Origin of the sequence: Paenibacillus sp. p3-SID1389, from assembly GCF_025151705.1 — a bacterium.
GTDB classification, from domain to species: domain Bacteria; phylum Bacillota; class Bacilli; order Paenibacillales; family Paenibacillaceae; genus Fontibacillus; species Fontibacillus phoenicis.
Map to the genome: position 1 here is coordinate 1 of NZ_JALXVO010000039.1, position 42,575 is coordinate 42,575.

General features: G+C 49.8%; 58 protein-coding genes and 1 other annotated feature. Of the genes, 56 read left to right on the forward strand and 2 right to left on the reverse strand.

Annotated features, from left to right (window positions below; all coding sequences use genetic code 11):
- Positions 1-142: 142 nt before the first annotated feature.
- The 53 genes from rpmG to M3G15_RS15555 all read left to right on the forward strand — a co-directional run bounded on the left by rpmG (position 143) and on the right by M3G15_RS15555 (position 38,771).
- Positions 143-292 carry a 50S ribosomal protein L33 gene (gene rpmG / locus M3G15_RS15290; RefSeq protein ID WP_009226622.1) on the forward strand — a complete coding sequence of 50 codons (150 nt, stop codon included), beginning with the start codon at positions 143-145 and terminating at the stop codon, positions 290-292.
- A 21-nt stretch (positions 293-313) separates the two neighbouring features.
- A complete protein-coding gene (gene secE / locus M3G15_RS15295; protein WP_009226623.1) occupies positions 314-505 on the forward strand; it encodes a preprotein translocase subunit SecE in 192 nt (63 codons plus the stop codon).
- A 23-nt stretch (positions 506-528) separates the two neighbouring features.
- Complete coding sequence (gene nusG, locus M3G15_RS15300; protein ID WP_009226624.1) at positions 529-1,062, forward strand: transcription termination/antitermination protein NusG; 534 nt, start codon at positions 529-531, stop codon at positions 1,060-1,062.
- A 91-nt stretch (positions 1,063-1,153) separates the two neighbouring features.
- Positions 1,154-1,579 (forward strand): 50S ribosomal protein L11, encoded by a 426-nt coding sequence (rplK, locus tag M3G15_RS15305; protein WP_036646403.1) that lies wholly within the window; start codon positions 1,154-1,156, stop codon positions 1,577-1,579.
- A gap of 149 nt (positions 1,580-1,728) precedes the next feature.
- The gene (rplA, locus tag M3G15_RS15310) at positions 1,729-2,421 is read left to right on the forward strand and encodes a 50S ribosomal protein L1 (protein ID WP_009226626.1); all 693 of its coding nucleotides are present in this window, start codon (positions 1,729-1,731) and stop codon (positions 2,419-2,421) included.
- Between the two features lie 81 nt (positions 2,422-2,502).
- Positions 2,503-2,656 (forward strand) — a sequence feature (ribosomal protein L10 leader region).
- Positions 2,657-2,700: 44 nt separating this feature from the next.
- A complete protein-coding gene (rplJ, locus tag M3G15_RS15315) occupies positions 2,701-3,204 on the forward strand; it encodes a 50S ribosomal protein L10 (protein ID WP_016310706.1) in 504 nt (167 codons plus the stop codon).
- A 67-nt stretch (positions 3,205-3,271) separates the two neighbouring features.
- Positions 3,272-3,640, forward strand: coding sequence for a 50S ribosomal protein L7/L12 (gene rplL / locus M3G15_RS15320; RefSeq protein ID WP_009226628.1), 369 nt, complete (start codon positions 3,272-3,274; stop codon positions 3,638-3,640).
- A gap of 145 nt (positions 3,641-3,785) precedes the next feature.
- Entirely contained in the window at positions 3,786-4,391 is a 606-nt protein-coding gene (locus M3G15_RS15325) for a class I SAM-dependent methyltransferase (RefSeq protein WP_260071421.1), read from the forward strand.
- 325 nt (positions 4,392-4,716) lie between these two features.
- Positions 4,717-8,262 carry a DNA-directed RNA polymerase subunit beta gene (gene rpoB / locus M3G15_RS15330; protein ID WP_260071422.1) on the forward strand — a complete coding sequence of 1,182 codons (3,546 nt, stop codon included), beginning with the start codon at positions 4,717-4,719 and terminating at the stop codon, positions 8,260-8,262.
- A 45-nt stretch (positions 8,263-8,307) separates the two neighbouring features.
- Positions 8,308-11,922, forward strand: coding sequence for a DNA-directed RNA polymerase subunit beta' (rpoC, locus tag M3G15_RS15335; protein WP_036646409.1), 3,615 nt, complete (start codon positions 8,308-8,310; stop codon positions 11,920-11,922).
- Between the two features lie 176 nt (positions 11,923-12,098).
- Positions 12,099-12,350 (forward strand): ribosomal L7Ae/L30e/S12e/Gadd45 family protein, encoded by a 252-nt coding sequence (locus M3G15_RS15340; protein WP_028539488.1) that lies wholly within the window; start codon positions 12,099-12,101, stop codon positions 12,348-12,350.
- Positions 12,351-12,492: 142 nt separating this feature from the next.
- Positions 12,493-12,912 carry a 30S ribosomal protein S12 gene (gene rpsL, locus M3G15_RS15345; protein ID WP_009226633.1) on the forward strand — a complete coding sequence of 140 codons (420 nt, stop codon included), beginning with the start codon at positions 12,493-12,495 and terminating at the stop codon, positions 12,910-12,912.
- 246 nt (positions 12,913-13,158) lie between these two features.
- Positions 13,159-13,629 (forward strand): 30S ribosomal protein S7, encoded by a 471-nt coding sequence (rpsG, locus tag M3G15_RS15350; protein WP_009226634.1) that lies wholly within the window; start codon positions 13,159-13,161, stop codon positions 13,627-13,629.
- A 47-nt stretch (positions 13,630-13,676) separates the two neighbouring features.
- Positions 13,677-15,755, forward strand: coding sequence for an elongation factor G (gene fusA / locus M3G15_RS15355; RefSeq protein ID WP_260071423.1), 2,079 nt, complete (start codon positions 13,677-13,679; stop codon positions 15,753-15,755).
- Between the two features lie 83 nt (positions 15,756-15,838).
- Positions 15,839-17,029: an elongation factor Tu gene (tuf, locus tag M3G15_RS15360; RefSeq protein ID WP_260071424.1), complete on the forward strand. Its 1,191-nt coding sequence runs from the start codon at positions 15,839-15,841 to the stop codon at positions 17,027-17,029.
- 259 nt (positions 17,030-17,288) lie between these two features.
- Positions 17,289-17,597, forward strand: a complete 309-nt coding sequence (gene rpsJ, locus M3G15_RS15365; protein WP_009226637.1) for a 30S ribosomal protein S10 — start codon at positions 17,289-17,291, stop codon at positions 17,595-17,597.
- 45 nt (positions 17,598-17,642) lie between these two features.
- Positions 17,643-18,266 carry a 50S ribosomal protein L3 gene (rplC, locus tag M3G15_RS15370; protein WP_009226638.1) on the forward strand — a complete coding sequence of 208 codons (624 nt, stop codon included), beginning with the start codon at positions 17,643-17,645 and terminating at the stop codon, positions 18,264-18,266.
- Positions 18,267-18,294: 28 nt separating this feature from the next.
- Positions 18,295-18,918, forward strand: coding sequence for a 50S ribosomal protein L4 (gene rplD / locus M3G15_RS15375; RefSeq protein ID WP_260071425.1), 624 nt, complete (start codon positions 18,295-18,297; stop codon positions 18,916-18,918).
- Entirely contained in the window at positions 18,918-19,208 is a 291-nt protein-coding gene (gene rplW / locus M3G15_RS15380) for a 50S ribosomal protein L23 (RefSeq protein ID WP_016310716.1), read from the forward strand. The genes rplD and rplW overlap by 1 nt, the downstream gene beginning before the upstream one ends.
- Positions 19,209-19,236: 28 nt before the next feature.
- Positions 19,237-20,067, forward strand: a complete 831-nt coding sequence (rplB, locus tag M3G15_RS15385) for a 50S ribosomal protein L2 (protein ID WP_016310717.1) — start codon at positions 19,237-19,239, stop codon at positions 20,065-20,067.
- A gap of 74 nt (positions 20,068-20,141) precedes the next feature.
- Positions 20,142-20,420, forward strand: a complete 279-nt coding sequence (gene rpsS / locus M3G15_RS15390) for a 30S ribosomal protein S19 (protein ID WP_009226642.1) — start codon at positions 20,142-20,144, stop codon at positions 20,418-20,420.
- 38 nt (positions 20,421-20,458) lie between these two features.
- Positions 20,459-20,791, forward strand: a complete 333-nt coding sequence (gene rplV, locus M3G15_RS15395) for a 50S ribosomal protein L22 (protein ID WP_009226643.1) — start codon at positions 20,459-20,461, stop codon at positions 20,789-20,791.
- Between the two features lie 13 nt (positions 20,792-20,804).
- Positions 20,805-21,473, forward strand: a complete 669-nt coding sequence (gene rpsC, locus M3G15_RS15400) for a 30S ribosomal protein S3 (RefSeq protein WP_009226644.1) — start codon at positions 20,805-20,807, stop codon at positions 21,471-21,473.
- A 2-nt stretch (positions 21,474-21,475) separates the two neighbouring features.
- Positions 21,476-21,910, forward strand: coding sequence for a 50S ribosomal protein L16 (gene rplP, locus M3G15_RS15405; protein WP_260071426.1), 435 nt, complete (start codon positions 21,476-21,478; stop codon positions 21,908-21,910).
- Complete coding sequence (rpmC, locus tag M3G15_RS15410) at positions 21,900-22,100, forward strand: 50S ribosomal protein L29 (RefSeq protein WP_009226646.1); 201 nt, start codon at positions 21,900-21,902, stop codon at positions 22,098-22,100. Before rplP ends, rpmC begins: the two co-directional genes overlap by 11 nt.
- A gap of 52 nt (positions 22,101-22,152) precedes the next feature.
- Positions 22,153-22,416 carry a 30S ribosomal protein S17 gene (rpsQ, locus tag M3G15_RS15415; protein WP_009226647.1) on the forward strand — a complete coding sequence of 88 codons (264 nt, stop codon included), beginning with the start codon at positions 22,153-22,155 and terminating at the stop codon, positions 22,414-22,416.
- A gap of 36 nt (positions 22,417-22,452) precedes the next feature.
- Positions 22,453-22,821 (forward strand): 50S ribosomal protein L14, encoded by a 369-nt coding sequence (gene rplN / locus M3G15_RS15420; protein WP_009226648.1) that lies wholly within the window; start codon positions 22,453-22,455, stop codon positions 22,819-22,821.
- Between the two features lie 52 nt (positions 22,822-22,873).
- The gene (gene rplX / locus M3G15_RS15425; protein ID WP_009226649.1) at positions 22,874-23,227 is read left to right on the forward strand and encodes a 50S ribosomal protein L24; all 354 of its coding nucleotides are present in this window, start codon (positions 22,874-22,876) and stop codon (positions 23,225-23,227) included.
- Positions 23,228-23,260: 33 nt separating this feature from the next.
- Positions 23,261-23,803 carry a 50S ribosomal protein L5 gene (gene rplE / locus M3G15_RS15430; RefSeq protein ID WP_009226650.1) on the forward strand — a complete coding sequence of 181 codons (543 nt, stop codon included), beginning with the start codon at positions 23,261-23,263 and terminating at the stop codon, positions 23,801-23,803.
- Between the two features lie 43 nt (positions 23,804-23,846).
- Positions 23,847-24,032 carry a type Z 30S ribosomal protein S14 gene (locus tag M3G15_RS15435; RefSeq protein WP_009226651.1) on the forward strand — a complete coding sequence of 62 codons (186 nt, stop codon included), beginning with the start codon at positions 23,847-23,849 and terminating at the stop codon, positions 24,030-24,032.
- Positions 24,033-24,063: 31 nt separating this feature from the next.
- Positions 24,064-24,462: a 30S ribosomal protein S8 gene (gene rpsH, locus M3G15_RS15440; RefSeq protein ID WP_009226652.1), complete on the forward strand. Its 399-nt coding sequence runs from the start codon at positions 24,064-24,066 to the stop codon at positions 24,460-24,462.
- A 30-nt stretch (positions 24,463-24,492) separates the two neighbouring features.
- Entirely contained in the window at positions 24,493-25,035 is a 543-nt protein-coding gene (rplF, locus tag M3G15_RS15445; RefSeq protein ID WP_009226653.1) for a 50S ribosomal protein L6, read from the forward strand.
- A gap of 84 nt (positions 25,036-25,119) precedes the next feature.
- Positions 25,120-25,488: a 50S ribosomal protein L18 gene (gene rplR, locus M3G15_RS15450; protein WP_028539490.1), complete on the forward strand. Its 369-nt coding sequence runs from the start codon at positions 25,120-25,122 to the stop codon at positions 25,486-25,488.
- 28 nt (positions 25,489-25,516) lie between these two features.
- The gene (gene rpsE, locus M3G15_RS15455) at positions 25,517-26,014 is read left to right on the forward strand and encodes a 30S ribosomal protein S5 (protein ID WP_009226655.1); all 498 of its coding nucleotides are present in this window, start codon (positions 25,517-25,519) and stop codon (positions 26,012-26,014) included.
- A gap of 12 nt (positions 26,015-26,026) precedes the next feature.
- Positions 26,027-26,212, forward strand: a complete 186-nt coding sequence (gene rpmD / locus M3G15_RS15460; RefSeq protein WP_009226656.1) for a 50S ribosomal protein L30 — start codon at positions 26,027-26,029, stop codon at positions 26,210-26,212.
- Positions 26,213-26,265: 53 nt separating this feature from the next.
- Complete coding sequence (gene rplO / locus M3G15_RS15465) at positions 26,266-26,706, forward strand: 50S ribosomal protein L15 (protein ID WP_009226657.1); 441 nt, start codon at positions 26,266-26,268, stop codon at positions 26,704-26,706.
- The gene (gene secY, locus M3G15_RS15470; protein WP_260071428.1) at positions 26,706-28,007 is read left to right on the forward strand and encodes a preprotein translocase subunit SecY; all 1,302 of its coding nucleotides are present in this window, start codon (positions 26,706-26,708) and stop codon (positions 28,005-28,007) included. The genes rplO and secY overlap by 1 nt, the downstream gene beginning before the upstream one ends.
- Before the next feature lie 98 nt (positions 28,008-28,105).
- Positions 28,106-28,750 carry an adenylate kinase gene (locus M3G15_RS15475; protein WP_016310721.1) on the forward strand — a complete coding sequence of 215 codons (645 nt, stop codon included), beginning with the start codon at positions 28,106-28,108 and terminating at the stop codon, positions 28,748-28,750.
- A 5-nt stretch (positions 28,751-28,755) separates the two neighbouring features.
- Complete coding sequence (map, locus tag M3G15_RS15480) at positions 28,756-29,508, forward strand: type I methionyl aminopeptidase (RefSeq protein WP_009226660.1); 753 nt, start codon at positions 28,756-28,758, stop codon at positions 29,506-29,508.
- A gap of 3 nt (positions 29,509-29,511) precedes the next feature.
- Entirely contained in the window at positions 29,512-29,826 is a 315-nt protein-coding gene (locus M3G15_RS15485; protein WP_260071429.1) for a KOW domain-containing RNA-binding protein, read from the forward strand.
- A 2-nt stretch (positions 29,827-29,828) separates the two neighbouring features.
- Positions 29,829-30,044 carry a translation initiation factor IF-1 gene (gene infA / locus M3G15_RS15490; protein WP_007132547.1) on the forward strand — a complete coding sequence of 72 codons (216 nt, stop codon included), beginning with the start codon at positions 29,829-29,831 and terminating at the stop codon, positions 30,042-30,044.
- A 165-nt stretch (positions 30,045-30,209) separates the two neighbouring features.
- The gene (gene rpmJ / locus M3G15_RS15495; RefSeq protein ID WP_003333770.1) at positions 30,210-30,323 is read left to right on the forward strand and encodes a 50S ribosomal protein L36; all 114 of its coding nucleotides are present in this window, start codon (positions 30,210-30,212) and stop codon (positions 30,321-30,323) included.
- Between the two features lie 21 nt (positions 30,324-30,344).
- Positions 30,345-30,713 (forward strand): 30S ribosomal protein S13, encoded by a 369-nt coding sequence (rpsM, locus tag M3G15_RS15500; protein ID WP_009226662.1) that lies wholly within the window; start codon positions 30,345-30,347, stop codon positions 30,711-30,713.
- A 19-nt stretch (positions 30,714-30,732) separates the two neighbouring features.
- On the forward strand, positions 30,733-31,128 hold the full coding sequence (gene rpsK, locus M3G15_RS15505; protein WP_009226663.1) for a 30S ribosomal protein S11: 396 nt from the start codon (positions 30,733-30,735) through the stop codon (positions 31,126-31,128).
- 132 nt (positions 31,129-31,260) lie between these two features.
- On the forward strand, positions 31,261-32,205 hold the full coding sequence (locus M3G15_RS15510; protein WP_009226664.1) for a DNA-directed RNA polymerase subunit alpha: 945 nt from the start codon (positions 31,261-31,263) through the stop codon (positions 32,203-32,205).
- A 37-nt stretch (positions 32,206-32,242) separates the two neighbouring features.
- Entirely contained in the window at positions 32,243-32,608 is a 366-nt protein-coding gene (gene rplQ, locus M3G15_RS15515) for a 50S ribosomal protein L17 (protein WP_009226665.1), read from the forward strand.
- Positions 32,609-32,722: 114 nt separating this feature from the next.
- A complete protein-coding gene (gene truA, locus M3G15_RS15520) occupies positions 32,723-33,508 on the forward strand; it encodes a tRNA pseudouridine(38-40) synthase TruA (RefSeq protein ID WP_009226666.1) in 786 nt (261 codons plus the stop codon).
- A gap of 273 nt (positions 33,509-33,781) precedes the next feature.
- Complete coding sequence (rplM, locus tag M3G15_RS15525) at positions 33,782-34,219, forward strand: 50S ribosomal protein L13 (protein ID WP_009226667.1); 438 nt, start codon at positions 33,782-33,784, stop codon at positions 34,217-34,219.
- Between the two features lie 20 nt (positions 34,220-34,239).
- Entirely contained in the window at positions 34,240-34,632 is a 393-nt protein-coding gene (rpsI, locus tag M3G15_RS15530) for a 30S ribosomal protein S9 (protein WP_009226668.1), read from the forward strand.
- Between the two features lie 209 nt (positions 34,633-34,841).
- Positions 34,842-35,534 (forward strand): phosphoadenylyl-sulfate reductase, encoded by a 693-nt coding sequence (locus tag M3G15_RS15535; protein WP_009226669.1) that lies wholly within the window; start codon positions 34,842-34,844, stop codon positions 35,532-35,534.
- A gap of 39 nt (positions 35,535-35,573) precedes the next feature.
- Positions 35,574-36,746, forward strand: a complete 1,173-nt coding sequence (gene sat, locus M3G15_RS15540; RefSeq protein WP_260071430.1) for a sulfate adenylyltransferase — start codon at positions 35,574-35,576, stop codon at positions 36,744-36,746.
- Positions 36,747-36,840: 94 nt separating this feature from the next.
- Positions 36,841-37,611 (forward strand): N-acetylmuramoyl-L-alanine amidase CwlD, encoded by a 771-nt coding sequence (gene cwlD, locus M3G15_RS15545; RefSeq protein WP_260071431.1) that lies wholly within the window; start codon positions 36,841-36,843, stop codon positions 37,609-37,611.
- A gap of 44 nt (positions 37,612-37,655) precedes the next feature.
- Positions 37,656-38,771, forward strand: a complete 1,116-nt coding sequence (locus M3G15_RS15555) for an Mrp/NBP35 family ATP-binding protein (protein WP_009226672.1) — start codon at positions 37,656-37,658, stop codon at positions 38,769-38,771.
- A 51-nt stretch (positions 38,772-38,822) separates the two neighbouring features.
- On the opposite strand, the gene gerD is transcribed toward M3G15_RS15555, so the two are convergent.
- Complete coding sequence (gene gerD / locus M3G15_RS15560) at positions 38,823-39,617, reverse strand: spore germination lipoprotein GerD (protein ID WP_009226673.1); 795 nt, start codon at positions 39,615-39,617, stop codon at positions 38,823-38,825.
- A 138-nt stretch (positions 39,618-39,755) separates the two neighbouring features.
- Here gerD and M3G15_RS15565 point away from each other — a divergent pair, with 138 nt between their 5' ends.
- Positions 39,756-40,364 carry a KinB-signaling pathway activation protein gene (locus M3G15_RS15565; protein ID WP_009226674.1) on the forward strand — a complete coding sequence of 203 codons (609 nt, stop codon included), beginning with the start codon at positions 39,756-39,758 and terminating at the stop codon, positions 40,362-40,364.
- Between the two features lie 22 nt (positions 40,365-40,386).
- On the opposite strand, the gene pdaB is transcribed toward M3G15_RS15565, so the two are convergent.
- Positions 40,387-41,196: a polysaccharide deacetylase family sporulation protein PdaB gene (gene pdaB / locus M3G15_RS15570; RefSeq protein WP_009226675.1), complete on the reverse strand. Its 810-nt coding sequence runs from the start codon at positions 41,194-41,196 to the stop codon at positions 40,387-40,389.
- A 124-nt stretch (positions 41,197-41,320) separates the two neighbouring features.
- On the opposite strand from pdaB, the gene M3G15_RS15575 reads away from it, so the two are divergent.
- Positions 41,321-41,947, forward strand: coding sequence for a stage II sporulation protein M (locus M3G15_RS15575; protein ID WP_009226676.1), 627 nt, complete (start codon positions 41,321-41,323; stop codon positions 41,945-41,947).
- Between the two features lie 129 nt (positions 41,948-42,076).
- Positions 42,077-42,307 (forward strand): hypothetical protein, encoded by a 231-nt coding sequence (locus M3G15_RS15580; RefSeq protein WP_009226677.1) that lies wholly within the window; start codon positions 42,077-42,079, stop codon positions 42,305-42,307.
- Positions 42,308-42,575: the final 268 nt, after the last annotated feature.

Consider the following 42,575-nt stretch of genomic DNA (forward strand, 5'->3'; position numbering starts at 1 on the left):
CCTCGTTGACACGGGTTGTGCCATATGATAAAGTGTTTTAGGTAGGCCTAATTTTGTGTTTCCCTTTTTTAGGTGGCGAACATTCGATTTTAGGTCAATATAGAGACAGCTCATTAAAGAATGTCTTCGGGAGGTGCACATCATGCGGGTAATAATTACGTTGGCTTGTACGAATTGCAAACAAAGAAACTACACGACAACGAAAAACAAGCGTAACCACCCCGACCGCATGGAGATGAAGAAATATTGCAAGTTCTGCAACGAGCAAGTTCCTCATCGCGAAACCAGATAGTCCTTGGAGGTGTAGTCGCGCATGAAACGTAGTTTCAAGTCGTTGTTTTCTTTTTTCTCTGAGAGCTGGGCTGAGCTTAAAAAGGTTCGCTGGCCTAATCGTAAAGAGCTGACTAATTATACGCTGATTGTGCTCGGTACAATTACCGTTGTCGCGATTTATTTTTGGGTTCTGGACATCGGCATTTCTGCTGTGATCGAAGCGATAATTTAAGAAGGGTCCCTAGGTGGCTTGATATGGAAAAAAGATGGTACGTCGTTCATACCTATTCCGGGTATGAGAACAAAGTCAAAGCCAATTTGGAAAAACGCGTCGAGTCCATGGGCATGGAAGACAAGATATTCCGCGTTCTTGTTCCAATGGAAGAAGAAGTGGTGAACAAAGACGGTAAGAAGAAGACTGTCATGCGTAAAGTTTACCCCGGTTACGTCTTGGTGGAAATGATCCAAACCGACGATTCTTGGTATGTTGTTCGCAACACGCCGGGAGTCACCGGGTTCGTCGGCTCTACGGGTTCCGGTTCCAAGCCAACGCCGTTGCTCCCTGAAGAAGTGGATCAGATTCTGGCGCATATGGGCATGGAGGAACCAAAGCCGGTCATCGAATTTGAGCTCAAGGAAAATGTGCGCATCAAAGTTGGTCCATTTGCCAATTTTGTAGGCTCAATTGAGGAAATTCTGACCGACAAGAGCAAGGTTAAGGTTCACGTCAACATGTTTGGACGAGAAACCCCGCTTGAGCTGGATTACTCTCAGGTGGAGAAGATATAATTTTGCAGCTTCTAAAGGTTTCTTAGGGTTTCAAAGTGGGAGGGGCCGCAAGGCTTCCGTTTACCACTATTAGGGCAAGGAGGTGTTTTACATGGCGAAAAAAGTTATCAAAGTGGTAAAACTGCAAATTCCTGCGGGGAAAGCGAACCCTGCACCTCCGGTAGGTCCGGCGCTGGGTCAAGCAGGTGTCAACATCATGGCATTCTGTAAGGAATTCAACGCACGTACTGCCGATCAAGCAGGTTTGATCATTCCGGTTGAAATTTCGGTGTTTGAAGACCGCTCTTTTACATTCATCACCAAAACTCCACCGGCGGCCGTTCTGCTTCGTGTTGCAGCGAAGATCGAGAAAGGTTCTGGCGAACCGAACAAGAAGAAAGTGGCTACCGTGAAACGCGACACCGTTCGTCAAATCGCGGAGCAAAAAATGCCTGATCTTAACGCAGCATCCGTTGAAGCGGCTATGCGTATGGTTGAAGGTACTGCCCGCAGCATGGGCATCGCGATCCAAGACTAATCTTGGTCGAATGGATGAAATTTCTTAATCTGAATTCACGTGATTAAATTTCATCCTCGGATGGAGTTTTATAGATGAGCGAAGCTTGTTTATATGACCCATCAACAGTGGGAGGAATTTCCGCTAATACCACATAGGAGGACGAATTCATGGCTAAACACGGTAAGAAATACCTGGAAGCCGCTAAGCTGATTGACAGCGAAGCGACGTATGAGCCTTTGGAAGCCGTTGAACTGGTGAAGAAGGCAGCGACTGCAAAATTCGACGAAACCGTTGAAGCTGCAGTTCGTTTGGGCGTAGACCCTCGTAAACAAGACCAAGCCGTTCGTGGTGTCGTTGTTCTGCCGCATGGCACGGGCAAAACCCAACGCGTATTGGTATTCGCCAAAGGCGACAAAGCGAAGGAAGCAGAAGCAGCCGGAGCAGATTTCGTCGGCGATCAAGACATGATCAACAAAATCCAACAAGGCTGGTTCGAGTTCGATGTCTGCGTAGCTACACCGGACATGATGAGCGAAGTTGGTAAACTCGGCCGTCTGCTCGGTGGTAAAGGCCTTATGCCTAACCCGAAAGCAGGCACAGTTACGTTTGACGTAGCGAAAGCCGTTCAAGAAATCAAAGCCGGTAAAATCGAGTACCGTCTGGACAAAGCGGGTCAAATTCATGCGCCAATCGGTAAAGTATCCTTTACTGCCGAACAATTGAATGAGAACCTCAAGGCTCTCATCGACGCATTGAACCGGGCTAAACCGGCCGCTGCGAAGGGCGTTTACTTGAAGAATATCGCGATTTCTTCGACCATGGGCCCAAGCGCTCGCGTAAATACAGCTGCTTACAGATAATACCTTTCGTTCTTGACGGAACGGGGATTGACACCACGGTGTCGCCTTGGTATACTGAAACAGTTGTTTTGAAGTGAGACTTAAATATGAATATGCTTACCGTAGACAGTAGGTGCCGTGAGGCTTAATTTCCTACCGAGGTGTTGTGATAGAACGTCGCTGTACACAGCTGGGCTGTGTGCGGATGATCCATCAAAGCCTTCGTGATTCTGCGGAGGCTTTTTTCAATGCCTTGCGGAAGTAGCAAGAGGCTCATGAATCTAATAGGAGGTGTGCAGTTTGGCAAACGCAAAAGTCATTCAAGCAAAACAAGAAGCCGTTGAAGCTGTAACGTCCAAATTGCGCGAAAGCGCAACGACCGTCGTTGCGGATTATCGCGGATTGAATGTTGCTCAAGTTACCGAACTCCGCAAACAGCTTCGTGAAGCTGGCGTGGAATTCCAAGTGCTGAAGAACACGCTCATTCGCCGCGCTACGGCTGCTGCGGAATTGACCGAGCTGGACGAAGTGTTGACCGGTCCTACGGCCATCGCGTTCAGTAAGGAAGATGCAGTAGCTCCAGCGAAAATCTTGAGCGAATTCGCCAAGAAGAACGATGCTCTGAAAGTTAAAGGTGGCGTGGTTGAAGGCCGTGTTGTTGGCGTCGACCAAATCAAAGCGCTCGCGGATCTTCCTTCCCGCGAAGGTCTGCTTTCGATGCTCCTCAGCGTACTTCAAGCACCTGTTCGCAACTTCGCACTGGCTGTCAAAGCCGTTGCCGAGAAAGAAGAAGCAAGCGCGTAAGTTAGCCTTGCGGATGCAAGTTATCTGATTCGCAACAAACAAACTATTATATAATGGAGGTTCTACCATGAGTAAAGAAGCAATCTTGGAAGCAATCAAAGGTATGACCGTTCTTGAACTGAACGATCTCGTTAAAGCAATCGAAGAAGAATTCGGCGTAACTGCAGCAGCTCCGGTTGTTGTAGCTGGCGGCGGTGCAGCTGGCGGCGGCGCAGCTGAAGAACAATCCGAATTCGACGTAATCCTGACTAACGCTGGTGCTTCCAAAATCAACGTTATCAAAGTGGTTCGCGAAATCACTGGCCTCGGCTTGAAAGAAGCCAAAGACCTGGTTGACAACGCTCCAAAACCGCTGAAAGAAAAAGTAGGCAAAGAAGAAGCAGACAGCATCAAAGCAAAACTGGAAGAAGCAGGCGCAACTGTAGAACTGAAGTAGTAGCTTGTTTCTCGATCACAAACCCCTTGAATTTGATTCAAGGGGTTTGTTGCCTTTCTCCCCTTACATGAATATGTGGAAATGGATATAATAGGGGACGAGTACAGATAGATGACTAGATGCTAATGGAGGGAAACAAGAAAACATGGCGGATCACTACTACGCAAGCCAACCGAATGCGGCGCATGATCGGAAAACCTGGGATACAGTGTTGCGGGGGCAAAGCTACCGCTTCGTCAGCGATGCCGGCGTTTTTGCTAAGGGAGGCGTTGACTTCGGCAGTCGTACCTTAATTGAAGCCATGGATATTCCAGAGGATGCGGAGGTACTGGATGTAGGCTGCGGATATGGACCGATCGGACTGGCAGCGGCGAGGCTGGCGACCAAGGGTCATGTGACGATGATCGATGTGAACTCCCGGGCTGTTGAATTAGCGAAAGAGAATGCTGCTGCGAACGGTGTGAACAACGTCACCGTGTTGGAAAGCGATTTGTTCTCGGCGATAGAGAATCGGAAGTTCGACGTGGTGTTGACCAATCCGCCGATTCGGGCTGGTAAAGCTACGGTGCATGCCATTTTTGAAGGTGCCTATGAACGGTTGCGTTCTGGAGGATCGTTATGGGTGGTTATTCAGAAGAAACAAGGGGCGCCGTCGGCGAAGGAGAAGTTGGAGTCGCTGTTTTCCCGAGTGGTGGAAGTGACCAAGGACAAGGGGTACCGCATTTATCGGGCGGTTAAAGACGAAGGTTGACTTGACAAATCCGATATGTTATTATTATAAAATGTCAGCATTAGGATGCCCTCTGTGGCTTTAGTTTGCTGAAATGTCAATAGTTTTACGGGAACAATGCATAAAAATGTGTCGTTCTACGTATAATATGCACATTTTGGATAAACTAATGATTATGAGGACATCAGAGCAGAAACAGACACGGATAAATGATGCTCTTTTTTCGAAAGCATTCGATAAGGGCTTTTCTTTATTTGTGGATGAATCCGTATGGGTCTATTATAAGGGCACAAACACGGGTTCGCAATGTATTTTTAAGTGAGTAGACATGAGGGGTGAGTTTAAGTTGGCAGGACATCTTGTTCAATATGGTCGACGCACTCGGCGTAGTTATGCGCGAATTAACGAGATACTCGAAGTACCGAACCTGATCGAAATCCAACAGAAATCCTATGAGTGGTTCTTGGAAGAAGGTCTTCGGGAAATGTTCCAAGATATCTCGCCAATTCAGGATTTCACCGGAAATCTGGTGTTGGAGTTTATCGATTACAGCCTGGGCGAACCGAAGTATACGGTGGATGACGCGAAAGAACGCGACGTTACCTATGCGGCGCCGCTTCGGGTAAAAGTCCGGCTCATTAATAAGGAAACCGGCGAAGTCAAAGAGCAGGAAGTGTTCATGGGAGATTTCCCGCTGATGACCGAAACCGGTACGTTTATTATTAACGGTGCGGAACGGGTTATTGTCAGCCAGTTGGTTCGCTCTCCTAGCGTCTATTTCAGTACGAAAGTGGATAAGAACGGTAAGAAAATGTACACCGCAACCGTTATCCCTAACCGCGGCGCTTGGCTCGAGTTGGAGACGGATGCGAAAGATATTATCTACGTGCGGATCGACCGCACCCGCAAAATTCCGGTAACCGTGTTGCTGCGTGCGCTTGGCTTCGGAACCGATGCGGAAATTTTGGATTTGCTCGGCAACGACGAGTATATCCGCAATACGCTGGATAAAGACAATACGGATTCGACAGAGAAAGCCTTGATCGAGATCTATGAACGTTTGCGTCCGGGTGAACCGCCGACGCTTGAGAATGCGAAGAGCTTGCTGGTAGCGCGCTTCTTCGATCCAAAACGTTACGATCTGGCGAATGTCGGTCGTTATAAAATCAATAAAAAGCTGCACATCAAGAATCGCTTATTCAACCAACGTCTTGCTGAGACGCTGATTGATACGACGACGGGTGAAATTATCGCCGAAGCCGGTCAAATGGTTGACCGCCGCTTGCTGGATGAAATTTTACCGTACCTTGAGAACGGCGTTGGCTTCAAGAACTACCATGTTGCCGGCGGCGTCCTTGACGTAGATGATGTGCCGCTGCAAACTATCGACGTATTCTCCCCGATTGAAGACGGTAAAGTGGTTAAGGTAATCGCGAACCGCAATATCGATAAATCGGTGAAGCATATTACACCTGCTGATATTATTTCTTCGATCAGCTATTTTATCAATCTGCTGCACGGCATCGGCAGCACGGACGATATCGATCATCTGGGTAACCGTCGTCTGCGCTCCGTTGGTGAGCTTCTGCAGAACCAATTCCGCATCGGCTTGTCCCGGATGGAACGTGTCGTGCGCGAAAGAATGTCGATTCAGGATGCGAACGTGATTACGCCGCAGGCGCTCATAAATATCCGTCCTGTCATCGCATCGATCAAAGAGTTCTTCGGCAGCTCGCAGCTGTCTCAGTTTATGGACCAAACGAACCCGCTCGCTGAACTGACGCACAAACGCCGTTTGTCTGCGCTCGGTCCAGGCGGTTTGACTCGGGAACGTGCCGGCATGGAAGTGCGTGACGTTCACCCGTCCCACTATGGCCGGATGTGTCCGATCGAAACGCCGGAAGGTCCGAACATCGGTTTGATCAACTCCCTGTCTACTTATGCGCGAATCAATGAGTATGGCTTCATCGAAGCGCCGTATCGATGGGTTGATCCGAAGACGGGAACCGTTACGGATCAAGTGGCCTACCTGACGGCCGACGAAGAAGACAACTATGTCATTGCGCAAGCGAACGCGAAGCTGACGCCAGACAACAAGTTCGAAGACGAATTCGTCATCGTTCGTTACAACAAGCAATCGGATAACATCTTGACGATGCCAAGCAGCCGCGTAGACTACATGGATATTTCGCCGAAACAGGTTGTATCCGTCGCTACAGCGCTGATTCCATTCTTGGAGAACGACGACTCTAACCGTGCGCTCATGGGTTCGAACATGCAGCGTCAAGCGGTGCCGTTGCTTGTTCCTAAAGCTCCGCTTGTTGGTACGGGGATGGAACACAAGGCTGCGAAAGACTCCGGCGTCTGCATCGTGTCGAAATATGACGGGATCATCGAACGGTCGGAAGCGAACCAAATTTGGCTTCGCCGTATCGAAGTCGTAGACGGGAAAGAAGTCAAAGGCGACCTTGTGAAATATAAGTTGCACAAATTTATGCGTTCTAACCAAGGAACCTGTATTAACCAACGTCCGATCGTCAAACGGGGCGACATTGTTAAGAAGGGTGACATCCTGGCGGACGGTCCATCGACGGAACTGGGCGAATTGGCACTGGGCCGCAACGTGGTCGTTGCCTTTATGACTTGGGAAGGTTACAACTACGAGGATGCGATCCTGCTGAGCGAGAAGCTGGTGAAGGAAGACGTATATACTTCGATCCATATCGAGGAATACGAATCCGAAGCCCGCGACACGAAGCTGGGACCGGAAGAAATTACTCGCGACATCCCGAACGTCGGCGAAGAAGCGCTGCGTAATCTGGATGAACGCGGTATTATCCGCGTTGGTGCGGAAATTGCTGCCGGCGACATCCTGGTTGGTAAAGTAACGCCTAAAGGCGTAACGGAACTGACGGCAGAAGAACGCTTGCTGCACGCCATCTTTGGTGAGAAAGCTCGCGAAGTTCGTGATACTTCCCTGCGTGTACCTCACGGTACCGACGGGATTGTTGTTGACGTGAAGGTGTTTACCCGCGAGAACGGCGACGAATTGCCGCCAGGCGTTAATCAGCTCGTTCGGGTGTACATTGCGCAGAAACGGAAAATCTCCGAAGGCGATAAGATGGCCGGACGCCATGGTAACAAAGGGGTCGTGGCTCGGATTTTGCCGGAAGAAGATATGCCATTTATGCCAGACGGAACGCCGGTACAGGTTGTCCTGAATCCACTGGGCGTACCTTCGCGGATGAACATCGGGCAGGTGCTGGAGATTCACTTGGGTATGGCCGCCCTGCAGATGGGGATTCACGTGGCAACGCCAGTATTCGACGGCGCCAATGAAGAAGACGTATTCGATACGATGGAAGAAGCTGGCATGCAGCGGAACGGTAAAACGATCCTGTACGATGGCCGCACAGGTGAACCGTTTGAACGTGAAGTTACCGTTGGTGTCATGCACATGATCAAGCTGGCGCACATGGTTGACGATAAGATCCATGCTCGCTCGACAGGTCCTTACTCGCTCGTTACGCAGCAGCCGCTGGGTGGTAAAGCTCAGTTCGGCGGTCAGCGTTTCGGGGAGATGGAAGTATGGGCGCTCGAAGCTTACGGTGCTGCTTATACGCTGCAAGAGATTCTTACCGTCAAATCGGATGACGTGGTGGGTCGGGTGAAAACCTACGAATCCATCGTTAAAGGGGAAAACGTGCCTGAACCGGGCGTGCCTGAATCGTTTAAGGTCTTGATCAAAGAGCTGCAAAGCTTGGGTATGGACGTCAAGATCCTGACCGAAAACGAAGAAGAGATCGAGATGAAAGAGATCGACGACGAGGACGATGCGTCGAGCGACAAGCTCAGTCTCAATCTGGAAGGCGCGGAAGTCGGCGTAGAATAGAGCGTTATACAGTCAAATCAGGACTTGGTTAAGGAGGGATGCTCCTTGTTGGACGTCAACAACTTCGAGTTTATGAAAATTGGGCTTGCTTCCCCAGATAAAATTCGTTCTTGGTCCCGCGGAGAAGTAAAGAAACCGGAAACGATCAACTACCGCACGTTGAAGCCAGAGAAGGAAGGGCTGTTCTGCGAAAAGATTTTTGGCCCGACCAAAGACTGGGAATGTCATTGCGGTAAATATAAACGCGTTCGCTACAAAGGCGTTGTCTGCGATCGCTGCGGCGTTGAGGTCACTCGCGCGAAAGTGCGCCGCGAACGGATGGGGCATATCGAGTTGGCAGCTCCGGTATCTCACATTTGGTACTTCAAAGGGATCCCGAGCCGGATGGGCCTTGCGCTCGACATGTCTCCGCGTTCCCTGGAAGAGATCATTTATTTTGCATCTTATGTCGTAACCGATCCAGGCGAAACGCCGCTGGAGAAAAAGCAGCTTTTGTCCGAGAAAGAATACCGCAGCTACCGTGAGAAATACGGATATGGATTCCAAGCCGGCATGGGTGCGGAAGCTGTGAAGAAGCTGCTTCAGGATCTCGACATCGACAAAGAGCTGGAATTCCTGAAAGAAGAATTGCGCACGGCTCAAGGCCAACGCCGCAACCGTGCGATCAAACGTTTGGAAGTCATCGAAGCGTTCAAAAGCTCCGGCAACCAGCCGGAGTGGATGATCCTCGACGTGCTTCCGGTCATTCCGCCGGAGCTGCGTCCGATGGTTCAACTCGATGGCGGCCGTTTTGCGACGTCCGACTTGAACGATCTGTACCGCCGCGTCATCAACCGGAACAACCGGTTGAAACGTCTGCTTGACCTTGGCGCGCCGGACATCATCGTACAGAACGAGAAACGGATGCTGCAAGAAGCCGTTGACGCCTTGATCGACAACGGTCGCCGCGGCCGTCCTGTTACGGGTCCGGGCAACCGTCCGTTGAAATCCTTGAGCCACATGCTCAAAGGGAAACAAGGTCGTTTCCGGCAGAACCTGCTCGGTAAACGGGTTGACTACTCCGGTCGTTCTGTTATCGTCGTAGGTCCGTACTTGAAAATGTACCAATGCGGTTTGCCGAAAGAAATGGCGCTGGAGCTGTTCAAGCCTTTCGTCATGAAAGAGTTGGTGAACAAAGGTCTGGCACATAACATTAAGAGTGCAAAACGCAAAGTAGAACGCGTGAGTCCGGAAGTTTGGGACGTGCTCGAGGAAGTTATTAAAGAGCATCCGGTTCTGTTGAACCGTGCTCCTACGCTTCACCGTCTCGGGATCCAGGCGTTCGAACCGATCCTGGTGGAAGGCCGCGCTATCCGTCTGCATCCGCTCGTATGTACGGCGTACAACGCTGACTTCGACGGTGACCAGATGGCCGTGCACGTACCGTTGTCCGCGGAAGCTCAGGCGGAAGCCCGCATCCTGATGCTGGCGTCCGGTAACATCCTGAACCCGAAAGACGGTAAACCGGTCGTTACGCCTTCGCAGGATATGGTCCTCGGCTCCTACTATCTGACCATGGATAACAAGGAAGCCAAAGGTACCGGTATGATCCTGTCTTCGGTTAATGAAGCCGTATCGGCTTATCAACGCGGCACCGCTTCGTTGCATGCACGGGTAGCCATTCCGGCGAAAGCGCTGGGCAAAACCAGCTTTACGGAAGCACAGCAAAACGCTTTGCTGATTACGACCGTTGGTAAAATTATTTTCAACGAGATTTTCCCGGCCAGCTTCCCATATATTAATGAACCAACACGTGCGAACCTGTTCCAAGGCACTCCGGATCATTACTTTATTTATGAGAAGGGCGCCAATGTTGTGGAACGGATCATGGCTGCACCGCAACCAGGCGGTGTGGGCAAAGAATACCTCGGCGAAATCATCGGCCGCTGCTTCGAAATCTACCAAACGACGGAAACCTCCGTTATTCTGGACAGAATCAAGCAAACCGGCTTTACTTACTCCACGCGTGCCGGCGTAAGTATTGCGGTGGCGGACGTTATTGTTCCGAAGGAAAAGCAAGAAATCCTTCGCGAATCCGAGGAGAAGGTACGGGTTGTTACCAACCAATACCGCCGCGGTCTGATCACCAACGAAGAGCGTTACGACCGCGTTATCGATATCTGGTCCAAGTGTAAGGATCAAATTACCGACATCCTGATGAAGTCGATGGATCGCTACAATTCCATCATGATGATGGTCGACTCTAAAGCGCGGGGTAACAAATCGCAGATCACCCAGCTGGGCGGTATGCGCGGCCTGATGGCGAACCCGGCGGGCCGGATCATCGAATTGCCGATCAAATCGAACTTCCGCGAAGGCCTCACGGTCTTGGAATACTTTATTTCGACGCACGGTGCCCGGAAAGGTCTGGCGGATACCGCGTTGCGGACTGCGGACTCCGGTTACTTGACCCGTCGTCTCGTCGACGTGGCGCAAGACGTCATCGTACGCGAAGAGGATTGCGGTACGGATAAAGGCTTTACCGTTGGCGTTATCCAAGACGGTAAAGAAGTGATCGAAAATCTGTACGACCGGATTGAAGGCCGTTACTCGTTCGAAACGGTGCGCCATCCGGAAACCGGCGAGATCATCATTCACCGGAACGAGCTGATCGATTCCGACAAAGCGCATGAAATCGTCAACGCAGGAATTACGAAGCTGCAAATCCGCTCCGTGCTCAGCTGCCGCGCTCGTCACGGCGTGTGCAAGAAGTGCTACGGACGTAACCTGGCTACTGGGAAACACGTGGAGATCGGGGAAGCTGTCGGCATCATCGCGGCTCAATCGATCGGTGAACCAGGGACCCAGCTCACCATGCGTACGTTCCATACCGGGGGCGTTGCGGGTGACGATATTACCCAAGGTCTTCCGCGGATTCAGGAGCTGTTCGAAGCTCGGAATCCGAAAGGTCAAGCAACGATCAGTGAGATTGACGGCGTGATCAAAGAAATCCGCGAAGCGAAGGACCGTCGCGAAATCGAGGTTCAGGGCGAAGCGGAAACGAAAGTATACTCCGTTACTTACGGTTCTCGTCTGCGCGTCAGCGAAGGCGACGAGATCGAGGCCGGCGACGAACTGACGGATGGTTCCATCGACCCGAAAGAAATTTTGCGCATCAAAGGGATTCGCGGCGTACAGAACTATATTTTGCAGGAAGTACAACGCGTATACCGGAACCAAGGCGTAGAAATCAACGACAAGCACGTTGAGGTTATGATTCGTCAAATGCTGCGCAAGATCCGGATCGTGGATGCCGGCGATACACCGCTTCTGCCAGGGTCTTTCGTCGACTTGCATGAGTATGAAACTGCCAACAAAGAAGCGATTCTGTCTGGCAAAGAGCCGGCAGTGGCTAAACCGGTCCTGCTCGGGATTACGAAAGCGTCGCTGGAAACCGACTCCTTCTTGTCCGCCGCTTCCTTCCAGGAAACAACGCGGGTGCTTACCGACGCTGCGATCAAAGGCAAAGTCGACAAGCTGCTCGGCTTGAAAGAGAATGTCATCATCGGTAAGCTGATTCCGGCCGGTACCGGCATGAGTCGCTACCGCAACATTCAATTCGAAGAGCCGGAACAAGACGAAGTTACGGAAGAAAGCTTGGAGCCTGTTTCGATCGAATAACGACGAAGGTGAAGATAAGCCGGCGCGACCCTGAAGCGAGTTTGATCCGGGGCGCGCCGGACTTGTTTTTTCTATGAAAATTCCGCTGAATATTTCGCTTGACACCTACTATAGCGGAGTGATACTATATCATAGTGCGTGAGTACGGATAACCCTGTGCTTTGGAGGACGTTATGATGTCTAATGATAAAGGACTACGGGACGCACCAATTAAGGTCGGCACCAAGCAGACCATGCGAATGGTTGAACTTGGACGGGCCGAGGAAGTTTATGTTGCTGAGAATGCAGATCCACGCCTTACGTCAAGGATCGTCGCCTTATGCAACCAACATGCCGTGAAAGTCACCTTTGTAGATACGATGGCGAATCTCGGCAAGGCTTGTGGGATTGAAGTAGGAGCGGCGATGGCTGTGATCGTAAAGTCATAGTTGATCGAAAATGTTTTTGCTAATGAGGAGGACTCTTTGGCAAAAACATTTCCTTTGTTCTTTTATGAGCCGCCTGGGTCTGTGGGCTTAAACAAGTGGTTTGTAAATGGATTTGAACTCTGAGGAAGGGGGTGGCAACAACATGCCAACAATTAACCAATTAGTACGTAAAGGACGCCAAGATAAGGTGTACAAATCCAAATCGCCAGCGCTGCAAAGAGGGTTTAACGCTCTGAAACGCGAAGCTACGGATTTGAGCTCTCCGCAAAAACGCGGCGTCTGCACTCGTGTAGGTACGATGACTCCGAAGAAACCGAACTCCGCGCTTCGTAAATATGCCCGTGTTCGCTTGACGAACCGTGTAGAGGTGACGGCTTACATTCCGGGTATCGGACACAACCTGCAAGAGCACAGCGTTGTACTGATTCGCGGCGGCCGGGTCAAAGACCTTCCGGGTGTCCGTTACCATATCGTGCGCGGAGCATTGGATACGGCTGGGGTTAACAACCGGATGCAAGCTCGTTCCAAATACGGCGCGAAACGTCCAAAAGCGAAGAAATAAGATCGCTTGGAATTATAAATGGGAGTTCAAAAATCGAGTTTTCAGCACCGAGGAGGTTGGATGAAGCTAGGGACTGAGTAGCGGAGCGTAGACAGATCTACGTGAGCAACGGAAGGCCCGGCTGAATTCAAGATTCGAAGTCGAACCAGCATCATGCCAGCATCATGATGTGCATGGTGATCAAAAGACGGTTTTTGAACAACTACTACTAGGATTGAATTTTTACTGAAAGGGGGATAACAAACTATGCCACGCAAAGGTCCAGTTGCTAAGAGAGATGTGTTGCCAGATCCAGTGTATAACAGCAAATTGGTTACTCGCTTGATCAACCGCATCATGCTCGACGGTAAACGCGGCGTTGCTCAAAGCATCCTTTACAATGCGTTCGACATCATCCGTGAACGTACGGGGAATGACCCAATGGAAGTATTTGAAGCAGCGATCAAAAATATTATGCCTGTACTGGAAGTTAAAGCTCGTCGTGTCGGCGGTGCAAACTACCAGGTTCCGATTGAGGTTAAACCTGAGAGACGTACATCCTTGGGATTACGTTGGCTCGTAAACTACTCCCGCACTCGCGGTGAGAAGACGATGGAAGAGCGTTTGGCTGCCGAGATCATCGACGCATCCAACAACACAGGCGCTTCCGTTAAGAAACGTGAAGATACGCATAAAATGGCGGAAGCGAACAAAGCGTTCGCGCACTACCGTTGGTAGGATAACGCCCGTATTTCAAAATTTATATTTTGAAGGGAGACAGATTCATGGCAAGAGAGTTCTCCTTGAAAAATACACGTAATATCGGGATCATGGCGCATATTGACGCCGGTAAGACAACCACGACGGAACGGATCTTGTTCTACACAGGCCGTACGCACAAAATCGGGGAAGTTCACGAGGGTGCGGCAACGATGGACTGGATGGAACAAGAACAAGAGCGCGGAATCACGATTACATCCGCAGCGACGACCGCTCAATGGAAAGGTCACCGCGTAAATATCATCGATACCCCGGGACACGTCGACTTCACGGTTGAAGTCGAACGTTCCCTGCGTGTATTGGACGGGGCTGTAGGCGTGTTCAGTGCGAAGGAAGGCGTTGAGCCGCAGTCTGAAACCGTTTGGAGACAGGCTGACCGCTATGGTGTTCCTCGGATTGCCTACGTCAACAAAATGGATATCATCGGTGCGGATTTCCTGAACGTCGTTAAAGATATGCGCGATCGTCTGCAAGCGAATGCAGTGGCTATCCAACTGCCAATCGGTGCGGAAAATGATTTTGTCGGGATTATCGACATCATCTCTCAAAAAGCGTATATCTACAGAGACGATCTGGGACAACAAATCGATGAAGTAGAAATTCCTGCTGAATATGCTGCACAAGTTGAAGAACTTCGTGCGGAATTGGTAGAGAAGGTTGCTGAACTGGACGAAGACTTGACGATGAAATACCTCGAAGGCGAGGAAATCACCGTTGAAGAACTGAAAGCAGCGCTTCGTAAGGGCGTTTGTGAAGTTAAAATCTTCCCGGTTATCTGCGGTTCTTCCTACCGTAACAAAGGGGTTCAGCTGATGCTGGATGCCGTCATCGATTACTTGCCATCCCCAGTTGATGTACCAAGCATCAAAGGTCATCTGGAAGATGGTACAGAAGTAGAACGTCACTCTTCTGACGAAGAGCCGTTCGCGGCACTGGCATTTAAAATCATGACCGACCCTTACGTGGGTAAACTGACGTTCTTCCGCGTATACTCCGGTATTTTGCAATCCGGTTCCTACGTGCTGAATGCAACGAAAGGTAAACGCGAACGGATCGGCCGGATCCTGCAAATGCATGCGAACCACCGTCAAGAAATCAACGAAGTATATGCTGGTGACATCGCTGCAGCTGTAGGTTTGAAAGACACCGGTACAGGTGATACACTGTGTGATGAGAAGGCACCGGTTATTCTTGAATCGATGAACTTCCCAGAGCCGGTTATCGAAATCGCGGTTGAACCGAAGACGAAAGCCGACCAAGACAAAATGGGCGTTGCACTTGCAAAACTGACGGAAGAAGACCCAACGCTTCGTGCGCATACAGATGAAGAAACGGGACAAACGATCCTTGCAGGTATGGGTGAGCTTCACCTGGATATCATCATCGATCGGATGCGCCGTGAATTCAAAGTAGAAACGAACGTAGGTAAACCTCAGGTTGCTTATCGTGAAACGTTCCGTGTTCCGGCTCGCGTTGAAGGTAAGTTCGTACGTCAGTCCGGTGGTCGTGGTCAATACGGTCACGTCTGGGTTGAATTTGAACCGCTCGAACCAGGTACAGGTAACCAATTCGACAGCAGAATCGTCGGCGGTGCTGTTCCTAAAGAATACATCGGACCTGCTCAACAAGGTATCGAAGAAGCAATGCAGAACGGTGTTCTTGCTGGCTTCCCGGTTGTTGACGTAAAAGCGACGATCGTCGATGGTTCCTACCATGACGTCGACTCCAGTGAAATGGCGTTTAAGATCGCTGGTTCGATGGCTCTGAAAGCAGCTAAAGACAAATGTCAACCTGTTCTGCTTGAGCCAATCATGAAAGTTGAAGTAACGGTACCTGAGGAGTACATGGGTGACGTTATGGGTATGCTGAACTCTCGCCGTGGCCGTATCGAAGGTATGGATTCCCGTGGTGGTGCGCAAATTATCCGTGCGAAAGTGCCTCTCTCCGAAATGTTCGGTTACTCGACGACCCTTCGCTCCGGTACACAAGGACGCGGCGTGTTCTCGATGGAACTCTCCCACTATGAAGAAGTTCCGAAGAACATCGCTGAAGAAATCGTGTCCAAGCATAAAGGGGCCGAATAATTTAATGTATTTGCCGATCGAAGGGCATACTCCTTTGATCGGTCACACATAACAATCCATATTTTAAGGAGGAACTGTTTAAAATGGCAAAGGCTAAATACGAACGTACAAAACCGCACGTTAATATCGGTACGATTGGTCACGTCGACCATGGTAAAACAACTCTGACTGCGGCCATCACGACTGTATTGTCCAAAAAATACGGCGGTGCAGCCGTAGCTTTCGACCAAATCGACAAAGCTCCAGAAGAACGCGAACGCGGTATCACAATCTCGACGGCACACGTTGAGTACGAAACGAACAACCGCCACTACGCACACGTTGACTGCCCAGGGCACGCCGACTATGTTAAAAACATGATCACCGGTGCTGCTCAAATGGACGGCGCTATCCTGGTTGTATCCGCAGCTGACGGCCCAATGCCGCAAACTCGCGAACACATCCTGCTGTCCCGTAACGTAGGTGTTCCTTACATCGTTGTATTCTTGAACAAATGCGACATGGTTGAAGACGAAGAGTTGCTTGAACTGGTTGAAATGGAAGTTCGCGACCTGCTGAACGAATACGAGTTCCCAGGCGACGACACTCCAATCATCCGCGGTTCCGCTCGTGAAGCTCTGCAAAACCCAGAAGGCGAATGGGCTCAAAAGATCATCGAAATGTTCGAAGTGATCGACGAGTACATTCCGCTGCCTGAGCGCCCAATCGACAAACCGTTCCTGATGCCTGTCGAGGACGTATTCTCGATCACTGGCCGCGGTACAGTTGCTACTGGCCGTGTAGAACGCGGTACGGTTAAAGTCGGCGACGAAGTTGAAATCGTGGGTATCGTTGAAGAAACGAAAAAATCCGTCGTTACCGGCGTTGAAATGTTCCGTAAGTTGCTCGACTCCGCTCAAGCGGGCGACAACATCGGTGCTCTGCTTCGCGGTATTGACCGTAAAGAAATCGAACGCGGTCAAGTATTGGCTAAACCAGCTACCGTTAACCCGCATACTGAGTTCACCGCTCAAGTATACGTATTGACGAAAGAAGAAGGCGGACGCCATAAGCCGTTCTTCTCCGGCTACCGTCCTCAGTTCTACTTCCGTACAACGGACGTAACTGGCATCATCAACCTGCCAGAAGGAACTGAAATGGTTATGCCTGGCGACAACATCGAAGTTACCGTTCAACTGATCTCCCCGATCGCGATCGAAGAAGGAACTCGCTTCTCCATCCGTGAAGGCGGCCGTACAGTTGGATCCGGTGCCGTTGTTTCCATCAACAAATAAGAAGGCTTAACCGCCTGATAGAAGGAGCTGCTCTCCGATTTCGGAGTGCAGCTCTTTTACTTTATTTAGGGAATGAAAATTTGCGAATTATACTTGCATTCCGCCTACCTTTTCTATATAATAGTGAATGTTGTTCTGTGACGTTGCGATGATGTGGGAGGTTACTGACACACCCGGCCCCTTTGCCATGGGAGGGTGGCCAGAAAATTTCCACGGAGTATGTCCGATACTAAATTGGGCGATAGAAGGAGGGACTAAAATGGCAAAGCAAAAAATTCGTATTCGTTTGAAAGCTTACGACCACAGAATTCTTGATCAATCCGCAGAGAAAATCGTTGAAACGGCAAAACGTTCGGGTGCAGGCGTATCCGGGCCGATCCCGTTGCCAACTGAGAAACAAGTGATTACTATTCTCCGTGCGGTGCACAAGTACAAGGATTCCCGGGAACAATTCGAACAACGTACGCATAAGCGTCTGATCGACATTGTGAACCCGACTCCACAAACTGTGGATGCCTTGATGCGCTTGGACCTGCCGTCCGGTGTAGATATCGAAATTAAATTGTAATACCTACTATTGTAAGGTAACCAGGAAAGGAAAAGAGGTGTCAACATGAAAGGTATCTTAGGGAAGAAACTTGGTATGACTCAAGTGTTTACTCCGGAAGGGAATGTCATTCCTGTAACGGTTATTGAGGCTAGCTCTAACGTAGTTCTGCAGAAGAAAGACCTGGAGAACGACGGTTACGAAGCGATTCAGCTTGGCTACTCCGATAAGAAGGAAGCTAGAGCTAACAAGCCGGAAGTTGGGCATGCAAAGAAAGCAGGCACAACGCCTAAGCGCTACGTTCGCGAAATTCGCGGTGTTGATTTGGCAGGATACGAGGTTGGCCAAGAGGTCAAAGTCGATATTTTTGCTGAAGGCGAATTTGTTGACGTAACAGGTATTTCGAAAGGTAAAGGGTTCCAAGGCGTAATCAAACGCTGGGGACAAAGCCGCGGCCCGATGGCTCACGGTTCCCGTTACCATCGTAGACCTGGTTCCATGGGTTCCATCGCAGCAAACCGCGTATTTAAAGGTAAAAACCTGCCTGGACATATGGGACATGAAACTGTAACGATTCAAAACCTTGAAGTTGTTAAAGTCGATGCAGAACGCAATGTCTTGCTCGTGAAAGGTTCCATTCCTGGACCGAAAAACAGCTTCGTTAAAGTAAAACAAACTACTAAGAAATAATTAACCCTCAGGAAAGGAGGAACAACAAATGCCAAAAGTAGCACTTTTCAATATTAGCGGTAGCCAAGTGGGCGAAGTAGAATTGAACGATGCCGTATTCGGAATTGAGCCGAACACGCATGTTCTTCATGAAGCTGTAGTGATGCAACGTGCTTCCCTGCGTTTCGGTACGCACAAAGTTAAAGGACGCTCCGAAGTTCGTGGCGGCGGCCGTAAACCTTGGAAACAAAAAGGTACAGGTCGTGCACGCCAAGGTTCGATCCGCGCTCCTCAATGGAAAGGCGGCGGTACGGTATTCGGACCAACTCCGCGCAGCTATTCCTATAAACTGCCTAAGAAAGTTCGTCGTTTGGCGATCAAATCGGCGCTTTCGTCGAAAGTGATCGATCAGGACATCATCGTATTGGATGCCCTTGCGATGAATGCTCCAAAAACGAAAGAATTTGCAGCGATCTTGAATAACCTGAAAGTGGAACGTAAAGCTCTGGTTGTAGCTCCTAACTATGACGACAACATTGCGCTTTCCGCTCGTAACATTCCAGGCGTGAAGTTCGTGGCAGCAGACGGCATTAATGTTCTTGACGTGCTGACGCACGACAAACTGATCATTACGAAAGAAGCAGTTCAGAAGGTAGAGGAGGTGCTCGCGTAATGAAGGATCCTCGCGATATTATCAAACGCCCGGTGATTACGGAACGTTCCACGGAATATATGAACGACCTGAAATATGTCTTTGAAGTAGACATTCGCGCGAACAAAACGGAAATCAAACAAGCAGTTGAGTCGATTTTCGGCGTGAAGGTGAAGAACGTAAACACCCTGCGTGTTCCCGGGAAGTTGAAACGTTACGGACGCTACTCCGGATACACTCCAGAATGGAAAAAAGCGTTTGTTACATTAACACCTGAAAGCAAGCCACTCCAATTTTTTGAATCGGTATAAAATCGCTTAAAGTAAGGAGGGAAATCTCGTGCCAATCAAAAAGTACAAACCGACTTCCCCGGCTAGACGTGCGATGAGCGTGTCGACCTTCGAAGAAATTACGACGGATCAGCCGGAGAAATCTTTGCTTGCGCCGCTGAGCAAAACGGCCGGCCGCAACAACCAAGGTAAAATCACTGTTCGTCACCATGGCGGCGGACATAAACGTAAATATCGGATCATCGACTTCAAACGGAACAAAGATGGAATTCCAGGCCGCGTTGCTACGATCGAATACGATCCAAACCGGACTTCGAACATCGCTTTGATCCACTATGCCGATGGTGAGAAACGCTATATCATCGCTCCTAAAGGTTTGAAAGTGGGCGACGTGATCGAATCTGGCGCAGGTTCCGACATCAAAATCGGTAACGCATTGCCGCTGGAGAATATCCCGGTAGGTACCGTGATCCACAACATCGAGCTGAAACCAGGCAAAGGCGGACAACTTGTTCGTGCAGCTGGTACAGAAGCTCAATTGCTCGGTAAAGAGGATAAATACGTAACGATCCGCCTGTCTTCCGGCGAAGTTCGTAAAGTTCTGAAAGTTTGCCGCGCAACCATCGGTTCCGTAGGTAACGGTGACCACGAGCTCGTGAAAATCGGTAAAGCCGGACGCAGCCGCTGGCTGGGCAAACGTCCAGAAGTCCGCGGTGTCGTCATGAACCCGAACGATCACCCACACGGTGGTGGTGAAGGTCGCGCTCCGATCGGCCGTAAATCTCCGTTGTCTCCTTGGGGCAAACCGACCCTTGGTTACAAAACGCGTAAAAAAGGCAAAGCTTCTGATAAATATATCGTTCGCCGTCGCACGAAGTAATCCGCATCTTGCGGATCACTTCGCGGCATGAACGAAGCGTAACTTGCAGCGCATTGTGAAGGGAGGATAAATGAATGAGTCGCAGTCTGAAAAAGGGCCCTTTTGTCGACGGGTACCTGCTTAAGAAAGTGGAAGAAGCGAGCGCTTCGAACAAGAAGGTCGTGATCAAAACTTGGTCCCGTCGCTCCACGATCTATCCGCAATTCATTGGTCATACGTTTGGTGTCTATGACGGCCGCAAGCACGTGCCGGTGTACGTAACCGAGGATATGGTCGGACATAAACTGGGCGAATTTGCTCCAACCCGGACCTACAAAGGTCATACGGATGACGATAAGAAAACGAGACGTTAATAACGATAAGTTCTTCGTTTGAGAGGAGGTAATACTACATGGAAGCTAAAGCACATGCAAGATCGATTCGTATTGCTCCCCGCAAAGCTCAACTCGTGGTTGATCTGATCCGCGGTAAGCAAGTTGGCGACGCGATTGCAATTCTGCGCCATACGCCAAAAGCAGCATCCCCGATCGTGGAGAAGCTGTTGAACTCGGCGATTGCCAATGCTGAACATAACTATTCTATGGATGTAAATAAATTGGTGATTACGCAAGCCTACGTTAACCAAGGCCCGACGATGAAACGTTTCCGTCCGCGGGCAATGGGACGTGCTAGCCGGATCAACAAACGCACCAGCCACATTACTTTGGTGGTATCCGAAAAATAAGGAGGGAAAACGTGTGGGCCAAAAGGTAAATCCGGTCGGATTACGAGTAGGGATTATCCGTGATTGGGAATCCAAATGGTACGCAGGCAAAGATTTCGGTGATCTTTTGCTGGAAGACGTAAAAATTCGTGAACACCTGAAAAATAAACTGAAAGACTCCGCGGTATCTCGGATTGAGATCGAGAGAGCGGCAAATCGTGTGAACGTTACGATCCACACTGCTAAACCGGGCATGGTTATCGGTAAAGGCGGTTCGGAAGTTGAAAACCTGCGCGGTGAAATTACGAAAATTGCAGGCGGCAAAAAGGTTCACATCAACATTTCTGAAATCAAACACCCTGATCTTGACGCAATCTTGGTTGCTGAAAGCATCGCACAACAATTGGAACGTCGCGTTTCTTTCCGTCGTGCGCTGAAACAAGCAATTCAAAGAACAATGCGTTCGGGAGCGAAAGGGATTAAAACGGCAGTCAGCGGTCGTCTCGGCGGTGCTGAAATTGCTCGTACGGAAGGCTACAGTGAAGGAACTGTTCCACTTCATACGCTCCGCGCCGACATCGATTACGGTACGGCAGAAGCGCATACGACTTATGGCCGCATCGGCGTAAAAGTATGGATTTATCGTGGAGAGGTTCTTCCTACGGCTAAGAAACAACAAGCTGCTCAGGAAGGAGGCAACTAATCATGTTGGTACCAAAACGCGTAAAACACCGCAAGCAACAACGCGGGAATATGAGAGGCCAAGCAAAAGGCGGCACCGAACTGAACTTCGGTGAATACGGCCTGCAGGCTCTGGAGCCGTCTTGGATCACAAACCGTCAAATCGAAGCAGCGCGTATCGCGATGACTCGTTACATCAAACGTGGCGGTAAAGTATGGATTAAGATTTTCCCTGACAAGCCGATTACTCAGAAGCCTCTTGAAGTCCGGATGGGTAGCGGTAAAGGTAACGTCGAAAAATGGGTCGCAGTTGTGAAGCCGGGCAAAATCATGTTTGAGCTTGCCGGGGTATCGGAGGAAGTTGCACGCGAAGCTATGCGTCTTGCTGCCCACAAACTGCCGATCAAAACGAAGTTTGTGAAACGTGAAGAATTGGGTGGTGAAGCAAATGAAAGCTAATGAACTTCGCAACTTAACCACTGCAGAAATCGAACAAAAAATCGCAGGTTTTAAAGAAGAACTCTTTAACCTCCGTTTTCAGTTGGCTACCGGCCAACTCGATAATCCGACTCGGATCCGCGATGTGCGTAAGGAAATAGCTCGTGCTAAAACCGTTATCCGTGAAAGAGAACTTGGGATTACTAGTTAAGAAGCGCTGAGCGAATCTAGCAAAGCGCCTAAGTCCAGGAAGGAGGCAAACCATGAGCGAACGTAACAGCCGTAAAGTGCAAATTGGTAAAGTTGTCAGCGACAAGATGGACAAAACGATCGTTGTAGCTGTTGAAACTTACAAGAAGCATGACTTGTACCATAAGCGCATTAAATACACGAAGAAATTTAAAGCGCATGATGAGAACAACACCGCGAAAATCGGTGACATCGTTAAAATCGCCGAAACTCGCCCGCTGTCCAAAGACAAACGCTGGAGACTCGTTGAAGTCGTTGAAGAAGCGGTTATCATTTAATAGCACGGTAGCTTAGACCGAAAGGAGGAAATATCCATGATTCAACCATTTACACGTTTGCAGGTTGCTGACAACTCCGGCGCGAAGGAACTGATGTGTATCCGCGTTTTGGGTGGTACGGGTCGTCGTACGGCACAAATCGGAGATCTGATCGTTTGCTCCGTTAAACAAGCAACACCAGGCGGCGTTGTCAAAAAAGGTGATGTAGTTAGAGCGGTAGTCGTTCGTACGAAACGTTCGGTTCGTCGTAAAGACGGTTCCTACATCGCATTCGACGAAAACGCAGCAGTTGTTGTTAAAGAAGATAAGAGCCCACGCGGAACGCGTATCTTCGGACCTGTTGCCCGTGAACTTCGCGACAAGGACTTTATGAAGATCGTTTCCTTGGCTCCGGAAGTTATCTAAGAACACCCCATAAGCCAACGGGGAGCCCGATTTAACAGGAGGTGTAAACCAAGTGCCTAGACTGAAGAAGATTCTTGAATCTCATAACAATAAGCTGCACGTCAAAAAGGACGACACGGTTATCGTGATTTCCGGTAAAGACAAAGGCAAAAAAGGCCGCGTCATCGCCGCATATCCTCGTGAAAACCGCGTGCTTGTGGAAGGCGTGAACATGGTTAAGAAACATCAAAAACCAAACCAACTGAACCCACAAGGCGGCATCATCGAGAAGGAAGCTCCGATTCACGTTTCGAACGTTATGCACGTTGATCCGAAGAGCGGAAAAGTAACCCGTATCGGTTACAAAGTATTGGACAACGGCAAAAAAGTTCGCGTAGCGAAGAGATCCGGAGAAGTAATCGACTAATCGAGAAACGTTAAGAAAGGAGGTCCATGATTCATGGCAGCAAGATTGAAAGAACGCTTTTTGAACGAAGTAACACCTGCTTTGATTCAAAAATTCAACTATACAACCGTAATGCAAGTGCCGAAGATCGAGAAAGTGGTAATCAACATGGGTGTTGGTGACGCTGTAGCGAACTCGAAGGTACTTGATTCCGCAGTAAACGATATGCAGCTGATCGCTGGTCAAAAGCCGGTTATCACCCGCGCAAAGAAATCTATCGCTGGTTTCAAACTGCGTGAGAACATGCCGATCGGTGTGAAGGTAACTCTTCGCGGAGACCGCATGTATCATTTCCTTGACAAACTGTTTAACGTAACGCTTCCGCGTGTCCGTGACTTCCACGGTGTATCGACGAAAGCATTTGACGGTCGCGGTAACTATACGCTGGGCCTGAAAGAGCAACTGATCTTCCCTGAGATCGAATACGATCAAGTGGATAAAGTACGCGGTATGGATATCGTCATCGTAACGACGGCGAAAACCGACGAAGAATCCCGCGAGCTCTTGAGCGGGCTCGGCATGCCGTTTGCTAAGTAATCCGTCCATTTTCTCCGAAACTATTTAGGAGGTGTCAGGCTAAGTGGCTAAAACTTCGATGAAAGTTAAACAACAACGTACACCTAAATTCAAAGTTCGGGCTTACACCCGGTGTGAACGTTGTGGTCGCCCACATTCGGTATTGCAAAAGTACAAAATTTGCAGAATTTGCTTCCGTGAATTAGCTTATAAAGGCCAGATTCCTGGCGTGAAAAAAGCAAGCTGGTAATTAATCAACAACGGGAAGGAGGTTTACACGTATGACTATGTCAGATCCAATTGCAGATATGCTTACTCGTATTCGTAACGCCAACACGGTGCGTCACGAGACGGTTGAACTGCCTGCGTCCACGATCAAGAAACAAATCGCTGAGATCCTGAAGCGTGAAGGTTTCATCCGTGACGCTGAATATATCGATGATAACAAACAAGGGATCATCCGTATTTTCCTGAAATACGGCCCGAACAACGAACGCGTTATCTCTGGACTTAAGAGAATCAGTAAACCAGGCCTTCGCGTGTACACGAAAAGCAATGAAATTCCTCGTGTCCTCGGCGGCTTGGGTATCGCGATTATCTCCACTTCCAAAGGTGTCATGACTGACAAGGAAGCTCGTCAGTCCAAAGCCGGCGGCGAAGTCCTCTGCTACGTTTGGTAATTTACGTCTTATAACAAGGAGGTGCAATACATGTCTCGTATTGGTCGCAAACCAATCACAGTACCAAGTGGTGTGGATGTCACACTTGATAATAGCGTCATTACAGTTAAAGGTCCGAAAGGTACTTTGACTCGTGAGCTTCACAAGGACATCAAGGTAACGGTTGAAGGTAACGTCATTACCGTTGAACGTCCTTCTGACAATAAATTACATCGTTCCCTGCATGGCACGACCCGTTCCGTTGTCAGCAACATGGTCAGCGGGGTAACGGAAGGTTTCTCCAAATCGCTCGAGCTGGTTGGTGTCGGTTACCGCGCAAGCTTGTCCGGCAAAAAACTGGTTCTGAACGTTGGTTACTCCCATCCGGTAGAAATTACGCCGGAAGAGGGCATCGAATTCGAAGTACCTTCGAATACGAAGATCATCGTTAAAGGGATCAATAAAGAACGCGTAGGCGAATATGCCGCTAAAATTCGTTCTGTCCGTGAGCCTGAGCCATATAAAGGCAAAGGGATCAAGTATGAAGGCGAACGCATTATTCGCAAGGAAGGTAAAGCCGGTAAGAAGAAATAAGTTTCTTCTTAACGTGCCTAGCCTTCTGGCGTCTTGAAACGAAATGTCCGATAGCGGTAAACCGAAGGGAGTGAAATGGAAGTCATGATTACAAAAGCTGATAAGAACAAAGCACGTCTGAAAAGACATCTGCGTGTACGTAAGAAAGTCCAAGGAACGGCAGCTCGTCCAAGACTGAACGTATACCGTTCTTCCAAACATATCTACGCTCAACTGATCGACGACGTAGCAGGCGTAACGGTGGCTAGCGCATCGACGGTCGATAAAGAACTGAGCGGTTCGATCGGTAACGGCGGCAACGTGGAATCCGCTCGTAAAGTGGGCGAATTGATCGCAAAACGCGCACAAGCGAAAGGATACAAGAGCGTTGTTTTTGACCGTGGAGGATATCTGTACCATGGACGGATTCAGGCGCTGGCTGACGCAGCCCGCGAAGCAGGCCTGGAATTCTAAAAATCATCACTAAAAGGAGGTTAACGACTTGCGTGTAGATCCGAACACTTTAGAACTGACAGAAAGAGTTGTAAACATTAACCGCGTAGCTAAAGTAGTTAAAGGCGGACGCCGTTTCAGCTTCAGTGCACTCGTGGTTGTCGGCGACGGCAAAGGCTGGGTTGGCGCTGGGATCGGTAAGGCAGGCGAAGTACCTGACGCGATCCGTAAAGGCATTGAAGATGCGAAGAAAAATCTTGTGCATGTTCCGCTCGTAGGTACTACGATCCCTCACCAAGTAATCGGGCATTTCGGAGCTGGCCGCGTTCTGTTGAAACCGGCATCCGAAGGTACCGGGGTTATCGCCGGCGGTCCAGTTCGTGCGGTTCTTGAACTGGCTGGCGTAGGCGACATTTTGACTAAATCTTTGGGTTCTTCGAATTCCATCAACATGGTCAACGCGACTTTGGAGGGCTTGTCCCGTCTGAAACGTGCTGAGGATGTTGCGAAATTGCGCGGTAAAACCGTCGAAGAACTTCTCGGTTAAGGAGGGAATCTCATGGCTAAACTGCAAATTACCCTCGTGCGTAGTTTGATCGGTCGTCCGGAGAACCAACGTACTACCGTGAAAACCTTGGGTCTTCGCAAAATTAACCAATCCGTTGTTCACAACGATAACCCAGCCATTCGCGGCATGGTGAATCAAGTGAGCCACCTGGTTTCGGTTAAAGAAATCGAAGGCTAAGGATAGCGTAAGCTTATTAATTGCCAACAATAAATAAGGAGGTGCAACGAACGATGAAGTTACATGAGCTTTCCCCAGCTCCTGGTTCCCGCCACACGCGCAAACGTGTCGGCCGCGGTACAGGCAGCGGTATGGGTAAAACATCTACTCGCGGTCACAAAGGTCAAAACGCTCGTTCCGGCGGTGGTGTGCGTCCGGGCTTCGAAGGCGGTCAAAACCCGCTGTATCGTCGCTTGCCAAAACGCGGGTTCATCAATCCGACGCGGAAAGAGTATGCGATTGTGAACATCGAAGATTTGAACAACTTTGCGGCGGATACGGAAGTAACTCCTGAGCTGTTGTTTGAACAAGGAATCGTGAAAGACGCGAAGAGCGGCATCAAGATTCTCGGCAACGGTGAAGTTACTGTCAAACTGACAGTTAAAGCGAATAAGTTCTCCCAATCTGCGGTAGAGAAAATCGAGGCTGCCGGCGGTAAAACCGAGGTGATCTAATGTTTAAAACCATTAAGAACATATGGCATGTTCAAGACCTTCGCAACCGCATCTTGTTTACGTTGTTTATCTTCCTCATTTACCGGATCGGTTCCTTCGTTCCGGTTCCGGGCGTTAATAAAGAGGTCTTTGAGGCGACAAACAACGCAGCAGGAAACAACTTGTTAGGGCTCTTGAACACCTTCTCGGGCGGCGCCCTGAAGAACTTCTCGATCTTTGCCCTCGGGATCATGCCTTATATCACGGCTTCCATCATCGTACAGCTCTTGTCGATGGACGTCATTCCGAAATTTGCGGAATGGGCTAAGCAAGGGGAACACGGTAAGAAGAAAATGGCCCAAGTGACCCGTTACGGAACGGTCATTTTGGCCCTTATTCAGGCGTTTGCTACGTCGATTGGCTTTAACCGTTTGTACAATACGGATATGGTGCCGAATGCAACTTTTGGTGACTATCTCGTCATCGCCATCGTGTTGACAGCCGGTACTTCTTTCCTGATGTGGTTAGGTGAGCAGATTACCGAAAGAGGGATTGGTAACGGGATCTCGCTGATTATCTTTGCCGGGATCGTTGCCTCCATCCCTACGCACATTACGACGATTGCGCAATCGGATTTTATCATTGAAGGCCAGCCTTTCATCAATGTGGTGAAATCCATCGCGATTCTCTTGGTGTGCATCTTGATCGTCATCGGTGTTATCTACGTACAACAAGCGATCCGGAAAATCCCGGTCCAATACGCAAAGCGTGTGGTAGGTAACAAAATGTATGGCGGGCAGAATACGCATATTCCGCTCAAGATCAACGCTGCCGGCGTGATTCCGGTCATTTTTGCAGTTTCCTTGCTGCAATTCCCGGTCGTGATCGCCAGCTTCTGGTCGCCGTACGCATGGGCGCAGTGGATTACGACCCATTTGTCTACCAACCGTCCGCTTGGGATGGTGCTTTATGTGATCATGATCATCGGCTTTACGTTCTTCTATACGTTCGTGCAGATGAACCCGCAGCAGATGGCTGAGAACATGAAGAAAAACGGCGGCTACATTCCAGGGATCCGTCCTGGTAAAGCGACGGAAACCTATTTGACTCGGGTGTTAACCCGTTTGACGATGACCGGTGCGCTTTTCCTTGCTGCCATCTCCATTCTCCCTATGGGATTGGGGGCTATCGCAGGGTTGCCAAGCACGGTCTTGATCGGCGGTACATCGATCCTCATCGTGATCGGCGTTGCGCTGGATACGATGAAGACGATTGAAGGCCAATTGATCAAACGTCACTATAAAGGTTTTATCAATAAATAGTCGGTAGGTACCAGGAACAGAGGACGTGCAAACGTCCTTGCCTGGCACCTAACTGAGCTATTTCTTGTTGTAGAGAAGTGTTGGAGGGAGTGAGAAACATGAACCTACTATTCATGGGGCCTCCCGGAGCAGGAAAAGGAACACAAGCCGAGACAATCGTTAACGAATTCGGTATTCCTCATATCTCTACCGGCGACGCATTTCGCCTGGCAATCAAACAGGGAACACCTGTGGGGATGAAAGCGAAGGAATATATGGATCAGGGACTGCTCGTGCCTGATGATGTGACAGTGGGGATCGTTCGCGAACGCTTGCAGCAGCCCGATTGCGAAAAAGGTTTCTTATTGGACGGTTTTCCAAGAACCCTTTCGCAAGCGGAATCGCTGGATGAGCTGCTTGATAGCATGGGTCGCAAGCTGGACCACGTCATCAACCTGAAAGTGGACCGGAACAAGCTGCTGGCGCGGCTGACGGGACGCCGGATTTGCAAATCCTGCGGCGCCACTTATCATGTGATCTTTAATCCTCCGGGGCAGGAAGGTGTTTGTGATAAATGCGGCGGCGAGTTATACCAACGCTCGGATGATAACGAAGAGAGCGTAGGAACTCGTTTGGACGAATATATCAACAAAACCGCACCGCTTCTGAAGTTCTATGAAGATAAAGGCCTGTTGCGTCAGGTAGATGGTGAACAGGAAATCGATGCGGTTTCGAAGGAAATCGTGTCACTACTGCGAGGTTAGGTGTAATGATCATTTGTAAATCCGAAACGGAACTAGGCTTTATGCGAGAAGCTGGGCGGATCGTCGCGGAAACGCACAGGCTCATGGCCCAAGCGATTGAGCCTGGAATTACGACGGGAGAACTCGATCAACTCGCCGATAAATACATTCGCAGTCAGGGCGCCGTGCCGTCCTTTAAAGGTTACAACGGTTTTCCTTACAGCATTTGCGCTTCGGTCAACGAAGAATTGGTACACGGATTTCCCGGCAAACGCAAATTGAACGAAGGCGATATCATTACATTGGATATCGGCGCGGAGTACCGTGGTTTCCATGGGGACTCGGCGTGGACGTATCCGGTAGGTAAAATTTCGGAGGAAGCCAAGCGACTCTTGGAGGTCACCGAAGGTTCCTTGTATGCGGGCCTTGCGCTCGTTAAACCGGATGTTCGATTGTACACGATCTCGCATGCAATTCAGCAATTCATCGAAGCTGCCGGTTTTTCCGTCGTTCGGGAATATGTGGGTCATGGCATTGGCGCGAGCTTACATGAAGAACCGCAAATTCCGAATTATGGTTTGCCCGACCGGGGCCCGCGGCTTAAGCCGGGGATGGTCCTGGCGATCGAACCGATGGTTAACATGGGGAAGCGATATGTTAAAACGCTGGAAGACAACTGGACAGTGGTTACGGTGGATGGCTCGTTGTGCGCTCACTTTGAGCATACGGTAGCTGTTACACCGGACGGGATGGAAATTTTCACGAAACTGGATGCGTAGGTGATGAACGTGAAAGAGCGCTCAGCGCCGCAAATCGGTCAGTTGGTGAAAGTTCTCAAAGGCAGGGATGCCGGTGCGATTTATGTGATTGTCGGGATTCTGGACGACAAATTCGTCTGGATCGCGGACGGAAACAAACGGAAGTTTGATGGACCCAAACGTAAAAATGCCCAGCATCTTGAACTACTGCCCAAAGTTAGCAGCGAGGTTGTTCATAGTTTGCAGGAAAGCGGACGGGTGACGAACGGGAAACTGCGGCATGCAGTTCTTGCTTATCAGAAGTCCGCCAATTCTATGGCTGAAGAGAAAGGAGACTGACTGTGGCTAAAGAAGATGTCATTGAAGTCGAAGGTACGGTCATTGAACCGTTGCCGAATGCAACCTTTAGAGTAGAGTTGGAGAATGGTCATCAAATTCTCGCTCACGTTTCCGGTAAGTTGCGGATGCACTTTATCCGCATTTTGACGGGAGACAAAGTGGTCGTTCAGCTTTCGCCATATGATTTGACGAAAGGCCGGATCACTTACCGCAAATAGACTATACCCATTACGGTAAAGTTGTGGTACAATATTCAGGTTGAGTTGTTTCAGAGAGTAGTTTATGATTAGAATGCGTGCGATTGGATTTTTGCTTTCGCAAAATAAGAACGTATGCTTTCGATCCCAGTTTTACTTCTGTAAAACTTTTAGGAGGTAATCAGCATGAAGGTAAGACCTTCTGTAAAGCCGATTTGCGAAAAATGCAAAGTCATTCGTCGCAAAGGCAATGTCATGGTGATTTGCGAAAATCCGAAACACAAACAAAAACAAGGTTAATTGAAGGGGGTGTAGCGTAAAATGGCACGTATTGCTGGTGTGGATTTGCCACGTGATAAACGCGTTGAGATCGCCTTAACTTACATTTTCGGAATCGGTAAAACGACTTCCCAGAAAATCCTGAAAACAACAGGCATCAATCCGGACACTCGTGTTCGTGATTTGACGGAAGATGAGGTTAGCAAACTACGCGAAACGATCGACAAAACGGTCAAGGTTGAAGGTGACCTGCGTCGTGAAATTTCCTTAAATATTAAACGTTTGATCGAAATTGGCTGCTACCGCGGAGTGCGTCATCGTCGCGGCTTGCCGGTTCGCGGACAACGTACGAAAACGAATGCCCGTACTCGTAAGGGTCCTCGTCGTACTGTAGCGAACAAGAAGAAATAAGAAGGGGGGATAACAGACAATGGCTAAACCAAAGAAAGTCGTACGTACGAAACGTCGTGACCGGAAAAATATTGAATCTGGTGTGGCTCATATCCGCTCCACGTTCAATAACACGATCGTCACCATTACGGATCCACACGGTAACGCGATTTCCTGGGCGAGCTCCGGCGGTCTTGGATTCAAAGGTTCCCGTAAGTCGACTCCGTTTGCTGCGCAAATGGCTGCTGAATCTGCTGCCAAAGCTGCGATGGAACATGGCATGAAAACCGTTGAGGTTATGGTTAAAGGCCCTGGTGCCGGCCGTGAGGCCGCTATCCGCTCCTTGCAAGCGGCAGGCCTTGAAGTCAACATGATCAAAGACGTTACTCCAATTCCTCATAACGGCTGCCGTCCTCCAAAACGCCGCCGCGTTTAATGAAGCCGCGCTGAAGCCGTGGTATAACACCAGCGTCAATTGGGAACAATGGATGTTTAGGCATACTACGTTACGAACTTCAGCATCTTAGGCAGATTGAAAGGAACGACGTTTTGAAGGAGGGGTACTTTCGTGATAGAAATCGAAAAGCCAAAAATCGAGACCGTAGAAGTTAACGATGAAGGCACCTATGGGAAATTTGTAGTAGAACCACTTGAACGTGGGTATGGCACCACACTGGGCAACTCGCTTCGCCGGATTTTGCTCTCTTCTCTGCCGGGTGCTGCGGTAACCTCGGTCCAAATCGATGGAGTTCTGCATGAATTCGCAACCGTACCGGGCGTTATGGAGGACGTTACGGAGATCATCCTGAACCTGAAAGCACTCTCGCTGAAAATTCATTCGGATGAGGAGAAGATCCTCGAAATCGATGCAGAAGGCGAAGGCGTTGTTACGGCAGGAGATATCCGTGCGGACAGCGATGTGGAAATTTTGAATACGGATCTGCATATTGCTACGCTTGAACCGGGTTCGAGACTTCACATGCGCATCTACGCAGGCCGCGGACGTGGTTACGTTCAGGCAGATCGAAATAAACGAGATGATCAACCGATCGGTGTCATTCCCGTCGATTCGATCTATACCCCGATTACTCGGGTCAATTACGTGGTAGAGAATACCCGGGTTGGCCAAGTGACCAACTACGACAAGCTTACGCTTGAAGTGTGGACCGATGGCAGTATCAGACCTGAAGAAGCGGTAAGCCTCGGCGCGAAAATTTTGACCGAGCATCTCTTCTTGTTCGTAGGCCTTACGGACGAAGCGAAAGACGCGGAAATCATGGTCGAGAAGGAAGAAGACAAGAAAGAAAAAGTGCTTGAAATGACGATTGAAGAGCTTGATCTCTCCGTTCGTTCCTATAACTGCCTCAAACGTGCCGGTATCAATACGGTACAAGAGCTTACGACGAAAACCGAAGAAGATATGATGAAGGTACGTAACCTTGGTCGCAAATCTTTGGAGGAAGTTCAAGAGAAGCTCCAAGAGTTAGGTTTGGGATTGCGCACTGAAGAATAAGTTGACTTGAATCGTTCTAGCGAAGGAGGGAAAACTCATGGCATACCAAAAGTTGGGCCGCGATTCCAGCGCACGTAAAGCATTGTTCCGTGACCTGGTAACCGACCTGTTCTTATACGAACGCATCCAAACGACGGAAGCGAAGGCGAAAGAAGTTCGTTCGATCGCTGAGAAGCTGATCACCAAGGCAAAACGTGGTGACCTGCATGCCCGTCGTCAAGTGGCAGCTTACGTTCGTCGCGAATCGATCGATGGCGAGCAGGATGCAATCCAAAAGCTGTTCACCGAACTGGCAACTCGTTATTCCAGCCGTCCAGGCGGATACACTCGTATCCTGAAGCTGGGACCTCGCCGCGGCGACGCTGCTCCTATGGTTTATCTGGAACTGGTAGATCGCGCGTAATTCGGGGATTCCCCAATCTAGCGTGTAAAACTCTCTGTCGGCTCGCCTTACGGCTAAGCTTTCGGAGAGTTTTTTTATTGAGAAAATGTGTGGCCTTGAGAAAGGAAGGGACCGATGCGCAACTTGCTGATGACCGTCAGCTATGACGGAACCAACTATTTCGGCTTTCAGACCCAACCGGGCGGAAATACGGTTCAGGATCATATTGAGGGAGCCATCCGCCAATTAACGGGAGAAACGGTGAAAATCCATGGCTCTGGACGAACCGACGCCGGGGTGCATGCCAGGCAGCAGCCATTTCACTTTCACACCGATTCGCGTATTCCCGTGGAACGTTGGTGTTTGGCGCTTAATGCGCGTCTTCCTTCCGATATCCGCGTGTTGACGGCTCGGGAGGTCCCTCTGACCTTCCATTCACGGCATTCGGCCAAGCGGAAAACCTACCGCTACACCATTAATACCAACCGATTCCCGGATGTGTTCCAACGGAACTATCAGTTTCATCATCCCGGACAACTCAATGTTGATGCTATGCAGGCAAGTCTGCCGTATTTGGTTGGTACCCACGACTTCACTTCGTTCGCCTCGCGTCAGTCCACGAAGCTAAGCCATGTTCGTACGATATATGATGCCCGGATCGTGGTGGATTCATTAGCAAAAATACCTGGAACAACGGGCCAGGGGATCGTCCATTTTTATGTCACGGGGAGCGGATTCCTGCAGCATATGGTCCGAATCATCGTTGGCACCTTAATCGAGATCGGTGAAGGCAAACGTACGCCTGAATCGATCCAGGCGATTTTGGAGGCGAAAGACCGGACTGCCGCAGGCCCAACGGCCGAGAGCAAAGGGCTGATGCTCTGGAGTGTGGAATACGAAGAAGAAGATTTGTGTGATTGAAGCGGTTGCGGCTGGAAGCTTGATTTTTTCGGGATAACCTTTGAAAAAGGCTTGCGTATTAACTTGGCTTCCTGTAAAATAAAAGTTGTGTTTTCTTGATGGCTATCCCACAGCCCCCAGTCAAGAAAGCCGCTTAAACAAGAATTTTATGCTTGCTAAACATGAATGAAACGATCGAAGATAAATCTGCTGACTTTGGTCAAGCGACCCGAAGAGCATGATCGTGTTCAGCAGGATGAACCATTTCGGACGAATTTGAAGGAGGATCTTTACATGCGTACCACTTATATGGCGAAGCCAGGCGAAGTAGAGCGCAAATGGCACATCATCGATGCCGAAGGCAAAACGCTGGGCCGCTTGGCTAGCGAAGCTGCAGCTCTTATCCGCGGTAAACACAAACCACAATTTACTCCACATGTTGACTGCGGCGACTTTGTGATCGTCATCAACGCGGAGAAAATCGCCCTGACCGGCAAAAAGCTCGATAACAAAAAATATTATCGTCATTCCCTGCATCCGGGCGGTTTGAAAGTGACCGTTGCCAAGGATTTGCTGAGAACGAAACCTGAACGTGTAATTGAGTCCGCCGTTCACGGCATGCTGCCTAAAACTCGCCTTGGCGAGAAAATGAAGCTGAGACTGAAAGCTTACGCGGGCACTGAGCATCCACATGCGGCACAAAAACCTGAAGTTTACGAACTTCGCGGATAATTAAAAGGGAGGACAGTTTCATGGCACAAGTACAATACTATGGGACAGGTCGTCGTAAACATTCGGTAGCTCGTGTTCGCCTTGTACCGGGTGAAGGACGCATTGTCATCAATAAACGCGACATCAACGATTATTTTGGTCTGGAAACGCTGAAGCTGATCGTAAAACAACCGCTGACTTTGACGGAAACGCTGGGTAACTACGACGTTATCGTCATCGCTCATGGCGGCGGTATCTCCGGTCAAGCTGGCGCAATCCGCCACGGGATTTCCCGTGCACTGCTCAAAGCAGATCCGGAACTCCGTCCTGCATTGAAGAAAGCAGGCTTCTTGACGCGTGACCCACGGATGAAAGAACGGAAGAAATACGGCCTCAAAGCAGCTCGCCGTGCTCCTCAGTTCTCGAAACGTTAATCTTTATATTGCATACGAAAGTCCCTTTCCGTTTTGGAAAGGGGCTTTTTTGCGTTTATATTGAAGGTTTCTTTGGACTTTTTTTCATTTTGGATTTTTTAGTATTGACTTCTAGGGGGAATGCCATATACTTTTAAATATAATTCAAATCTGATTAGTTGGAATAATCGTATGCCTTGTTTAACCTGATGCGGGAGGTCTGAAGAAAAGTGAATTTATTGGAAAAAGAGCAGTTAATTGCGGCCAGGGCCGAGGAATTTGAGTCGTTATCCCCCCAAGAAATCCTCGCCTGGGCGGTAGAGACGTTTCCGAATATCGCCTTTGCCTGCAGCTTTGGGGCTGAGGATGTCGTTTTGGTCGATATGCTGCAGCAAATCAGCCCGTCTACCGACATTTTTTACTTAGACACGGATTTTCATTTTAAAGAGACTTATGAGACGCGGGACGCGATTGCGGCCAAATACGGACTGGAATTTGTACGGGTATCCCCTACGTTAACGCCGGAGGAACAGGCGCAGAAGTATGGGGAGGAACTGTGGAAGTCGGATCCTAACGCTTGCTGCAACCTGCGTAAGGTTGAGCCGCTGACGCGGGTGTTGGGCCGCTACGAGGCATGGATCACAGGGATTCGCCGCGACCAGGCGCCAACCCGGGCAAATGCGAAGAAAATTGAATACGACACTAAGTTTGGTCTGGTGAAGTTTAATCCTATCGCCAACTGGACCTCGGACGATGTATGGAACTACATTCGCGAGCATCAGCTCATTTATAATCCTTTGCACGACCGCAATTATCCTAGCATTGGCTGCGAACATTGTACCCGTCCGGTAATGCCAGGAGAAGATCCACGCGCAGGACGCTGGTCTGGAACGGAAAAGACGGAATGCGGACTACATCAATAAACGGTGAGGAGAAAAAAATCAGAAGTGGGGGAGATACGGGTGACGTCAATATTACCGCATGGTGGGAGCCTGATTAACCGGGTTGTGACCGGACCACAACGAGAAAGCCTCCTGGAACAGGCGAAGGGCCTTCCGGCCATTCTCATTAATAACTGGACGATTTCGGACCTGGACCTCATTGGGGTGGGGGCATTTTCGCCATTAACCGGGTTTATGAACGAAGACGATTATCGGTCGGTTGTCGATCGCATGAGGCTGGCTGACGGAACGGTATGGAGCATCCCGATTACCCTCTCCGTAGCCCGGGAACAAGCGGAAAGCCTGGAAATTGGAGAACAGGTCGCGTTGGTTGGTGAGCAGGACAGCGTTGTTTACGGTCTGCTTGAGATTGGCAGTATCTATTCCGTTGATCAGGCAGAGGAAGCACGCAAAGTGTTCAAAACCGATGATCCTGCACATCCCGGAGTGAAGAAGCTGCTGGAACGTTCGCCTTACTACGTTGGCGGTTCGATTCAGGTGTTGAACCGGCCCGAACCGGCGCGGTTTAAGGAGTTTTATTTTGATCCGGCGGAGACGCGGCGGATCTTTGCTGAGAAGGGTTGGAGAACGGTGGTAGGGTTCCAGACCCGCAATCCGGTTCACCGGGCACATGAATATATTCAGAAGAGTGCGATGGAAATCGTGGATGCGTTATTCCTGAATCCGCTGGTCGGCGAGACAAAATCGGACGACGTACCGGCAGATGTTCGGATGAAGAGCTATTTGACTCTGCTGAAACACTACTATCCCGCAAATCGCACGTTTCTAGGGGTGTTCCCGGCAGCCATGCGGTATGCCGGACCACGTGAAGCGATTTTCCATGCGATGGTTCGCAAAAATTACGGATGTACGCATTTTATCGTAGGCCGCGATCATGCGGGGGTTGGCGATTACTACGGCACGTATGAGGCCCAAGAAATTTTCTCGAACTTCACGCCCGAGGAGCTTGGCATCACGCCGCTGTTCTTTGAACACAGCTTCTTCTGTACGAAATGCGGGAATATGGCTTCCAGCAAGACCTGCCCGCATCCGAAAGAGGATCATCTGACCTTGTCCGGCACGAAGGTTCGCGGCTTGTTGCGCGATGGGATTTGTCCGCCGCCGGAATTTACCCGGCCGGAGGTTGCCGAGGTCCTGATCGAAGGGATGAAGCAGCAGGTTCAACCAACTTAATTCACGGGGGTTAGCTTAGCCCTGCATGAGTCATATTTATCCACCTTGTCCCATATCATGAGTAATGTCATGAAGGGAGAAAGGTGGCTTTTTTATGCGCGGTCGAGATAAGGTGACGTTATGGATTTCTCTGAACCACATCAAAATAGCGCTGATCGGCGTGGGTCTGGCTGCCGTGATCCTTGGGTTGGCCTTCTACCGAGTGCCGGCGCAGAAAGCCTGGAATTATTGGAGCCTCCCGCTGGCGGGTCAAGTGATCGCCCTGGATGCTGGCCATGGCGGACCGGATGGCGGAGCCAGCAGTAAACAGGGGCTGATCGAGAAAGACATCAATCTCGCCGTCTCTTTATATCTGCGCGATTATTTGCAGCAGGCGGGTGCGGTTGTCGTCATGACCCGCGAGGAGGACAAGGACTTGGCAGCGGCGGACACGAAGGGCTACAGCAAACGGAAGACCGAGGATTTAATGACCCGGGTCCGTTTTATTGAGGAACAGCAGGCCGATCTGCTCGTGAGTATACACATGAACAGCATTCCTTCTCCGCGCTGGCGAGGCGCGCAAACGTTCTATTCCCCTAATCATGCGGATAACGCAAATCTGGCTGCGCTCGTACAGGAAGAGCTTCGACGGAATCTGGAGAACACTGACCGGGTTGCGAACCGTGCGGATAAGAAGGTGTATCTGATTGAAGCGATGAAGATTCCAGCTGTCCTGGTGGAGGTGGGGTTCTTGTCGAATCCAGAGGAAGCGGGGCTGCTTGGGACGGAATCGTACCAGCGGAAAGTAGCCGCTTCCATTTATCAGGGGATCTTGCGATATTATTCTGGAGAAAAAGTACAAACCCCGGCAGAGGATGTCAGGTAATGTTATAATAGACCTAACTATCTGATGAAGTCGAGGTGCTGTCAGTGATTACGAAGGAGCAGCTTCAGGCAACGTTACGCCCGGTTGCAGAACCAACCACAGGTCTCAGTCTAGTCGACCTCCAGTGGATTCGCGATATCATGATTAAGGAAGACCGCGTCTCATTAACCGTTGTCGGCTTTGAGAAAGGCAGTGCGGCACAGGTGGAAGCCGAACGGGAGATCCGCTTCCGCTTATCCGAAGCGGGGGTGAAGGATGTTCATCTTCGCTTCCGTGAAGCTTCGGAGCAGGAACGCGAGGCAGCGTTTAGCGCGGCTCGTCAACCTTCGGATTCATCCCATAGTGAACGCAGCGAACTGAAGGGGCATGGGGCAGGTCTGGAAGGGGTGCCGATTCTTGACCCTAGATCTGGCGTTCAATTTATTGCTGTTGCCAGCGGCAAGGGCGGAGTGGGCAAGTCTACCGTCACGGTAAATTTGGCGGCGGCCCTGGCGCGTCAAGGCAAGAAGGTTGGCTTAATTGATGCCGACATCTATGGCTTTAGCGTTCCCGATATGATGGGGATCGAAGAGGCACCGCTGGTAGAGAACGGCCAAATCTTGCCCGTAGAACGCTTTGGTGTCAAGGTCATGTCGATGGGCTTCTTTATCCAGGACAATAACCCTGTGATTTGGCGGGGACCGATGCTGGGGAAAATGCTTCGGCAATTTTTCAGCGATGTCCAGTGGGGCGATTTGGATTATATGCTGCTTGATTTTCCGCCGGGTACAGGGGATATCGCTCTAGACGTACACCAGATGATTCCGCATAGCAAGGAGATTATCGTCACCACCCCGCATGCCACTGCAGCTTTTGTTGCTGCCCGGGCCGGGGCAATGGCGCTGCGCACGGAACATGAAGTGCTGGGCGTCGTCGAAAACATGGCTTACTACGAGTGCTCCAAATGCGGCGAGAAGGATTATGTCTTCGGACGCGGCGGCGGCGCTCGTTTGGCGGAGTCCTTACATACCGAATTGCTGGCGCAATTCCCGCTGGGAGCGCCGGATAACCATCCGTCCGAGCCGGACTTTTCTCCGTCGGTGTACAAAGCGGAGACCCCGGTTGGTCGGCTGTATGACGAGCTGGCACAGCGCATCGTGCTGAAATGCAAAAAAGACTGACCCTTAACGGGTCGGTCTTTTTTTGGGGGGGGATGAGCGTTAGCTTGCGGCTTAAGAAGATCCACCGCTGCCTTCGCCCTCTTTGCTTTGGCCGCCTTCATCGCCGCTGCCTTCGTCACCGCCGCCTTCGTCCTGCTTAGGCTCTTTTTCCACCTTCGGCTGCAGTTGCTCTTGAACGACGGTTTTCAACAGCTCAAGCACTTCCAATTTGAACAACGGACTTTGCATCGCTTCCTGCATGACCGTCATGGATTGCTTGCGGTAATCCGGCGTCTTGGTTAAATCGAGGAACATCTTCATGACTTCCGGCGATTTCAGGATTTCGCTGATCGATTTCTGATAAGTAGGGTCTTTGATCAGCTGCATATGGAGCTCTTTGCTTTGGGCGTTGATCGCCTTCGCAAAATCCCCGGCAAACTGCGGATCGGTCATGATCTTCTCGATTTCCTTCTTGTATTCCGGGGAAGTAATCGTCTCCTTGACAGCCATACGCACCTCATTGGAGGTTTGGGACGGGAGAATCATCTTCACCCCAAACGTTCCGCCTCCGCTGCTTCCTCCGGATCCGCCCGACCCGGAACCGGAATCAGAACCGGACTCCGAACCGGATTCTGAGCCGCTGCTTCCGCTTCCGCTTTCGCTGCTGCTTGGAGGATTGCTTAACGCCTCATATATAGCCTTTTTACCTTCGTCAGTCTTAAGAATATCGATAACCATCGATTTCGTTTCTTTATATCCCCCACCCTGGGAAGAGGAGGGGGAGCTTTGTTCAGAACCGCAGGCTGCAAGCGGAAGAGTGAATGTACATAAGAAGCATAAAATCCAACGGGTACCCCGCCATTTCATGGTTCCCTTCCTCCTTATCATCATTGCTAAAGTTAGTATGCGGCTTAAAAACGGAAATATCCCAACGAAAAGCTTAAAAACAATGGTTTTTTACCGGGATCGTTGGTAAAATATTTCGTTAGTGGAGGTGGAAGGGGCTTGAACTTAAAAAAGTGGCTTTACTTATTTGGGACAACCTTAGCCGTAGGGGCGGCGGGGTCGCTGATGGTCGGGCTGTTGCTGCAATGGACCGATACCCTGCAATATAAAGGCCTGACCGATATTTTGGTCAATGTCGGGATATTACTTGGCGTTGGCATTATGGTTAGCGTGTATTCCCAAATGGGCTTTTTCGCATATTTAATGATCAATTATATGGGGAACGGTGTCTTCTCCAGAAGAACATGGCAATATGTGCAGCTGGTCTTAACCGCTTTAGCGCTGCTGGAGCTGATGTTCCTGCGGATATTCGTGGGCGGCGAGAAGAACGGGTTTTCCGACCTGATCCTTGGCATTATCATTCTTATTGTGGCTGTGGGAACTGCGTTTTATAAGGCCAAATTGACGAATGCAACCGCCTGGATTCCCACGTTGTTCTTTATGATTGCAGTTACGATCGTGGAAACTGTCGGCGTATTGAAGATTGGTGTCAATTCCGCGACGGCTTGGATTGTTGCGCCATTAATCGCATGTAATGCTTACCAGATCTTAATTCTACAGCGAGTGTTGAACTCTGGAAATTCAGAAACACAAAAAAGCCCAGCCTAAACTGGGCTTTTTTGCTACAAATTCACAAACCGACAGCGTATTCCAACTGCTTCTTCAGCCACGCTTGATCGCGGACTTCGTTGCCTTGAACGCTGGCTTCCTGCAGCAGATCCGTTACGGTCACAAACTCATAGCCTTGCTTCCGCAGCTCATCGATGATGATCGGCAACGCCTCGTGCGTCTGCTTCACCGAATCGCTGGCATGCAGGAGAACGATATCTCCGGGATGGGCTTTCTTAACGACGCGGTCAACGATGGTTTGAACCCCTTTGTTCATCCAATCCTGGGAGTCAGTATCCCATTGGATGACTTTGTAGCCTTGGCTTGCAGCAATTCTAAGCACGCGCTTATCGAAGTCGCCGTTCGGAAGCCGCAGCAGCTTGGGAGGTTGGCCTGTCACTTCGGTCAAAATCGTATGAGAGGTAGAAATTTGACGGGCAATTTCCTCGTCACTCAGGCTGCTGTAATTCGTGTGTTTATGCCCGTGGCTTCCAATTTCATAGCCTTGCTTCTGAATCGCCTTGACGATGTCCGGATGGGTCTTGCTCCAGGGAGAAGACAGGAAGAAGGTTGCTTTCTGCACATTCTTCTCCTTCAGCACGTTGAGAATCGGCTCGGCCCGCGTATCGCCCCAACTGATATCGAAGGTAAGGGCTATGACTTTTTTGTTCGTGGACACGCTATAAATAGCGGACGGAGCGCTTTCCTCTGAGAATACCGTGACATGGCCCTGCTCCACGTAGATGACGCCGGCAGCAAAAAGGGCCGCAGCGAAGACAAAGAAAAAGCGTTTGATTTTCTTCCCGTTAAGGACATAGAAGAAGTTGTTCATGAACCTTTAAGCCCCTCTCGTTATCAGAATGAAATGATCTGAACTGATCCGCTTGTACAAATGTATGCTTGTTCCACAGCTTTATGACGCTTGGCCGATCATAATTTGAAGGAGATTTGATGCGATGTTCTCGATTCGGAGATTTATCTGCGACTTACGCAAATATAAGAAAGCGATGCTGCTTTCAATCCTGATTTTTGCGGCGGGACTTGCTCTGGGGGCGGCGAACGCCGACACGTTAACCCGCATCGTAATGCCTGACCTCGAACGGCTTAGTCGGGTCAGCCGGGATTTGGCGCAGTCGGATCATCCGGAGTGGAGCTTTTTCCTGTTTATCTTTTTTAATAATGTGACTAAAAGTATCGGTGTGATGCTGCTGGGCGCCATTCTTGGGATCTTACCGGCTTTCTTCTTGCTGATGAACGGCTTGGCATTGGGGTTTGTGGTGATGGCGGCTGGCGGCCGAGGTGAAAATTTGATGGATCTGATCGTTCGTGGTCTGCTTCCCCATGGGATCATTGAAATTCCCGCGATTCTGATCGCCGCAGGCTTTGGGATGCAATTCGGCTACTTGGCACTAAAGAGCTTGGGAGAGGCCGGTTCCAGAGATGCCTCGGAGCGTACGGTGGATTGGAGGGGCTTTCTTGTTTCTGCCGGGCGGGGGGCGGTCTGGATCGTTGTTATGCTGCTGGTTGCTGCGGTGATTGAGAGCACGGTAACTTTTTATCTCGTCGGTGGAGCAGCAAGTTAGGCATTTGAAAGTTAAGCGATCAATGATTTTCGCAAGCATTCATAAATTTCCCAAAAAGTGAGCATAACATTAAAGCATCTATAAATAGACCGATACCTTATAACATGGGTTGAACAAGGAGTGTTGTGCATGCTGGGAATGTTGTTCAGTGATAAGGAATGCAAGGAACTGGATTATGTGCTGCGAAAAGAATTGGATGAAATGCTGCTCGATCTGAACGATACGCGTCTGGATCAAGAGATTCGCCATGCGATCGCCAACCGCTACAAAACGATTTTCCGGATGTATGCTCGCTTTGCTCCCTCCAAAGAATTATCGAAATATGCCCGGCGGGCCCGCTTTCCACAAGCCAAACAATAGGCTAAGATATAGTTGACGGCAGGGCTGTTCTTATGGTAAATTAGCAATCGTCCTTGTTTTACAGGACAAGCAGTTAAGGGCAGGAAAACATTAGCAAGAAAAAAGTTTAAAAAAACTCTTGCAAAAACCTGACTGACTGTGATATATTATAAAAGTCGCCGCTGAAACACAGCGATGACGAAAAAACGAAGTTGATCTTTGAAAACTGAACAACGAGTGAGTAATAAACCGAGATTTAATTCTCGTCAGTTTTGAAATGAGCAAGTCG

What these genes read in the sequence shown, in the direction of transcription:
- rpmG (WP_009226622.1), top strand. Translation starts at nt 143, where the DNA reads ATGCGGGTAATAATTACGTTGGCTTGTACGAATTGCAAACAAAGAAAC.
- secE (WP_009226623.1), top strand. Translation starts at nt 314, where the DNA reads ATGAAACGTAGTTTCAAGTCGTTGTTTTCTTTTTTCTCTGAGAGCTGG.
- nusG (WP_009226624.1), top strand. Translation starts at nt 529, where the DNA reads ATGGAAAAAAGATGGTACGTCGTTCATACCTATTCCGGGTATGAGAAC.
- rplK (WP_036646403.1), top strand. Translation starts at nt 1,154, where the DNA reads ATGGCGAAAAAAGTTATCAAAGTGGTAAAACTGCAAATTCCTGCGGGG.
- rplA (WP_009226626.1), top strand. Translation starts at nt 1,729, where the DNA reads ATGGCTAAACACGGTAAGAAATACCTGGAAGCCGCTAAGCTGATTGAC.
- rplL (WP_009226628.1), top strand. Translation starts at nt 3,272, where the DNA reads ATGAGTAAAGAAGCAATCTTGGAAGCAATCAAAGGTATGACCGTTCTT.
- M3G15_RS15325 (WP_260071421.1), top strand. Translation starts at nt 3,786, where the DNA reads ATGGCGGATCACTACTACGCAAGCCAACCGAATGCGGCGCATGATCGG.
- M3G15_RS15340 (WP_028539488.1), top strand. Translation starts at nt 12,099, where the DNA reads ATGTCTAATGATAAAGGACTACGGGACGCACCAATTAAGGTCGGCACC.
- rpsL (WP_009226633.1), top strand. Translation starts at nt 12,493, where the DNA reads ATGCCAACAATTAACCAATTAGTACGTAAAGGACGCCAAGATAAGGTG.
- rpsG (WP_009226634.1), top strand. Translation starts at nt 13,159, where the DNA reads ATGCCACGCAAAGGTCCAGTTGCTAAGAGAGATGTGTTGCCAGATCCA.
- fusA (WP_260071423.1), top strand. Translation starts at nt 13,677, where the DNA reads ATGGCAAGAGAGTTCTCCTTGAAAAATACACGTAATATCGGGATCATG.
- tuf (WP_260071424.1), top strand. Translation starts at nt 15,839, where the DNA reads ATGGCAAAGGCTAAATACGAACGTACAAAACCGCACGTTAATATCGGT.
- rpsJ (WP_009226637.1), top strand. Translation starts at nt 17,289, where the DNA reads ATGGCAAAGCAAAAAATTCGTATTCGTTTGAAAGCTTACGACCACAGA.
- rplC (WP_009226638.1), top strand. Translation starts at nt 17,643, where the DNA reads ATGAAAGGTATCTTAGGGAAGAAACTTGGTATGACTCAAGTGTTTACT.
- rplD (WP_260071425.1), top strand. Translation starts at nt 18,295, where the DNA reads ATGCCAAAAGTAGCACTTTTCAATATTAGCGGTAGCCAAGTGGGCGAA.
- rplW (WP_016310716.1), top strand. Translation starts at nt 18,918, where the DNA reads ATGAAGGATCCTCGCGATATTATCAAACGCCCGGTGATTACGGAACGT.
- rpsS (WP_009226642.1), top strand. Translation starts at nt 20,142, where the DNA reads ATGAGTCGCAGTCTGAAAAAGGGCCCTTTTGTCGACGGGTACCTGCTT.
- rplV (WP_009226643.1), top strand. Translation starts at nt 20,459, where the DNA reads ATGGAAGCTAAAGCACATGCAAGATCGATTCGTATTGCTCCCCGCAAA.
- rplP (WP_260071426.1), top strand. Translation starts at nt 21,476, where the DNA reads ATGTTGGTACCAAAACGCGTAAAACACCGCAAGCAACAACGCGGGAAT.
- rpmC (WP_009226646.1), top strand. Translation starts at nt 21,900, where the DNA reads ATGAAAGCTAATGAACTTCGCAACTTAACCACTGCAGAAATCGAACAA.
- rpsQ (WP_009226647.1), top strand. Translation starts at nt 22,153, where the DNA reads ATGAGCGAACGTAACAGCCGTAAAGTGCAAATTGGTAAAGTTGTCAGC.
- rplN (WP_009226648.1), top strand. Translation starts at nt 22,453, where the DNA reads ATGATTCAACCATTTACACGTTTGCAGGTTGCTGACAACTCCGGCGCG.
- rplE (WP_009226650.1), top strand. Translation starts at nt 23,261, where the DNA reads ATGGCAGCAAGATTGAAAGAACGCTTTTTGAACGAAGTAACACCTGCT.
- rpsH (WP_009226652.1), top strand. Translation starts at nt 24,064, where the DNA reads ATGACTATGTCAGATCCAATTGCAGATATGCTTACTCGTATTCGTAAC.
- rplF (WP_009226653.1), top strand. Translation starts at nt 24,493, where the DNA reads ATGTCTCGTATTGGTCGCAAACCAATCACAGTACCAAGTGGTGTGGAT.
- rplR (WP_028539490.1), top strand. Translation starts at nt 25,120, where the DNA reads ATGATTACAAAAGCTGATAAGAACAAAGCACGTCTGAAAAGACATCTG.
- rpmD (WP_009226656.1), top strand. Translation starts at nt 26,027, where the DNA reads ATGGCTAAACTGCAAATTACCCTCGTGCGTAGTTTGATCGGTCGTCCG.
- rplO (WP_009226657.1), top strand. Translation starts at nt 26,266, where the DNA reads ATGAAGTTACATGAGCTTTCCCCAGCTCCTGGTTCCCGCCACACGCGC.
- secY (WP_260071428.1), top strand. Translation starts at nt 26,706, where the DNA reads ATGTTTAAAACCATTAAGAACATATGGCATGTTCAAGACCTTCGCAAC.
- M3G15_RS15475 (WP_016310721.1), top strand. Translation starts at nt 28,106, where the DNA reads ATGAACCTACTATTCATGGGGCCTCCCGGAGCAGGAAAAGGAACACAA.
- map (WP_009226660.1), top strand. Translation starts at nt 28,756, where the DNA reads ATGATCATTTGTAAATCCGAAACGGAACTAGGCTTTATGCGAGAAGCT.
- M3G15_RS15485 (WP_260071429.1), top strand. Translation starts at nt 29,512, where the DNA reads ATGAACGTGAAAGAGCGCTCAGCGCCGCAAATCGGTCAGTTGGTGAAA.
- rpmJ (WP_003333770.1), top strand. Translation starts at nt 30,210, where the DNA reads ATGAAGGTAAGACCTTCTGTAAAGCCGATTTGCGAAAAATGCAAAGTC.
- rpsM (WP_009226662.1), top strand. Translation starts at nt 30,345, where the DNA reads ATGGCACGTATTGCTGGTGTGGATTTGCCACGTGATAAACGCGTTGAG.
- rpsK (WP_009226663.1), top strand. Translation starts at nt 30,733, where the DNA reads ATGGCTAAACCAAAGAAAGTCGTACGTACGAAACGTCGTGACCGGAAA.
- rplQ (WP_009226665.1), top strand. Translation starts at nt 32,243, where the DNA reads ATGGCATACCAAAAGTTGGGCCGCGATTCCAGCGCACGTAAAGCATTG.
- truA (WP_009226666.1), top strand. Translation starts at nt 32,723, where the DNA reads ATGCGCAACTTGCTGATGACCGTCAGCTATGACGGAACCAACTATTTC.
- rplM (WP_009226667.1), top strand. Translation starts at nt 33,782, where the DNA reads ATGCGTACCACTTATATGGCGAAGCCAGGCGAAGTAGAGCGCAAATGG.
- rpsI (WP_009226668.1), top strand. Translation starts at nt 34,240, where the DNA reads ATGGCACAAGTACAATACTATGGGACAGGTCGTCGTAAACATTCGGTA.
- cwlD (WP_260071431.1), top strand. Translation starts at nt 36,841, where the DNA reads ATGCGCGGTCGAGATAAGGTGACGTTATGGATTTCTCTGAACCACATC.
- gerD (WP_009226673.1), bottom strand. Translation starts at nt 39,617, where the DNA reads ATGAAATGGCGGGGTACCCGTTGGATTTTATGCTTCTTATGTACATTC.
- pdaB (WP_009226675.1), bottom strand. Translation starts at nt 41,196, where the DNA reads ATGAACAACTTCTTCTATGTCCTTAACGGGAAGAAAATCAAACGCTTT.
- M3G15_RS15575 (WP_009226676.1), top strand. Translation starts at nt 41,321, where the DNA reads ATGTTCTCGATTCGGAGATTTATCTGCGACTTACGCAAATATAAGAAA.
- M3G15_RS15580 (WP_009226677.1), top strand. Translation starts at nt 42,077, where the DNA reads ATGCTGGGAATGTTGTTCAGTGATAAGGAATGCAAGGAACTGGATTAT.